Source organism: Streptomyces sp. NPDC006487, assembly GCF_042870555.1.
Taxonomy (GTDB): Bacteria; Actinomycetota; Actinomycetes; order Streptomycetales; family Streptomycetaceae; genus Streptomyces.
On record NZ_JBIAHN010000026.1, the window covers coordinates 1 to 55,574 of the forward strand.

The following is a 55,574-nucleotide window of genomic DNA, read 5'->3' on the forward strand; positions in this document are numbered from 1 at the left end:
AGACGCAGCTTGAGCGTGTCCCAGTACTTCTGGCCGTCGGCGACGTTCGACTCTTCGATCTTGATGTTCGGATGCGCCTTCGTGTACTCGGCGTACAGCTTGGCCCCCGTCGCGTCGTCGTAGCCGAAGGAACCGAAAGTGCCGATCCGCAGCGTGATCTGCTCGCCGCTGCCGCCGCCGGCCGCGCCGTCGCCCTTGGCCTTGCCGTTGTCGCCGTCGCTGCCGCAGCCGGTGAGCAGGGCCGCACCGGTCGCCATGACGGCGATCGCTGCGACCGCGTTGACCGCGGTGCGGCGTCCGCGTCCGTGTCTGCTGCTGGAAGTGCGCATTCCACTCTCCTCGTCCAAGGTGGTGCTCGTTGTGCGCCGGGAGGTCCGGAGGGCTGTTCGCGGCTCGGCGAGGGCCCTGCCAGAACCTGATGTGAAGCGCGTTCTCGCATCCGAGGATGGGAGCGCTCCCACGTCATTGCCGGAAGGTTGCTGCTTGACGGGTGCGGGTGTCAAGAGATGAACGCGGATTCGTGACGTGAAGGCGTTCGATGCGCGCCGCGCCGCGCTTTCCGGCGCGGCCTCATCGGTTCCTGAATGCGGCCATGGCATCGAGGTGGGATCATGAGTAGTGTGGGAGCGCTCCCATTCGCGCCGTCCGTGCGCCGGACCGGCGTAACGTGTTCCGCGTGAGATGGGGGCGGGATCCACTTCTTACCTGATCAGACGCGACCGGCCCGGCAATGCGCCGGCCCGGAGCGCGAGAGCGCACGAGGGGAGTTCGAGAATCGTGACCGGACGGCAGAACGGCAGACCCACCCTGGAAGAGGTTGCGGCCCTGGCCGGCGTCGGCCGGGGCACGGTCTCCCGGGTGATCAACGGCTCGCCGCGGGTGAGCGAGCAGGCCAGGGCCGCCGTCGCCCGCGCCGTCGCGGAGCTGGGGTACGTACCCAATCAGGCGGCCCGGGCGCTGGCCGGGAGCCGGACCGACGCGGTCGCCCTCGTCATCCCGGAGACCGAGGCCAGGGTGTTCTCGGAGCCGTACTTCCTCGACCTGATCCGCGGGGCCAGCGCCGAACTGGCGGAAGCCGACAAACAGTTGCTGCTCACCCTGGTGCGGACCGAGGCCGAGCGCCGCCGGTTCGAGGACTACCTGGCCGCCCAGCGGGTCGATGGCGTCCTGCTGGCATCCGTCCACGGCGACGACCCGCTGCCCGACCGGATCGTGAAGCTCGGGCTGCCGGTCGTCATGAACGGGCGGCGCTCCGAGGCCGAACCCGTCGCCTATGTGGACTCCGACAACATCGGCGCGGGACGGGCGGCCGTCGCCCACCTGGTGGGGCGGGGCCGCAGCCGGATCGCGACCATCAGCGGGCCGCTCGACATGTACGTGGCCCGCGCGCGTCTGGGCGGCTACCGCGCGGGGCTCGCGGAAGCCGGGTTCGGGCCCGACGAGTCGCTGGTGGCGACCGCGGACTTCACCGAGGAGGGCGGCCGGCTGGCGATGCGCGAGCTCCTGGAGCGTGCCCCCGGCCTGGACGCGGTCTTCGCCGCCTCCGACGTGATGGCGGCCGGCGCGCGCGGGGTGCTGCGCGAGGCCGGCCGGCGCATCCCCGAGGACGTGGCCCTCGTGGGGGTCGACGACTCCGCGGTGGCCCGCCTGATGGACCCGCCCCTGACGAGCGTGCGCCAACCGATCGAGGAGATGGGCCGCACGATGACCCGGCTGCTGCTCCAGAAGATCGCGGCGGCGTCCGGAGCCGGATCCGAACCGGCGCTGGAGAAGGGCGAGGAGCCGCGCAGGGTCCTCCCGACGGAGCTGATCGTGCGGGATTCCTCCTGAGGCCGGAGCCCTCCGATGGCGGTTCCGCGCCTGAGCCGGTTCTGCCTGAACCGGTTCCGCCTGAGCCGGTTCCCCTTGAGCGTGCCGCGGCCGGGGCCGTACGGAATCCAGAGGTTTCCGTACGGCCCCGGCCCATGAGCGGGGCGGGAACGTCAGCTCACCAGCGCTGCGTCACAGTGCCGGGTGGGCGTTCTTCATGAGCTCCTGGAACTGCGCCGAGAACCACTGGCCCGACAGCGGCGCGTCCGGGAGGGACCCCGACATGCTGTTGCCGTTGCGCGCGTTGCCCGTGTAGGTCGGGTCGCACATCCGGTCGAAGCCCTTGCCCTCGTTGTTGGGGATCTCCTTGCTCGCCCCGTCCGACTCGCCCGGCGGCTTGATCCACACATAGGCGTCGATGCCCGCCGCCGGAGCGGCCTGCGGCCGCTCGCCGAGGCCGGCGCCCGACTGGTTGCACCAGTTGCCGAGGTGGATGCGCCGGTCGTAGCGGCCCCCGTTGACGTAGGTGTCCACGCTCGTCAGCGCACCGGGTCCGGTCGGCCGCGCCGTGCCGCCCCAGCCGTTGCGGGAGGTGTCGATCAGCATGCCGAGGTTCGCGTCGAAGCCCAGGGAGACCAGCTTGGTCCGCATGGCCTGGGCGTACGAGAGCTCGTCCGTGTACCGGTTCCAGTCGACCCACTTCGACTGGCGCACGGAGGTGCCGTTGACGGAGTCCTCGATCTTGAAGTGGTCCTCCTTCAGGGCGCTGTAGTTGGCCGTGTTCACGATGAAGCCGTGCACCTTGGCGAGCGTGGAGCCCTCGGCGGTCGCCGCCTGCTTGAACATCTCCGCGGAGGAGCCGAAGTTGTCGTCCCAGCCGAGCCAGCCGTGGTGTCCCGCGTCCACGTAGTTGTAGACGTTGGCGATGGAACCCAGCTTGTTCAGCGCGTAGCCGACGCCCTTGATGTAGTTGCCGTTGGCCTTCATCACGTCGCAGTTGGCCGTGGCCGTCGGCCGCCCGGTGACGTTGGTGACCAGGTTCGGCAGCGAGTCGATCTCGACGGTGGTGACGATCCGCAGCCCCGCGTACTTGGCGTCGGCGAGGATGGCGGCGATCGGGTCGATGTACTGCGTCTTGTACTTGTCGATCTCGGTCGGACCGAGCTCGCCGTTCGAGGCGAGCGCGGCGCAGTCCCGTCCGGGCAGGTTGTAGATCACCAACTGGACGACGAGCTCGCCGCTGCCCTTCTGCGCCAGCGCCGCGTCCAGGTGGGCGCGCAGACCCATCGAGCCGCTCGTCCCCGCGATGGCGGCGGTGCGGTCCAGCCAGACGCCCGTGGGCTGGTTCGACACCTTGGTGCCGCCCGGCTCGGCGGCGGCCTTGGCGGACCATTCGGGGTTCACGTACACCTTGGCGCCGGCGTACGGGTTGTCGGCCTTGCCGCCCGACGGAGGCGGAGTGGTCGGCGGGGTCGTGGGCGGCGTGGTGGGCGGCGTCGTCGGGGGAGTGGTCGGCGGCTGGGTCGGGTCGGTCGCGCCGTTGCAGGTGACGCCGTTGAGCTTGAACGTCGCGGGCACGGCGTTGGTGCCGGTGTGCGAACCGTTGAAGCCGAAGGAGGTCGAACCCCCCGTGGCCAGGTTCCCGTTGTACGAGAGGCTCTTGGCGGTCACGGCCGCCCCGGACTGGGTGATCGTGGCGTTCCAGCCCTGCGTGACCTGCTGGCCGTTCGCATAGGACCACTCCACGGTCCAGGAGGCCACCGGGTCGCCGGTGTTGGTGACGATCACGTTGGCGCCGAACCCGGTGTTCCACTGGTTCGTGATCTGGTACTCGACCTTGCAGCCTGCGGTGGCGGCGCCGGCGGAGGTGCCGAACACGGTGGCGGTCGCGCCGGCAGCGGTGACGAGGCCGAGGGCCGCCATCAAGGCGGTGCGCCTGGTCGTACGGGACGTGGTGCGGGGAGTCGTGCCGAGTGCTGTGCGGCTCATCTTCTTGGAATGCCTTTCAGTTCAGGGTGCGCAGGTGGTCGCGCAGCCCGGTGCCGAATGCGGTGGGGGTGCCGTCGTACGAGGTGATCAGGGCCGGTCCGGAGTTGCAGTTCCAGGTGTTCCAGGTCCAGCCGAGGTACGAGAGGGAGCGGTCGTCGAACCACTTCATGACGCGGTCGACGAACGCGTGTGCGCAGGTGTTCTCGCCGATCTCGCCCGCCACCAGGGGGACCCGGGCGGCGACCGGGGCGAGAGCGGAGTCCCAGCAGGCCTCGCTGGAACAGGTGTTGAAGTTGTAGACGTGCCAGGCCGCGGCCAGATTGCCCGTCGGGTCGGTGGGGACATGGGTGAGCCACTGGCTCAGGTCGTTGGAGTAGGCGATGCCGGGGACGAGGACGAGGTTGCGGGCGCCGGTCGCGCGGACGGCGTCCACCAGGTCCTGCATGCCGGCGACCTCGTACCCGATGCCCGGACAGGTGCCGCCGTCGCGCCAGCAGGTCCATGCCTGGGCGGCGGTGGAGGTGGCCCGGTCCGGATAGGGCTCGTTGAACAGGTCGAAGACGACCCGCCGGTCGTTCTTGAAGGTGTTCGCCACCGAGGTCCAGAACGCCGGGGTGTACTGGGCGTCCGGCATCGGCTTCTGGCAGGAGGCGTGCACGTCGGCGCACCCGGAGGAGTTGCCGGTGTACTGGCCGTGGGTCCAGTGCAGTTCGACGACCGGTGTCATGCCGTGTGCGAGGACCCGGTCGACCAGTCCCCTGACGGCATCGGCGTAGTTCGTGCCCCGGTACTCGGGCTTGATGTTGTCGAGGCCGAGCCAGCACTCCTCGTTGAGCGGAATGCGGACGGTGTTCGCCTTCCAGTCGGCGATGGCGCGCACCGAGGCGTCGTCGACGGGACCGTCGAAGATGCCGTGGCCCTGGACGCACATGAACTCGGCCCCGGAACGGTTGACGCCGAGGAGGCGGCGGGTGGCACCGTTCCGGTCGGTGAGGCGGTTGCCGGTGACGCTCAGTTCGGGCGCCCCGGAAGCCGGGTCGGTGGGTGTGGGTGTGGGTGTGGGGCCCGTGGGAGTGGGCGTGGGGACGGTGGGCGTCGGCGTGGGCGTGGGCGTGGGCGTGGGCGTCGGAGTGGGTCCGGGCCCGGAGTCTGTGGTGCAGGTGGCTCCGCCCAGCGTGAACGTGCTCGGCGCCGTGTTGGCGCCCGACCACGAGGCGATGAAGCCGGTGGTCACGCTCGCGCCGGTGCCGAGCGCGGCGTTCCAGCTCTCGTTCACGGCGGTGACGGCAGGACCGGTCTGGGACCACTTGGCGCCCCAGCCCTGACCGACGGTCTGGCCGGCCGGGAAGCCGAAGCCGAGGCTCCAGCCGTTCAGCGCGGAACTGTTGTTGGTGACGGTGACCGAACCCTGGAATCCGCCGGCCCATTGGCCGACGACCGAGTACGTCACCGTGCAGGAGGGTGAGGCCGCGGCTCCTGCGGCCGTACCCATGACGGCGAGCGCGCAGCTCGCCATCGCTAGCGCTGCCGTTGTGAGCAGCGCGGACGTACGTGGGGGGTGTCGCATGAGCGAGTCCTTGCAGCGAGGGCACGCTTGTGACGGCGCGCCGACTGACGGATTCGCTCCCACTGGTTGGGGCCAGACCGTAGCGGCAACTCACGCCAAGCAACAGAGGAGTTGACGAATTTTCCGTGGGAATGGCTTCGACTCTTCACGGACCTTGACGGCCCTGGGTCACGAATGCACAGTGGGAGCGCTCCCACTGGTTCAGGGCTTGTGCCCACTCTCCCCGTACGCCTTCATTCCCGAGTCGAGAGGAGATCCATCCCCATGCCGGTCCGGCGCCCGGACCCGTCCCCCAGATCCACTCGTGGAGCCAGGAGTCAGTCCACGCGTGGAGCTTCGAGGCGGCCGACGAGTTCCTCGACGAACGCCTCCAGGTGGGGCGGGCGGACGCCGGTCCGGGTGGCGACGAACCACGTGCGGGTCAGCGGCTTCGCGCCCATGCGGACCAGGGCCAGATCGTGCGAGGCCGCGTAGGGGGCGGCCACCCAGTTGGGCAGGACCGTCAGCCCCTGGCCTCCCGCCACCATCTCGATCACCAGGTCGGTCACCACCGGCATGGTGGTGATGCGGGCGGGCCGCGCCCCGGCGGGGATCGGCAGTGGCATGGACGGGATGCGCTTCTGGTCGTAGAAGTCGTAGAGGACCAGATCCGTGCCGTCGAAATCGCGGGCGGTCACGTGCGCGCGGGAGGCCCACGGGTGGCCGGCGGGCACCACCGCCACCATCTCGTCGTCGAACAGCCTGGTCAGGGACACCCGGTCCATCTGCAGGTCGGGCTTGGTCACCAGGGCCACGTCGACCAGGTCGGCGAGCAGGGCCGGGATCGGAGCGTCGTCGGCGACGGTCTCGATCCGCACCTCGATGTCCGGTTCGCGCGCCCGGAAGGCGCGCAGGACCGGAGGAAGCCACGGGAAGGTGGTGCTGCACTGCGCGGCGAACCGCACGCGCCGGTCCCGCCCGTCGCGGAGCTCCCGCAGGTCGCGCGAGGCCGATTCGAGTTCCCCGAGGACGTGGCGGGCGGCGACCAGGAGCCGGCGGCCGGCGGCGTTGGGGATCAGACGGCGGCCCTTGCGGTCGAAGAGCGGCATCCCGAGACGGGCCTCCAGCCGGGTGAGCCGCTGGCTCAGCGCCGGCTGGCTGACGTAGAGCCGCTCCGCGGCGGCGGTCAGCGAACCGGCCTCGGCCGTGGCCTCGAGAAGTTCCAGGTCGCGCAAGTCCACATCCATAACGCTGGATTATCACATGCTCCATATTCCGACGTGGTGTTATGGGTCGAACGCTCTTAGGTTTCAGGTGTCGGCCACCGGAACTCCCCGGCCGCCGCCCACGAAAGGAACCCCTTCCATGAGCGTCACCAGCACCAGCACCAGCACCAGCACCAGCGCGGGCAGCAGGACCACCACGGCCCTCGTCACCGGCTCTTCCAGCGGCATGGGCCTCGACATCGCCCGCGCCTTCCTGGCGGCCGGCGCGAACGTCGTCCTCAACGGCCGCGACCCCGACCGTCTCGCCAAGGCCGCCGCCGGCCTCGGGCATCCGGAGCGCACCGCCTGCGTCGCGGGCAGCACCGCCGCCCGGGAGACGGGCGAAGCGCTCGTCCGTACGGCGCTGGAGCGCTTCGGGCGGATCGACGTCCTGGTCAACAACGCCGGCACCTTCGAGCCGAAGCCCTTCACGGAGGTGACGGAGGAAGAGCTCGACGGTTATCTGACGGGGAACCTCAAGGGCACCTACCTCACCACGCAGGCGGTCGTACGGGCGCTGCGCGCCCAGGGTGAGGGCGGCAGCATCGTGAACATCGGCACCGTGCTGGTCGACCACGCGCTGGCGGGCTTCCCGGCCTCCGCGCCCGTGGTCAGCAAGGGTGGTGTGCACGCGCTGACGACGAGCCTCGCGGCCGAGCTGGCCGCCGACGGGATCAGCGTCAACCTGGTCGCGCCGGGCATCATCCGCACCCCCCTGCACGAGGGCGCCGACGTGGACTCCTACGGCGGCCTCGCCCTGCAGGACCGCGTCGGCGAGGTCGCCGAGATCTCGGACGCCGTGCTGTACCTCGCGGGCGCCGGCTTCGTGACCGGCCACTCCCTGCGGGTGGACGGCGGCCACGTCACCGGCCGTCGCATCTGACGCCCCGCCCCGCCCCGCCCCGCCCCGCCTTCGCCCGAGCATCCGCCCCTTGCCCGTCACCGCCACGAGAAGAGGAACCCCCGTGCCGTACGTCAACGTCAAGATCACCCGTGAAGGAGCCACCGCGTCGCAGAAGGCCGAGCTCATCGCAGGCATCACCGACCTGCTGGTCAAGGTCCTCGACAAGGACCCGGCGACCACGTTCGTCCTCATCGACGAGGTCGCCCTGGAGGACTGGGGCGTGGGCGGCGTCCCGACGGACGAGTACCGCCGCCGCAACCGCCCCCGCGGCTGACCCGCGGGTCAGGCCGCGCGCAGGTCCGCCGCGCACAGGTCCGGGCCGATGAACGGCAGCAGTCGCACCGTGGTCCCGCAGTCCTCCAGCAGTCCGTCCAGGACGCCTTGATGGACGGCGCACACGACCTCGGGCCGGGCGCGGGCCAGCTCGCGGTACGGGCACTCGTGCAGCAGTACCCGCCGGGTGCCGGGGTCGGGACCCGGTGCGTCCCGGGGTGCGAAGCCCATGCGGGCGGCAGCGGCGAACACCCGCTCCGCCGCCGGACCGCGCCCGTCCAGCCGGCGCCCCCAGCCGAGGCCGGCCTCGCGGGAAGCGCCCGGGCCGCCCCCGACCGCCTCGGCCAGGGCGCGGGCGAGCTCCCGGAAGGGGGTGTCGGCCGCTTCCTCCCTGGGATCGGGCCGGGTGGCCGCGTACCGCAGTCGGGGCCGGCCCCGGCCCGGCCCGGCCGAGGCGGTGGCCGTGATCAGGCCCGCCTCGGCCAGGGCGGCCAGGTGGTGGCGGACGGTGGCGACGGAAAGCCCCGTGGCGGCGGCCATGTCCTCCACGTCCAGCAGGCCGTCCGCCTCCCGCAGCAGGGTCAGCAGACGCCGGCGCGACGGTGCGGCGAAGGCGTGGTGCACACGCTGGGCATCCACATCACGGGGCATTTCGGTCATGGCGCAAATATAATCGACGCCCATGGATTAAATGGATTAAAAGGGGGAGGAGTCCCGGTCCCGCGGTCAGGTGCCGGTCCGGACGGCGAGGGACCGCTCGTTCAGCACCCCGGCGTTCGAGACGACCGCGTCGGTGATCCTGAGCTTCCGGCTCCCCGGCACGGAGTCGCCGATCAGCGGGGCGAGCGGGGAGGGCGGCTGCGAATCCAGCGTCACCCGCAGGTTCTCGACCGATCCGTCCCCACCCCCGCCGGGACGGTTTCCGCGGACTGTTATCGTCCGCTCATGCCCGAGCTGATCACACCCACCCCCCGTCTGTACGCCTCCTGGCTCGCCGCGCAGGAGGAATGGGGGCCCGACGCGCACATGGACGGCGCCGGGCTCGGCTCCGATGACGACGTGGACACCCTGGAGGGCTTCACCGCCTGGACGGAACGGCTGCGGCGGTACGGGGACCGGGCGGTGCCGCTCGAGCACGGACGCGTGCACGCCACCTACTGGTGGATCGCCGAGGGGGACGAGTACCTGGGCGCCATCGACCTGAGGCACTATCTGAACGGTTTCCTGCTCGACGCGGGAGGCCACATCGGCTACAGCGTGCGCCCCTCGGCCCGCCGCCGCGGCCTGGCCACCTGGGCCCTGGGCGAGGTCAAGCATGAGGCCCGGCTGCTGGGGATCGACAGAGTGCTGCTGACCTGCGACCCCGGGAACCAGGCCTCGATCCGCACGATCGAAGGCAACGGCGGCGTGCTGGAAGACGTTCGCGAGACCCTGATCGGCCCCAAGCGCCGCTACTGGATCGACCTCTAGCCGACCGGCTGCGCGCGACCGCCACCACCGGCGCGACCGCCACCACCCGCGCGACACCGCCCGCCCGCTACCGCGCCGCCGGACGGTGCGGGAACGCCGGCGCCGCGGGAGCGGGGCCCAGTGTCGTGGTGCCGGGGGCCGCGCGGTGGCCCAGTCCCGTGCGGTAGGCGTCCAGCGCCGCCTCGGTCCGGCCGGCCCGGCGCAGCAGGTCACCCAGGAGCCGGCACAGGTCCGCGAGGTCGCCCGTCGCCCCGCTGCGCTCCAGCAGCGCCAGGGCCTGTACGTAGTGCTCCTCGGCGGCCTCGGGCTCGCCCCGTTCCTCGGCCATGAGGCCGAGGAGCCGGTGCGCGCCGCCCGCGTGGACGGCGCCGTGGCTGTCTCCGAGGGCCAGCAGCGCCGAGAGCAGCCCGGCGGCCTCCTCGTACCGGCCGAGCCGGCGCAGTACGTCGGCCAGCTCGACCTCCACCTGGGCGGTGTACAGGGCCGCGCGCCCGGCCGAGAGCATGTCCCGCGCCGTGCGCAGTTCCCGCTCGGCGGAGGCGAGGTCCCCGTCCTGGGCCTGTACGTAGCCGCGCATCCAGTGGCAGTGAGCCAGGTCCGTCCGCAGCTGTAGCTGTCCGTAGATCGCCTGGGCCTTGGCCAGTGAGGCGTCGGCGTCGGCCACCCGCCCCTCGGTCAGGAAGGTCCGTGCGACCTGCCGGTGCATGCCCGCCACCAGGGCCGGGTCGGTGACCCGGGGGGCCAGTGCCAGGGCGAGCTCGGCGGCGTGGGCGGCCCGGGCATGGGCGCCCATGTCGATGTACGGCCCGATGACCGCGGCGTAGAGCAGGAGCAGGGCCTCGGGGTCGGCCAGCCCGCTGGTCCCCAGCTCTTCGATGGTGGATTCGAGCAGGTAGCAGGCGTAGCGCAGTTCCCCGGCGAGCAGGTGCGCCACGGCGCGGCCGCGGATCGGGCGGGCGCGGCGGGGGAGCGGCTCATCGGCCAGGAGCCGTTCGGCGGACTCGAAGTATCCGATGGCGTCGGTGAGTTCGCCCGTCTCCAGGGCGCAGTCGCCGAGTCCGAGCAGCGCCCCGACCCGCTCGCCGGTGAGCCCGAGGTCCTCCGCTTCGGCCAGCAGGCGCCGGTAGTGGACGGCGGCCTCGCCCGCCGCGCCGGAGGCCAGGAGCTGCTGGGCGTCGGTGAGGGCGAGGCGCAGTTCGGTGGCCAGCCCGGCGGGGCGTCCGGTGGCCAGTTCCTCGTAGGAGGTGCCGAGCCGCCCGGCCAGGAAGCGCAGGGCGGCCTCCGAGGGGCGGACCTTGCCCGACTCCAGCGTGGAGATATAGGCCGGGGTGTACGAGGGCTCCGCCAACTTGCGCTGTGTCAGGCCGAGTTCGGTGCGCATGCGCTGAACCCTGCGGCCGATTTCGGCCGGTTCGTCCATGGGATCCCCCTGGTTGCTCGAACTGCCCAGTATTCAGGGGGAGCAGGGCATTGCGCACCCGTCGTGCGCCGCCTAATTTAAGCAACCGATTCAGTGTGTTTATGCAGCTGCTTAACTCCAGTCATCGCAGGAGGACTTCATGCACCACATCAGACGCCCGGCTGCCCGGGCGGTCCTGCGGGCAGCCGTCGCGGCGGCCTGCGCGACCGCGGCTCTGCTGGCCGCCGGGCCCGTCCGCGCGGCCGGCGCCCCGGTCGTGCCGCGGCTGGTGGTGGAGATTCCGGGGCCCGAGCAGGGTGGTGACGCCGGATCGGGCCACGTCCGCGTCCCCGCACGGGCCGGCCAGGCGGCGGGTTCCGGCGCACGGCTCTCCGAAGCGGAGCGGGCGGCGGACGGCGAGGTGGTCAAGCTCGTCGACAACGGACCCACCGGCGACCGGCTGGACGTGGTCGTCATCGGCGACGGCTACACGGCGGCCGAGCTGGGGAAGTTCCACACCGACGCCGCGGCCAAATGGGCCGAGGTGACCGCCGTGGAGCCGTACGCCACCTATCGGAACCTCTTCAACGTCTGGACGGTCGACGCCGTCTCCCAGGAATCCGGAGTCTCCGCGGACCCCGACCGGACGGTCGTCCGCGACACGGCCCTCGGCTCGTACTTCTGGTGCGAGGAGATCGAGCGGCTCCTGTGCATAGACCAGCCCAAGGTGGACGCCTACGTGGCCAAGGCGCCCGAGGCCGATCTGGTCATCGTCCTGGCCAACAGTGCCAAGTACGGCGGCGCCGGCTACAACGAGCCGAGTGCCGCTCTCGGTTACGAGGGAATCTCCACCGCCTCGGCGGACAACGCCAAGTCCGGCCAGGTGGCCATCCACGAGACGGGCCACTCCCTCGGCAAACTCGCCGACGAGTACTTCTACCCGGGCGTCCCGGACTACGCGAAGTACACCGGTCCCGAGCCCGCCGAGTCCAACACCTCCAAGCTGTCCGCCGACCGGATGGCCCGGCAGCGGGCCAAGTGGTACCGCTGGCTCGGCGAGCCCTCTCCGGACGGCGGCACCGTGGGCACGTACGAGGGCGGCGGCTACTTCGTCACCGGGATCCAGCGGCCCACCGACAATTCGCTGATGCGGGTCCTGGGCAAACCCTTCAACCTCCCCGGCGTCGAGGCGATGATCGCCGGCTTCTACAAGCACGCGAAGGCCGTCACCCCACTCACCCCGACGGACCGCACCCTGCGCACTGCGCAGACCGCGAAGGTGGCCGTGCCCCTGCTCACCGGCGGTGACGGCCGCCGGATCCTGGTCCGCTGGTACGTCGACGGCCGCGAGGTCAAGCGGCTGGCGGGCCGGACCGACGTCGCGATCGCGGAGCTCCGGCTCCCCGACCGGCGCACCCACACCCTGTCGGTGACCGCCGAGGACCGGACCCCCTCGGTCCGCGACCCGGAGATCGCCCGCACGCTGCGCTCCACCGTCGCCTGGGACGTCCGCCGGTAGCGGGCGACCGGGCGGGCGCACCACCGACGACGGCGGCGCGGGAGCCATCGCTCCCGCGCCGCCGTCGGCCGTCCCCGCTCCGGCCTAGTACTCCAGTGTGACTTCGTAGTTCCACGTCACGTCACGTCGCGTCACGCGTGTCGTGGCTATTGGGCGGTGTCCTGTCCGATCGCGCGGAGGACATCGGCGAGCCAGACCAGATGGTGGCCCACGGCTCGGTTCGGGTCGGCGAGGAGGTCCTCAAGGTGCTTCCATGACTCGGAGAGCTGCCCGATTGTGATCGTTTTCGGTTCGTTGGGGACGTCGTAGAGTTCGTCGCCCGGAACAGACCAGAAGTAATCGTGTTCGAGCGCCACTGCGCTGCCAGCTGACGCTTCGATGTGTTGCAGTGCCAGCTCGAAGGCCGCCCGAAGCTGATCGAGGGGGATCTGCAGAGGTTCGCTGTCCATGTGCTCATTGTGTCGATCAGGCGCCGCCGTCGGACCGAAGTAAGGCGTTCGGCGCTGCCCAGGACCCGGCCCGGAGCGAGAGCGGCCACCGCGTGATCATCGGGGGTTGTGTGGACTCCTGAAGATCGTGCGGTGGCCGCGAGCCAGAGCGTGGACCCGATCCGGTGGCGGGCGTTGTTCGACCAGGCCATGGATTGGATCGCGGGCCGGTTCCGACGGGTGGAACCGCGGGCGAACGCTCGCGCATACCTGCTCGGGCTGCTGTCTGGCGTCGAGCGCAAGAACTGCTGGCGGCTGGCCGAACAGGCTGGTCACGCACGTCCCGGACCAATGCAGCGTCTGCTGCGAAGCGCCCGCTGGGACGCTGATTCCGTCCGCGACGAAGTCCGCGCTTACGCCGTCGACCACCTCGGTGGCGAGGGCGGCGTGCTGATCGTCGACGAGACCGGCTTCATGAAGAAGGGCCGGGCCTCGGCGGGCGTGCAGCGGCAGTACACCGGCACCGCCGGGCGCATCGAGAACAGCCAGGTCGGTGTCTTTCTCGCCTACGCCACCGGTCGAGGGCGGGCGTTGATCGACCGCCGGCTCTACCTGCCTGAGCATTCCTATCGAAGAATGCTTCCAGGCCGCCAAAGGCCAAGTAGGCCTGGATCACTACCACGTGAGGCACTGGACCTCATGGCACCGGCACGTCACGCTCGCCATGCTTGCGCTGGCCTTCCTCGCCACGGTCACCGCTGACGCAGCCCCCGACCGGCCAGCGAAACCGCGTCACCACGTTCGGGGCAGCGGCCCGATCTCGCTGACCGTCCCGGAGATTCGCCACCTCTTCACTGCCGTCCTCAACCCACCAGGCGTGTCCCCGGCCAGACTGCTGCACTGGTCAAACTGGCGCAGACGCCACCAGGCAACAGCCCGGCGCAGCCACTACCGACGACGCTCAGCCCACGAAACCAGTGGATAGATCACGAAACCGTATTGGAGTACTAGGGCCTGTCGTCAAACTTCCGTCTGCCTCGCGACGCCTGGCACGCGCTCTCGCCGCACCGAACGGCAGCCAAGTACGCCTAGGCCGGCTCGCCCACGGGGTCGGCGGCCGGGGTCCCGGCCCGCTCGCCGCTCCGCGGCAGGCGGCGCAGCGCAAGGGCGACGGCGGCCGCCGTGTACGCGCACAGCACCGCGACCCCGGCCCACCAGGGCAGCGGGAAGTACCCCGCGGAAGGCGCGTAGTGGGCGGTGACCTGGTGGTGCTCCACCAGCGTCTGCTGGACGGCGAAACCGGCGGCCGGAGTCACCCGGAGCAGCCACTGCGCGAGCTGATCACTGAGCAGGGGGACGGTGGCCACGGCGTACGGGACCACGACGGCCGAGACGGCGAGGACGCCCGCGATCAGGCGGCGGCGGAACACCGCGCCCAGGGCAAGGCCGAGCACGGCCGTGAGGGCGAGCGCCGCGGAGACGCCGATGACCACCCGGGCTCCGGTGAGCGCGGACAGCCCCACGACGGGAACCCCGTTCGACTTCAGGACCGCCACACCGACCGGCACCACGATGCCCACGGCGAGCAGCCCGGTCACGAACGTCACGGCCCCCACGACGACGGCCCTCGCCCCGAACGCCGCACGGGTGAGCGGCGCGCCGTCCCCGGGCCGGCGCCGGCCCGACCCACCACCGGCGAACCGTACCGCCACCACGAGCACGATGAGCAGGGCGAGGCTCAGACCGGTCAGCATCCCCTCCACGGGGCGGCCGCCCGAGGTCGCCACGGGCGCGATGTCACCGGTGCCGGCGACGGTGATCGTGCCGTCCTTCTCCACGGCCCCGGACGGCCGGTGGTGCTTCTCCCAGTCGGTCGCGTTCATCTCGCCGACCAGCCCGCCCCGCCAGCTCCCGCCCGCGGCGGAGCCCTCCAGGCCGACGTGGTCGAAGGAACCGGCGGCCTGCGTGAAGCGCACCTCTTCCGTGGCCCCGCCCAGGCCCACCGGCCGCAGCGTCAGGTCACCGGGCGAGGTGGCGAACATGCCGACCTGCGCCGTCTCGGGCAGCCCGGGAACCTTCACCGCGGCCACCTTCACCCACCGCTCGCCGTCGGAGGACTCGTACCCCGTGATGGTGTCGCCCGTCCGGGTCAGCCGCAGCCATCGCGGCGATCCGGCCGAGACCGCGGCGCCGCCGGCGCTGCTCCCCGCGATGTCGTGCCCGTAGTCGTACTGCATCCGCACACCGTTCCCGCCGGTGACCATCAGGGCCGCGTACGAGGACCCCTGGCGGACGCCGTCCTTGATGATGATCCCGGCCTTGGCCCAGGGCACCAGGCCGGGGACGATCCGGTCGTGGTGGGGCGGCGGATAGGTGATGGTGCCCGTCATGGACGTCATCCGGACCGTGATGCTGCCCTCGCGCCCCATGTCCCGGTGCATGAAGGCGAACTGGTCGCTGACCGCGGTGCCGTCCGGGCCGGTGGGCTCGGCCGGGCAGGTGCCGGCGCAGGACGCGTGGTTGCCGAAGGCGTGGAGCAGAGCGAGGGCGAGGACCATCAGGGCCGCCGTGATCAGTGCGACGAGCCGGCCCGGACGCCGGAAGCGGATCCACTCCTGCCGGAGGAGTTCGTTGTGTGTGAGCATGCTCCGGTTCTACGCAGCGGCGCGTAACGGGGTCCGAACCGCCGCTGTCATGACGCTGTTAGGTGCCGCCGGGCATGCTGGACCGGATCGGACGGGGCGGGACGGGAAGGGGAGCGGAACATGGCCGGACTGCGGAGCAGGACCGTCGGGCGGCGGTTCACGATTCTCTACGCCACGGTCTTCCTGCTGTCGGGGATCGGGCTGATCGGCCTGATCTACCTGTTCTCCCGCTCCGACCTGACCGTGTCCGCTCCCGGACAGCCACCGCCGGGCGGACCGGCCACGGGCGTCGCGCAGCACGTCCTCGACCTCGAACGACAACTCGCGGACGTACACGCCCAGCAGTCCAGGCAGCTCCTGTTCGGGTCGCTGATCGCGATCGTGGTGATGGCGGCCGTCTCGCTCCTGCTCGGGCGGATCCTCGCCGGGCACGTCCTGCGCCCGCTGCGCCTGATCACCGCGGCCACGCGGCGGATCTCCGCGGAGAACCTGGACCAGCGGCTCGCCGTGGCCGGGCCCGACGACGAGGTCAAGGAGCTCGCTGACACGGTGGACGGCCTCCTGGCGCGCCTCGAGGCCTCGTTCGCCGCGCAACGCCGCTTCGTGGCCAACGCCTCGCACGAACTGCGCACCCCGCTGGCGACGATCCGGGCTTCGCTCGACGTGGCCGTGGCCAAACCGCAGCCCGCGGCGCAGACCGTCGCGCTCGCCGACCGGCTGCGGACCGAACTGGACCGGGTGGACCGCCTGTTGGAAGGTTTCCTCGTACTCGCACGGGCACAGCACGGCGCCCTCCCCGACCGGGTCCCCGTATCGCTCGCCGAACTGGCGGCGGAGGCCCTGGCCGCCCGGACCGCCGCCATCGCCGGGAAGGAGCTGACCGTCGAGGACGGGCTGAGCTCGAAGGCGTGGACGCGGGGCAGCCCGGCGCTGCTGTCCCGGCTGGTGCAGAACCTGATCGACAACGCGATCGTGCACAACCAGGAGGGCGGCTGGATCCGGATCGCCACGGAGGGCGGCGCGGCCTGGGACGGCGCGACCGGCGGCGGCGCGACCCGGGACGGCGCGACCCGGGACGGCGCGACCCGGGACGGCCTGACGGGGGACGGCGCGGCCGGAGACGAGGCCGCCGGGGGCGGTTCCCCAGGGAATGAGGCCCGGGGGAGAGACACGCAGGGGGCCGCCCGCCTCGTGGTCGAAACCGGCGGCAGCGTCCTCGACCAGGACCAGGTGGACCGGCTCACACGGCCGTTCGAGCGGCTCGGCGCCGACCGGACCGGCTCGCAGGAGAGTTCCGGACTGGGGCTGTCGATCGTCGCCGCGATCGTCTCCGCGCACGGCGGCAGCCTCGACCTCCGCGTCCGGCCGGAGGGCGGGCTGAAGGTGACGGCCGCGATGCCGGCGGCGGACGCCGCGAACGGCCCGTACGGGGTGACACCGTGAGGATCCTGGTCGTCGAGGACGCGCGCTCGCTCGCGGAGGTCGTCGCCGAAGGACTGCGCGACCAGGGGATGGCCGTGGACCTCGCGTACGACGGGCTGGCCGCCGCCGCGAAGCTCGACGTCAACACGTACGACGTGGTGGTCCTCGACCGGGACCTGCCCGGCATCCACGGCGACACGCTCTGCCGGATGATCACGGAGCGGGACGACCGGGCGATGGTGCTGATGCTGACCGCGGCCGGATCGCCCGGCGACCGGGTCAGCGGCCTCACCCTGGGCGCCGACGACTACCTCGCCAAACCCTTCCACTTCCCCGAACTGATCCTGCGCATCCGCTCCCTGGCGCGCCGCAGGCCCGCGGCCCGGCCCCGAACGCTGCGCGCCGCCGGAATCGAACTCGACCCGGTTCACCGCACCGCCCTGCGGGACGGCGTCCGCCTGGAGCTCTCCGTCAAGGAGTTCGCCGTCCTCGAGGCCCTGCTCCGGGCCGGCCCGGGCTTCCTGAGTGCCGAGGCGCTCCTGGAACAGGTGTGGGACGAGAACGCGGATCCCTTCACCAACACGGTCGCGGTCACCATGGGCCGCCTGCGCCGCAAACTGGGCGCCCCGCAGATCATCACCACGACCCCCGGCGTGGGCTACCGCATCGCCGTGCCCGAGCCCGGCTAGAGGGGGATCGGCTCCCCGGTCCGGCCGTTCCGGATGCCGCCCGCAGGGCGGCGCGGACCGGAACGGATAATGGCGGGGCACGTACCGAGCGGAGAGTTGAAGAAACGATGACGCTGAACGAAGGCCGGCGGGTGAGGCTGGCGGCGGACACCAGGCTGACCGACTGGGTCGCGATGACGGAGGGCCCTTCGGCGGGGACCGGGGCCGTCGCCGGTTCGCTGTCTCTGGCGGCGGGCACCGAGGGCACCGTGGTGCGGGTGGTCGAGCACGACCTGCAGACTCCGGAGTCCCTCGAGTACGAGAGGCTCAAGTCGCTCCTCGACGCCTTCGGCGCGGGCATGCCGACGGAGAGCAGGAAGCAGCTGGAGGAGAAGGTCGCCGGCCTGGAGCCCGCGTGGATCGCCTACCGGGCGGAGCCCCTCCGGGTGACCGTCGGGGTGCGCTTCGACAACGGATTCATCCTCGACGACGCACACGAAGACCTCTTCGTCCCCGCCTGACGGGTCCTGGGAGGGTCAGGGCTCATGGGGCGGGGCCCATGGGCCCAGGGCCGCGTCCACCGCGGCCTCGGCGTGCAGGCGGGCGGTGGGGAAGAGCGGTACGGGGCTGTCCCCGGGGCCGATGAGGAGTTCGATCTCCGTGCACCCCAGGACGACTCCCTCGGCGCCCCCGGCCACGAGGTCCTCGACGACCCGGCGGTAGGCCGCACGCGATTCCTCGCGGACGATGCCGAGGCAGAGCTCCTCGTAGATCACCCGGTGTACGAGCGCACGCCCCTCGGGATCCGGGACGAGGACGTCGAGCCCGCCGGCGGCGAGGCGGCCCCGGTAGAAGTCCTGCTCCATCGTGAACGCGGTGCCCAGGAGCCCCACCCGGCGCAGTCCGGCGCCGCGGACCGCGGCCGCCGTGGTGTCCGCGAGGTGCAGCAGCGGGACGGAGACCGCCGCCTCGACCGAGTCGGCGACCTTGTGCATGGTGTTGGTGCAGATCAGCAGGAGCTCCGCGCCCGCCGCTTCCAGCGCGCGGGCGGCATCGGCCAGTGCCTCGCCGGCTTCCGCCCAGCGGCCCTGGACCTGGAGCCGCTCGATCTCCGCGAAGTCCACGGAGTAGAGCACGCAGCGTGCGGAGTGCAGTCCGCCGAGGCGTTCGCGGGTCCGCTCGTTGAGGATCCGGTAGTACTCCGCCGTCGACTCCCAGCTCATACCGCCGATCAGCCCGATCGTCTTCATGCGCCCACCATAAGGGAGAATCCGTAATGACCGCTCATCCATAAGTCGGCCTTTGGTTTTCTGTGGGTGGGGCCTACGGTGGGGCCTCCGATGGGACCTCCAGCTCGTCCAGGACCCGGTGCAAGGGCCGGCGCAGGGCAACGGCCACGGGCCGGGAGTCCGCGCGGGCATAGGCGGCAAGCTCCTCGCGGGCGGCGGTCACGGCGGCCCGGGGATCGTCCCCCGACAAGGCCGTCTCGACGGCCCGCGCGGTGAGCGAGGCCACATCCGGCACCCGTAGCCGGGCTCGGGCGAGATCGGGAGCGAGGTCGTCCCGGCAGGTGAACGCGTCCACTTCACCGGCCAGGGTCGCCACGTGCACGGCGAGCCCGTCGGCGGTGGCGATGCGCTCGGCCCGCAGGCGTACGGTGCCGCGCTGACGGCGGCGCAGGGGGTTGAAGCGCAGGGCGCGTTCGGCTTCACGGGCGCGTGCGGCGCCCGCGTGCACCGCTTCGACGTGGGTGTGCACCCGGGCGAGGTTGTCACGGGCGGCGGCCGGCCCGCCGCCCAGCACCGCCGCGGTGCCCGTGAGGGAACGGCTCAGGCGCGCGGCGCAGTCACCGGCGACGGCGGTCAGGACGCGCTGGGGGTCGGGCGGCCACAGCAGCGGGGCCAGGAGGATGGTGACGGCCGCGCCCGCCACGGTCTCCCACACCCGGTCCAGCGCGTAGGAATCGGGGGAGGCGTTGGCGAAGACCAGCAGCGAGGACAGCGCCACCTGGATGTTGTTCGTGCCGCCGGCCCGCAGGACCAAGCCGAGGCCCAGGCCCAGGGTCACCACCAGGGCCAGGGTGAGGGTGGAGGGCTGCCACAGGTTCAGGACGCCGATCGCGATCAGCACGCCCGCCACGACCCCCAGGATCCGCTGCAGCGAGGTGCCCAGGGCCGTCATCGGATCACCGCGCAGGGCCACCAGGGGGACCATCGCCGCGAACACCGGTGGCTGCTCGGCACCCAGCCACAGCGCGGCCTGCCAGGCGGCGGCCACGGTGACCACGATGCGGGCGGCCGGCGGCCCCTCGGTGCGCAGGAGCGCCAGGGCCCGCCCGCTCGGACGTGCCGGGGAGTCGGCGAGATCGGTCATCCGGTCCCTTCGGTGTGACCCCCCGGCACGGACGGTTCAGCGGCGGTGGATCCGGTCGATGCCGTACCACTCCGACACGCAGGCGGCGACCCAGTCACGCTTGTAGGTCTTCGTGAAGAACGGCTCGGCGAGGCTGCCGATGTACAGGGGCTTGTAGGCCACGTCCGTCGCACCGCGTTCGGCCTCGGCCTCGATGCGCGCGTTCTGCGCGTCCCAGGCGGTCGAGCGTGCGACCGTCATGGTCGTGAGCCGCTGGACCTCCGGGATCAGGACGGCCACCGCGGCCAGCGCGAGGCAGCCCGCCGCCACGGCCCCGGCCAGGAGGGCCGGGACGGCGTTGCGGTGTTCCCGGAGCCGGCGCCCGCCCCAGGCCCCCAGCAGGGCGCCGTAGCCGCAGAGCGCCAGCTCCATCGGCACCAGGTAGCTCGTCCAGGTACGAGCGTACGTCCAACCGGTCGGCCCGTAGCCGCTGCGCAGGCCCACCACCACGGCGAACGAGCCCAGGATCACCACGGGCACCGGGAGCAGCAGGAGGGCGATCATCGTGCCGCGCGGCACGGTCCGGCGCGGCTCCCGCTTCTCGGGTACGACACCGCCCCGGCGGGCCCTGCCCAGGACCATCGCCAGCCCCAGCAGCACGCCGACGGCGGCGGCTCCCAGGTAGGCCGGCCGGCCGGTGACGGAGTCCCACATGCGCAGCCAGTCGTCGAAGGTGGCCCGGAGTTCGCCCGCGGAGAGCAGGGACTCCTTGGCCGGCTGCTGCGCCCGGCGCCAACGGGCGCCGGGGGAGGTGTAGAGCACGATCAGGCCGGTGACCAGGCCCGAGCACCAGACGAGGCACCAGGTGAAGGGCTGCCAGTTCCGCGCCAGTCCGAGCCGGGGCACGCAGAGCAGCCCGACCAGCGTCGCGAGGAGACCGCTGACGAGCGCGAACGGCTCGCTCAGCGTGCCGATGGCGAAGGCGATGAGGAACCCGCCGACCAGGCCGGTCACCCGGACGGCGGTACGGGGGTGGGAGGCGGTCCGCAGGGCCAGCAGGAGCGCCCACACGCCTATGACGCTCGGTATGGTGTGCGAGATCGTGGCGGGGGCCCACAGCAGGGCCTGGTAGCTGCGGGGGCCCGCGAAGTAGACCAGCGCCTGGATGACCAGGGCGCACGCGAGCAGGACCGACAGCCGGGGCCTGCCCCCGGCGAACCGGACGAATTCGCGGCCCAGCAGCACCAGTCCCACGGTGAACGTCACGGCTATGACCGCGGGCAGGACCTTGGTCCCGACCAGCCCGTCGCCGTAGATGATCCCGCTCAGGAAGGCGTTGGTGATCCTTCCGTTCTGCGTCATGTAGAAGTCGGAGGTGATGCCGAAGACCCCCATGTCGCGCGACTTCCACGCGGCGCACCAGTCGTCGGACGTGGGCCGCACATAGAGACCGAGGAAGCATCCGACGGCGACCAGTGCCCCGGCCGCCGCGACGAGTACCGACCCGGTGGCCGCGAAGACTCCGCGCAGGAGCGGGCGGCGCCGGCCGCCGGTGTCCCCCACCCTCTCCCTCTCGGTCTCGCCCTGGCCCTCAACTGTGCTCATGTACCTGTCCTTCGCAGCGGAAGCCGGCCGTGAGAAGCGGCCGACGCGCCCGCCGCCCCGCGGTGACCTAGGGCCCGCGGAAATCCATGATGTGCACGGCCCGCGGCCCCCGGCATCCTGGGTGCGCCAGGACGGGTACGGGGCCACGAGGCCCCTCCGCGCTCCCGGGTCACCCGCGCGGCGGGCCTTCCGTGGCAGCCTACGCGGGGCGCTCCCACTATGGGGAATCAGGGTCCGCACGCACGCGGGCCGGCGGAGGGAGCTGCGATGCCCGGTGTCCGGCCCGGCCGTTGGGTGGTCGTCACGGCGGCCCTGGCGAGCGTCGCCGTACCCGTGTGCACCTCGGGCCATCCCACCACCCGGTACGACGCCGGGCACACCGCCCGCTACGACGCCGGGCACGCCGCCCCGATCGAGGCAGCAGCCCCCGGAGACCGGCACGCCGAGCAGCAGGACGGCGGCCCGGCGCCGTTCGCCCTGCCCGTGGGCCACCGGGCCCCTTCCGGCGCCGGGCCCGGACACGCACACCCGACGGCGCTCGAGGCCCCCACCGCAGGGCTCCTGTCCAACACGACGGCAGCCGTGGGCGTTCCGCCGTCCCTCGCCGCGGACGCGCGCTACGTCCGGGGCAGTCACGTCCTGCGGCTGGCCTCCGGCCGGTGGATGTACCTCCCGGACGGCAGGACTGCCTCGGCCGTGGTCGCCGCAGGCCATCCGGCCGCCCTGCGGCAGATCGAACGCAGCCGGGCCTGGCTGGCCTCCGGCCGGGTCCCCGGCACTTCGTCCGAACAGCGCGCGGCGGCCGAGCGGGCCCTGCTGGCCATGCGCGCCCTGCTCCTGCCCAACGGCGCCGTGGCGGCGGGCTGGAGCCACGGCTGGAAGTACTCCTGGCCGCGCGACTCCAGCTTCGCCGCGGCGGCCTTCGCGCACACCGGACACGACGCCGAGGCCCACCGGATCCTGCGCTACAGCGCCGCGACCCAGCGGGCCGACGGCACCTGGGAAGCGCGTACGAAGCTCGACGGATCCGGGCCGCCCGACGCCAGGAGCCCGCAGCTCGACGCCAACGGCTGGGTCCCCTGGGCCACCTGGCAGTGGTACCAGAAGGCCCCCCGGGCCACCCGCGGGGCCCGGCTGGCCACCCTCTACCCGATGATCCGCAAGGCGGCCGACCACGCGGCGGGCTCCCTTCGGGCGGACGGGCTGCCCCCGGCCTCCCCCGACTACTGGGAACTGACGACGCCCACCGCGAACATCGGCACGGCCGCCCCGCTGCTCGCCGGGCTCAACGCCGCCGCCGACCTCGCCCGGGAGGCGAAGCGGCCCGGGGACGCGGCCCGCTGGGCCGGCGCCGCGCGGCGGCTGTCGGCCGGGATCTCCACGCGCTTCCTCCCCCTGGGGTACCAGCGCACCGTGGACGGACGCCACGGGCACGACAGCGCGGTGGCCTTCATGGCGCCCCCCTTCAACGAAGCCCCCGCCGGCCTGGCGGAGGCGCTGGACACCACGTACCGGGAACTGCTGCTGCCCAACGGCGGGCTGACGCCCGGGAACGATCCCGGGGCGCGCTGGGGCGCCTACGCCTGGACCCCCAGTACGGGCTTCTTCGCGCTCGCCTGGGCCGGCACGGGCCGCCCCGAGAAGGCCGGGCGGGTCCTGGACTGGGTCCTCTCCAAGCGGAACGCGCTCGGTGAACTGCCGGAGAAGGTGGACGGGTCGGGCCGGCCCTGCTCGGTCGCCCCTCTCGCGTGGACGGGCTCCATCGCCGTCCTGGCGCTCGTGGCGCTCGAGGGCGCAGGGCTCCCGACCCCGCCCCTGCGCCCGTAGCGGGCCGCCGCGGCGGCCCCCAAGGAAGGCTCAGGGGCTGCCCGGTGCGCCTGCCGGCGGCGGGACGGCCGGGTACCAGGGGGCGGTGGGAGGCCGGCTGCCGCGCTGCCCGGCGGCGCCCGAGGGGGGCGTCGTGACGTGCAGACCGGCGTCCAGGCCGAGAACCGCGCCGACGGCCGTGCCGTCCTCGGGATTCAGGGCCGCCGGGGCACCCGTGTAGTACATCTGGGATTCGTACCAGGACGGTCCGCGGTCCGTTTCCGAGACGCCGACCGTGCCGGAGCCCGCACGGCCCGCGAACAGGTCACCCGCGATGCCGACGGAGCCGTAGCCGCCCTGGCCGCCCAGCTCTTCGACCGGGGAGAACTTCGGCACGGGCCCGTCGGCGGTGACCGTGCTCGTGGCGAACGTGCCCGTGCCGGGGCGGCGGAAGTACAGGGCGACGCCCTCGCCCTTCGCGGACGCCGCGAGCGCCCCGGCGGTCGCCGGCAGCTTGGTCGGTACGGGGGGACCGAGAGGGGCGTCGGGTGCGTGCTGGATCCAGGCCAGCACGCTCTGGGCCGTGGCCGCGTACACGTGGCGCCGGCCGGACGTGTCCGTGACGGTGACCGGGTCGCCCTGCAGACCGGCGCCGCCCAGGGAGGCCCACGTGCCGAAGGCGCCGTCGGGGGCCGTCTGCGTGCTGGCGCGCAGGGTGCGCCGGGAATCGCGTACGTAGACGGTGATCCGGCCGGCACGGTCCTGGGCCACGGCCGGTCCGCTGATCGCCGAGGTGCCCGTCACGTCGTCCTTTTCCGGGGTGCCCAGCGACCGCCACGGGCCGAAGTCGCCGTCGGGCGCCGCCTGTACGGAGTACACGAGCTCGCGCCGGTATTCCTTCGGCGTGGCGCCCAGCGTGGTCCGGGTGCCGAAGACCCCGACCCTGCCGTCGGGGAGCCGGACCGCCGTCGCACCGGTGTCCATCCCGGTTCCGGTGAGGAACTGGGGCCCCGTCCAAGGGGTGTTGTGTCCGCTGCGGGACCAGTAGGCCATCCGGCCGTCCAGCACGGCGAAGGCCCACAGCCGGCCGGACGTGCCCTCGGTCATCCAGCTGCTGACATCGCCACGGCTGTAGCGGATGGTCCGGTTCCAGCCGGCGCCGGTGGGCCGGGTGGCCGTCTTGCGGTCGCCGCAGCCGGCGGGGCTGCCGCACCAGTTCTGGTGGTCGGTCCAGGCGTAGGTCTTGAGGTAGCCGAGCTTCTCCGCGGCGGTCTTCGGGTCGAGGGCCGGGGGCAGGGCGGTGGTGGGATAGCTCATGTAGTTCTGGATGGAGAAGTGCGGCCGGTCCGTGGACTTCGCGTAGCGCTCGGCCGCGGCCTGCACGAACCGGGCACCGTATATGTGGTCCTGGTGGTCGATGAAGTTGCCGCCGATGCGGGTCCGGCCGGGCGCCGGGTCCTGCGTCCGTATGGTGGTCGGCCGGTACATCGCGAATATCCCCGCGATGGCCTCCACGACCTGATCCTTCTTGTACGAGAACCCGGGCTTGACCGGAGTCCCCGAGCTCACCTGGACACCCAGGGAGGGGACGCGGCCGTCCCACAGTCCGCGCAGGCTGTCCGGATTGTCCCCCGAGATGCTGCGGGCCTCCCGCAGCTGCATCCACACCAGGTTGACTTCGGGCCGCGCCACGAGGACGTCCACTTCGGCGCTCCCGCCGCCGACGGTGGGTATGGAGCGGCGCTGCCAGGCGCTGGCGCGGTCGCCGGTGCTCATCTGCGCGTAGGCGGCCCGTATGCCGTTCTGCCGGGCCTCAGCGTAGGCGGCGTGGTTCGCGGGGGCGACGGGGTCCTGCAGGCGCGGGCTGTGGGCCTCGTTGTGGCCGTCGGACTCGCCGGCGGTGAGGAAGACGGTGGTGACCTTGATGCCCGTCGCTATGGAGCGGCTCAGGTCGGGGTTCATGAAGAAGAGGTCGTCGTCGGGATGCGCGACGACCTGGAGGACCGTGCCCTCGGTCACACTCGGGCGGGGGGCCGCGCCGGGGGCCGTCGGCTCCGAGACGGTCCCGTCGCCGTAGGCCCAGGTGGTCACCCCGACGGCGCCGACGGTGAGCACGGTGAGTACGGCCGCGAGGCGGGTGCGGCTGGCCAGGGACATCTGCAACGCCTCGGGGATCGGTCGGTCGGGTGCGAAGTTGGGCTGCGGGGCGGGTCGGTGCCCCGTCGGCCCCACCGTTCTCCGGAGACGACCGGGTCTGATTATGCCTCGCGCGCGTGCGCCTGACACACCGTCAGGTCCATTTTCGGTCGACATCGAGTGACTTTCCCCCTATCACCCAAGTTGGGCCTTTTTGTCCGTATGTGTCAGGACTGAATTCCTGTCCCGTGCCCCCGTGAACCGCGCCGCCCCCGCCGAGGCCGCAAAACCGGCGCCCCCTGCTGTCCGCGGAGCCCGCCCCCTGGTGGGCGCGGCGGCTGCCGCAACTCCGGCCGCGACGAGAAGCCGGCGGCCGGGTCGCGAAGGGTCCCCGGTGGTCGCGCGGGGAGGGGCTTTGCGTGTGAGCGGATCCACACGGCGGACGGCGCTGCCCGGGGTGCGTCGGCGGGCTGCACGCCAGGCCGGCGATCGTCTCGGATCCGTCGCGCACCGTACACCCCCCACCATGATCAACATACAGGGGCGAGCGGGGCTCTCAACAAGCCCGGGGGCGTGTCGAAACATCGTCGGCCGGAGCCGCGGTCCACGGACCTTCGACTCTGCCCGCATACCGGAAGGGGAGTTGCCCCATGCGTGCGGTGATGTCGACGTACGGGTCGCGCGGGGCCGTGGGGCCGATGGCGGGGCCGTCGGTGCGGTTGCGGGAGTTCGGCGCGGACGCGCGGATGTGCGCACCGCCCGACGGGGGTCCGCGGCACGTCCGGCCGGGCTCGGCGTGGATTCGCTGCCGGTCACTTCGGGTGCGCGGTCGGTGGCCGGGAAGCCGGGTCTGCGCCACGTGCAGGCGAGCCACCAGCCGGTCGGCCTGCCGTCGCCCCACCGGCTGCCGCCCGGGCGGCGGGGGCAACCGCTGCCGCCGGACGCCACCGACAACCTGGCGTTGTGGGACGGGGGCGCCCGGATGGCGGACACCATGTTCGGCGAGACGCTCAGCACCCCGCGGACGGCTGCCGGCATGGCGCCGGTGGACTCCGTCCGTGACCACGCCTTCACCGCCCATCCGTAGCCGGCCGCGGCCCCCTTCCTCTCCCCCCGGGAGCCGGCGGACCTGGTCGTGGTGCGGACCGGAGCGCGGTGCGCACCGGACGAACGCCCGCTCCCCGCCGAGCTGGTGGAGTTCCCGGACGACGGCCCCGCCCGTCTCCGTGGGCTTCGGCAGCATGCCGCAGGGCGCCCCTCGAAGGGGTCGCGCGGGCGGCCGTCGCAGCGATCCCTGCGCGGTGCCGCCGTCTCCCGGGGCTGGGCCGAACCGGCCCTCTGCGAAGGCCGTGGGAGCGGCCGGCGGAACCGAACGGACTCACCCCGGCCCGGGTCCGGCGAGGGTTCGGGAACCTGCGCGCGAAGACCGGCACGCCAGCCGCGGTACCCCGGCGAACTGGACGGACATCGAGCTGACCGTGGCCGGGACCAACAGGCCGCGGCGATCTCGCCGCGCCGTCAGGTCACCATCCGAGCTGTGGCTCGCCCAGGACCTTGCCGCCGATGCGCGCGGCGAGCTCCTGGGCTCTGGTCAGGGCCCCGCGGTTACTGCCGCCGTGGACGAAGACAGTGTGATGCTCCGTCCACCGGTTCAACTGGGCTTCCTCGCCGTGGAACACGATCTGGACTCCGTCGTGGTTCGCGCTCGCGTATTGGACTGTCTCCGGGTGCTCCGGCCACAAGCCGCGCCAGCAGATGTCGGCGATGCCCTGGCCGAGAGCCGCCACGAAGCGCTCCTCCACAGTCCCCGTCGGAACGTCTGCCGTGACATCCAGCGGCAGGTGTGCCTCCAGTGCGGCGGCGCCCGCGGTCGTCACGTCGAGGTCGAACCAGAGGCCCTCACCCGCAGGACCGGCACGCATGTCCAGGTGGTCGAAGTTCGCCTCCGGCAGGACCGTGACCATCCGCCGCACGTCTTCGACCGTTCGCAGCTCGGCGTAGAGCCCGGCTTTGCCCTCGCACTCCGCCATCAACGTACGCAGGTGCTCGGCCTGCCTGTACGCCATGGGTGCGTCGGTGGTCTGGAAGACGGGATACGCCCTGGAGTTGCCCATGGGGCGAACCGTCACACGTCCTCGCGGGCGTCCGCCACCGCAATTCGTGTGATCACCGCGGTCAGTGGACTCGGCGCGCGCACGCTCGGCATCCGCAACCGGGGGCCGGTCCCTGCCCAAAGTCAAACGGCAGGCCAGGTGCCGCCGCCGCTCCGCCCCGGCCGGCGCCCTGCCGGTCACCGGCCGGGGCGGGGGCCCCGGGCCGGCCCGCCCTCATCCGGTCGGCCCAGCGTGACCCGGGGCCGAATCCGCAGGCCGGGGCCGTACGTTCCGCATCCGGTCGGGCCCGCCGTCTATCCCGGCCCGCCCCGCGGATGGGAACCTGAGGCTGCCGCTCAGCCGAGCGAGGGGCGCCCCACCCTCCCCCCGAACCGGGTCGTCCCCCTGCCTCCGACCTGCCATCAAGGGAGTTCACCGCATGCAGACCCGTTTAGCCGATGATGCGCGCAAGCGAGTGGTGTGGGGGATAGCCCTCGTCCTGATCGCGGTCACGGCGCTCCTCGGAGCAGGTCCGGGGGCCGCCACGGCGACCGCCCTGCCCGCCCCGCCCGTCCCCGTGCTCACCTGGGGCCCCTGCGCCGACGACCAGGGCGACGGCTTCGAGTGCGCGACCGCCCGGGTACCTCTGGACTACCGCCGGCCCACGGGAAGCACGATCCCGCTGGCCGTCACCCGCCGGCTCGCGGCCGACCCGGCCCACCGCACCGGCGTCCTGGTGCTGCACCCCGGCGGACCCGGCAACTCCGGCGTGAACTTCGCCCGCAACAGCTACGCCGCCCTCCCCGCCGCGCTCCGTGACGGCTTCGACGTCGTCGGGTACGACATGCGGGGCGTGGCACGCAGCGGCCAGGTGGAGTGCTGGAACGACGCGGAGTACTCGGCCGCCGTCGACGCCGCGCGCGGGGTCCCCGGACCGGGAGCCCTGCGGACCGCCATCCGGCAGGGCCAGGAGTTCGCCGCGGCCTGCCGGGAACGCGCGGGCGACCTCGTCCCGTTCATCGGCACGGGGTCGAACGCCAAGGACCTCGACCTGCTGCGCCAGGCCCTCGGCGAGGAGACGCTCACCTTCTACGGCCGGTCCTTCGGCAGCTACGTCGGCACCGTGTACGCCGCCCAGTTCCCCCGCCGCGTGCGGGCCATGGTCCTGGACGGGGCCTACGATCCGCGCCGCTACGCCGACGTGCCGTACGCCTACGACGCCGCGCAGTTCACCGCGCTGGACACGGCCGTCGGCCGGTTCCTCGACTGGTGCGCACAGAACGCCACCGCCTGCGGATTCGGCGCGGGCAAGCCCAGGGAAGCCTTCGAACAGCTCAAGCGGGACCTCGACGCCGATCCGGTCATCACCCCGAGCGGACGCCCGGCCACCGGCTACACCCTCGCCTACCGCCTGATGTTCAACATCAACTCGGGCAAGGAGATCTGGCCCTACCTGGGCGAGGCGCTGGCCGCGGCCCAGGCGCACAAGACCTCTTTCCTGCTGTCACCCCCCTCACCCGGGTCCTTCGACTTCCTCAACGTCAACCTGGCCGTCGAGTGCGCCGACCGCGTCTACCCGACCAGCCGGCTCCTCCTCGGCGCCATGGTCGGCGCGCAGTCGGCCTCGGCGCCCCTGCTCGGCCCGCCCATCGGCCTCGGACCGCCCACCTACGACCACAACCACGCGCCCGCCTGCGCGCAGTGGCAGGCGGAACGCCCGAGCCGCTACGAGGGCTCCTACCGGGCGGCCGGGTCCGCCCCGATCCTGGTCCTCGGCACGACCGGAGACCCGGACACCCCGTACCGCGACGCCGTGGCCCTGGCCGGGACGCTGGAGGCAGGCCGGCTGGTGACCTTCGACGCCGAGGGGCACACCGCCTACAACCGGAGCGCGTGCGTCAGCGCGCTCGTCAACGACTACCTGGCCACCCTGGCCCTGCCCGCACGGGGCACCGTCTGTGCGGACGAGACGCCCCCGGAAGCGCTCGGTCGGCGCACCACCGGTCCCGTGGAAGCCGACGAGACGAACGACGTGATCCCCACCCTGCGCTGACGGGGGATCCGCCCCGGCCGCTCGCCTCAGCCGGCCGGCGCGGGTGAGCCGGGGCGGGCCAGGCGGGCGAGGTAGCGGACCAGTCCGGTCGCGTCCTCGCCCGCCCAGCCCACGTACCCGTCGGGTCGGACCAGGAAGAGCCCCTTGCCGTACGGCTCGTACGGTCCGATCCGGTGGACGTGCAGGAACTCCGAGCTCACAGGCGGTAGTTCGGCATCCGTTCCGACGGCCAGCAGCGTGAACTGCGGCCCCCGGAACAAGTCGAAGAGCCTGCGCCCGTCCGGCAGGGGGCCGTCGGGGGCCCGGTCCCCCGCCTCCAGGGCGCCCGCACCCCCTTCGGAGAGGGGGCCGCCCCGGTAGCCCAGGCCGAGCTGGCGGGTGGCGTCGCCGCGCTCCGCCTGGCCGCGGTGGATCCGCGTGGACAGGCCCAGTACGTGCGCGGCGACGGGCTGACGTTCCTGCTCGTAGGTGTCCAGGAGCGCGGGGTCCGCGCCGTGGCGCAGCACCTGTCCGAGCTTCCAGCCGAGGTTGTAGGCGTCCTGGACGCTGGTGTTGAGGCCCTGGCCGCCGGCCGGGGAGTGCACGTGGGCCGCGTCGCCCGCGAGCAGCACCCGGCCGGCGCGGAACCGGTCGGCCATGGCGGCGCGCGGCCTGAAGTCGGAGGCCCACCGGACCTCGATGACGTCCTCGGCGCTCAGGTGGGTCAGGGCGGCGACCGCGGCCGGGATCTCGAGGGCGTCGGAGGCCTCGGTCCGTGCGACGAACTGGTGCTCGTCGGTGCCGGGCAGCGGGCACAGCGCGGCGAAGCCGCCGTCCGCTCCCGGGAACAGGTGCCAGTGGTCGCGGTCCAGGGCGCCGGGCCGCAGCCGGACGTCGGCCACGGCCATCGGCGCGGGATCCACGGTCTCGCCCGTCATGCCGATGTCCAGGGCCTTGCGGACGGTGGAGCGGCCGCCGTCGGCGGCGACCAGATAGGCAGCGCGCAGCGTGCTGCCGTCCGAGAGGTTCGCGCTCACCCCGTCCGGGTCCTGGTCGAAGCCGGTCAAGGCGGTGCCGAAGCGGATCCGGCCGCCGAGTCCGGTGAGGCGCTCGAACAGGATCTCCTGAGTGCGCCACTGGGGCAGGAGCCGGGCCCGCGGATGCGGCTCGGTGTCCGTGGGACCGCCGACGCCGGCGTCTCCGAGCATGTCGTGCTCGCCCACGGGCCGGCCGTCCTGCCAGATCCGCCCGATCGGTGCGTGGTCGCTCGCCTCCCGTACCGCGTCCCCGACCCCGAGATCGTCGAAGACCTCCAGGGTCCTGGGCTGGAGCCCCTTGCCCCGGGATCCGGGGAAGAGGGTGCCGGCCCGCTCGACGACCAGTGCGTGGACGCCGCGGCGGGTGAGGTCCAGGGCCAGGGCGAGCCCCGTGGGGCCGGCGCCGACGACGAGCACGTCGGGAGCCCCGATTTCCTTAACGCTGTTAAGTTCGGTCATGGGTACGAGAATGTGCTTAACGCTGTTAAGTTGTCAAGGTGGTCAAAGAAGAACGAGAAGCGAAACCCGAACGGGCCCGGCTCGACCGGGCGACGGTGGCCGCCACCGCGCTGCGGCTGCTCGGCGAGGTGGGTCTGGAGGGGCTGACCCTGCGGGCCATCGCCAAGGAGCTGGACGTCAAGGCACCCGCCCTGTACTGGCACTTCAAGGACAAGCAGGCCCTGCTCGACGAGATGGCCACCGAAATGTTCCGCCGGATGACGGCGGACCTGGACGCGGCCCGTCCGCCCCGGGACTGGGTGCGGGCACTGGAAGCAGCGATGCGGGGCCTGAGGGGGCACCTGCTGCGCTACCGGGACGGAGCCAAGGTCTACAGCGGTACGCACTTCACCGACATGAGCTACGCCGCTCCCATGGAAGCCCATCTGCGGACGCTCGTCGCGGGCGGCTTCACGGCCGCCGGGGCGGCCCGCGCCTGGTTCACCGCCTACAGCTACACCATCGGGTACGTGATCGAGGAGCAGTCGATGGGCCCGCTGCCCGGCTCGGACGGTGAGGGCTACGACCTGGAGGCCCGCGCCGAACGGCTCGCGGGCTTCCCGCTGACGGCCGAGGCGGGCCCCGAGATGTTCCGGGACCAGGACGCCGGCTTCGAAGCGGGACTCGCGGCGGTGCTCGCGGGCATTGCCACGACCCTGCTCCCGCCGGCCGCGCGGCCGGCCCCGCCGGGCCCGTGAGCCCCGTCTGTCGCACCGGCCCCGTCAGGGCGTCGGAGCGGCGACCGCCGCGCCCCGCACCTCGCGCCGGAGCGCTGGTGCGGGGGCCGTGACCATGACGGCGGCCACGGCGGCGCCCAGGAGCATGATGCCGGCCGCCCACCAGAGTGCGACCCCGAAGCCGTGCACCACGCCCTGGGCCTCGATCAACCGCTGCGCCGGGGACCCGGGGACGCGGTGGGCCGACTCCGCCGGACCGGCGAGGTGCGCGGCGACGTAGGCCGTCGCGGCCGTGCTGGCGATGGTGTTGAGGAGCGCCGTTCCGATCGCCCCGCCCACCTGCTGGGCCGTGTTGACCGTGGCCGAGGTGACCCCGGAGTCCCTCCGCGCCACGCCCTGGGTGGCCGTCGACATCACGGGCATGAACACCAGGCCCATGCCGAACCCGAGGACCAGCATCGCGGGGAGCACATGGGTCGCGTACGCGGAGTCCACGGTCAGCCGCGTGAGCAGGACCAGGGCCACGGTGGCCAGGAGCAGCCCGGGGACGATCAGCGAGCGGGGGGCGAGCCGGTCGAGGAAGCGCGCGGACACCTGGGTCGCCCCGGTGATGATCGCCAGGGTCATGGGGAGGAAGGCCAGCCCCGTCCTGACCGGGGAGTAGCCGAGGACGAGCTGGAAGTAGTAGGTCATGAACAGGAACAGGGCGAACAGGCCGATGGTCGCCAGCGCCATGGTGACGAGGCAGCCGGCCCGCGTCCGGTCCCTGATGATGTGCGGCGGCAGCATGGGGTCGCTCGCCCGTGTCTGCCACCAGGCGAACGCGGCGAGCAGGGCGGTACCGCCGGCGAGGAGGCCGATGACCAGGCCGTCGGACCAGCCGCGCGGTTCGGCCTCGCTCAGCCCGTAGACGATGGCCACGAGTCCGCCGCATCCGAGGACCGCTCCCCGGACGTCGAGTTTCGCCCCCGTACGTCCCGTGCCGCGCAGGACGGCGAAGGCGCCGACGACCGCGATCGCGGCGATGGCCACGTTGACGTAGAGGCACCAGCGCCAGTCCAGGTATTCGGTGAGCAGGCCTCCGGCGATCAGGCCGACGGCGCCGCCGCCGCTCGCGATCGCCGCGAACACGCCGAAGGCCTTGGCGCGTTCCCTCGGGGTGTCGAAGGTGGTGGCCAGCAGCGACAGGGCGCACGGCGCGAGGAGCGCGGCGAAGACCCCTTGCAGGGCCCGGGCCGCGAAGAGCATCCCCGGTCCGCTCGCCGCGCCGCCCAGGGCGGAGGCGACGGCGAAGCCGCTCAGGCCGATGACGAACGCCCGCCTGCGGCCGATGAGGTCCGCGAGGCGCCCGCCCAGCAGGAGCAGCCCGCCGAACGCCAGCGAGTAGGCGGTGATCACCCACTGCCGGTTGCCGTCGGACATCCCCAGATCGCGCTGGGCGGAGGGGAGCGCGATGTTCACGATCGTGGCGTCGAGCACGACCATCAGCTGGGCCAGCCCGATGACCGCGAGAGCCCACCAGCGCCGGGGATCGGGAGGGCCCGCCGGTGCGCCGTCGGCGGGCCGGGGCGCGGCGTCGGGCATCGGGCCGGATGAGGTTCCGCTGGCGGACGTCATGCGGTCAGCCAAACACGGATCGTGACGATCAGCCCGCCTGGAGGTCCGGCGGTGGGACCCTGCGTCCCCACCCGGAACGGCCGGACGGGTGAGCGGGGCGGCGGGGGCGGTCCGCGTGGCCGGAGCCGTCCGCGTGACCGGGGTGGTCCGTGTGACCGGTGCCGTCCGTGTGGCCGGAGCGGTCCGTGCGACCGGGCCGACCGGAAGGCCCCGAGTGAGCGGACTGACCGGGGAGGCCGGGCCGGCCCGTACGCACCCCCGGCCCGGCGCACCGTGCGCTGCCCGCGGCTACCGGCAGGGCCGCCGTCACCCGCCGGCGGCGGACATGGAGGCGGCGCAGGGCCGTGTACAGGGCCGCGGTGACCACACTGGCGGCGCACCAGGCGCCGAGGATCACGAGGATCGTGCTGAGGACGGCCACGGGGACTCCTCGGGGTGTGAAGGGCACCGCCTGGGCGAGCCGGCAAGGTGGTTGCCCGCCGTGACCGACCAGTACCCGGAGGAGGCGGACTTCACGCCCGCCGGCCCCACGCCCCCGTCGCGGACGCCGTTACGGCGCGATCGGCAGCTGCCTCTTGTGCTCGGTCAGGCGGTAGCGGCGGACGATCGTCTCGAAGGCGCGCTCCCCGACCGGCTTGCCTTCCAGGAAGTCGTCGATCTCGTCGTAGGTGACACCCAGCGCGTCCTCGTCGGCCTTGCCCGGGTCGAGGGTCTCCAGGTCCGCCGTGGGCGTCTTCCAGACCAGCTCGGCCGGAGCGCCCAGGGCGTCGGCGCAGGCCCGTACCCGGCGCTTGGTCAGGCCGGTCAGCGGCACCACGTCGGCCGCGCCGTCGCCGAACTTGGTGAAGAAGCCGGAGACCGCCTCGGCGGCGTGGTCGGTGCCGACGACCAGGCCGTCGTGCGCGCCGGCCACCGCGTACTGGGCGATCATCCGCTGACGGGCCTTGATGTTGCCCTGCACGAAGTCCTGGTGGTGGGCGTCGCGGAAGACGGTCCCGCCGGCCAGGGAGGCGGACAGTGCCGCGTCGCTCGCGGGCTTCACGTCCACGGTCAGCACCCGGTCGGCGTTGATGAAACCGAGGGCGAGCTGGGCATCCCTCTCATCGGCCTGGACCCCGTACGGCAGTCGCATGGCGTAGAAGACCGCCTCGTGCCCGGCGGCGCGCACCCGCTCCACGGCGAGCTGGCAGAGCCTGCCGGCCGTCGTGGAGTCCACGCCGCCGCTGATTCCGAGGACCAGGGAGCGCAGGCCGGTGGACGTGAGCCGCTCGGCCAGGAACGCCACCCGGCGCTCGATCTCCCGCTGGGCGTCGAAGCTTTCGGCGACCAGGAGCTCCCGGGCGATCTCCTGCTGCAGGGCGGTGGACGCCGGCTGGCTCACGGCTGCTCCTCATGATGGTTCGTCGGTCCGGAAACGATGCGCTGTCCCGCCGACCCTAACCGAGCGCGCGGGTGAGCCGCGTCTCACCCTCGCGGTGGCGCTTGTCTATGCAACGAGTTGCATAGAAGGATCGGGGCATGGCACTTGAGCACGCGATCCTCGTCTCCCTGCTGGAGCAGCCGGGTTCCGGATACGAGCTGGCCCGCCGGTTCGACCGCTCCATCGGCTACTTCTGGACCGCGACCCACCAGCAGATCTACCGCGTGCTGAACCGGATGGAGGCCGACGGCCGGCTCGACGTCCGCGAAGTGCCGCAGCGGACCCGGCCGGACAAGAAGGAGTACTCCGTCACCGCGGCCGGCCGCGCCGCCCTCTCGACCTGGCTCCACGAGCCGATCCAGGCCGACACCGTCCGCCACGAGCTCGCCGTGAAGATCCGCGGCGCGGCCTTCGACGATCCGGCCGCCCTGATCCGCGAGGTCGAGCGGCACCACCGGACGCACGCCGACCGGCTCACGCACTACCTGGCGGGGGAGCTCCGCGATTTCACCGGACCGCAGGCTCCGGCCCCGGGCCCCGCCGACGCCGGGCGGGAACTCCAGCACGTCGTGCTCCGCGGCGGCATCGCCTACGAGCGCATGCAGCTCGCCTGGCTGGAGGACGTACTGGCCACGCTCCACCGGCTGACGGCCTCCTGACCGGACGCCGCCGCGCCCTCGTTTCCTCCTCCTGATCCTCCCCGTCCCGTCCTCTTCACCCCTCATTCGACTCATCCGACGAATCCTCCGACCGGAAGGCGAACGCCCATGAGCGACCCGCTGCTCTTCAACCCGCGCACCTACGACCCCGCGCACTTCGACCCCGAGACCCGCCGGCTGCTGCGTGCGACGGTCGACTGGTTCGAGGAGCGCGGCAAGCGCCGGCTGATCGAGGACTACCGCACCCGTGCCTGGCTGGGGGACTTCCTCGCGTTCTCCGCGAAGGAGGGGCTCTTCGCGACGTTCCTGACCCCGGAACCGGCCGCCGGCCAGGACGGGCCCGACAAGCGCTGGGACACCGCGCGCATCGCCGCCCTCAACGAGATCCTCGGCTTCTACGGCCTCGACTACTGGTACGCGTGGCAGGTCACCATCCTCGGTCTCGGGCCCGTCTGGCAGAGCGACAACGCCGCCGCCCGTGACCGCGCCGCCCAACTCCTGGACGCGGGCGAGGTGTTCGCGTTCGGCCTGTCCGAGAAGACCCACGGCGCGGACATCTACAACACCGACATGCTGCTGGAGCCGGCTTCCGACGGTTCGGGCGGCTTCCGGGCCACCGGCTCGAAGTACTACATCGGCAACGGCAACGCCGCCGGACTCGTGTCCGTCTTCGGTCGTCGCACCGACGTCGAGGGCCCGGACGGCTACGTCTTCTTCGCCGCGGACAGCCGTCACCCCGCGTACGACGTGGTGAAGAACGTCGTCGACTCCTCCAAGTACGTCAGCGAGTTCCGCCTCACGGACTACCCGGTCGGCGCCGAAGACGTCCTGCACACCGGCCGCGCCGCCTTCGACGCCGCCCTCAACACCGTCAACGTCGGCAAGTTCAACCTCTGCACCGCCTCGATCGGCATCTGCGAGCACGCGATGTACGAGGCCGTCACCCACGCGCAGGGCCGCATCCTCTACGGCCGCCCCGTCACCGCTTTCCCGCACGTGCGCCGCGAGCTGACCGACGCGTACGTCCGCCTCGTCGGGATGAAGCTCTTCAGCGACCGTGCCGTCGACTACTTCCGCTCCGCCGGCCCCGACGACCGCCGCTACCTCCTGTTCAACCCCATGACCAAGATGAAGGTCACCACGGAGGGGGAGAAGGTCATGGACCTGATGTGGGACGTCATCGCGGCCAAGGGCTTCGAGAAGGACACCTACTTCGCCCAGGCGGCCGTCGAGATCCGAGGCTTGCCCAAGCTGGAGGGCACGGTCCACGTCAACCTGGCGCTCATCCTCAAGTTCATGCGCAACCACCTGCTGGAACCGGCCGACTACGCCCCCGTCCCGACCCGCCTCGACGCGGCCGACGACGGGTTCCTCTTCCGTCAGGGCCCGGCCCGCGGCCTGGGGTCCGTACGGTTCCACGACTGGCGTCCGGCCTACGACGCTTACGCCGCCGTGCCCAACGTCGCCCGGTTCCGCGCACAGGCCGACGCCCTCTGTGCGTTCGTCGAGACCGCCGCCCCCGACGAGCGGCAGAGCCGCGACCTCGACCTCCTCCTGGCGGTCGGCCAGCTCTTCGCCCTGGTGGTGCACGGCCAGCTCGTCCTGGAGCAGGCCCGGCTGACCGGCCTGGACGAGGACGTGCTGGACGAGCTGTTCGGCGTCCTCGTACGGGACTTCTCCGCGCACGCCGTCGAACTGCACGGCAAGGACTCCGCCACCGCGGACCAGCAGGCCTGGGCCCTGGGAGCGGTCCGCCGCCCGGCGGTGGACGCGGACCGCTCGGCGCGCGTGTGGGCCCGGGTGGAGGCCCTGGCCGGGGCGTACGAGATGAAGCCCTGACGCCCGGCCGGGCCTGGTCCCGGGTCAGGCCCCGGGGCAGGCCCGGCCCGGGTCAGGCCGGGGCCTGACCGGCGATGCGGGCGAGCAGCTCGCCGAGCAGGAGCTGCTCGCCCGGCGTCAGCCCGGTGGTCCGGGGGAGCAGCGCCTGCAGGGCGATCGCCGCTCCGGCGGGACCGGGGGCAGCCGGGGAGGGGGCGTCGGTCGTGATCGCGGCGATGACCGCTTCCCGCGCCAGCCGGGAGACGCTCAGGTCCCGGCGCTCCTCGGGGGTGGCGATGAGCGCGAGCGTGGCGCCGCCGCCCACGGCGTGCACCAGCCGGGTGGCCGCACCCACGGGCCGGATCGGCCGCGAAGTCCTCGGCGCGCTCGCTCAGGGCGACCACCCCCTCCGGGTGATCGCCCGTGATCCCTCCCGGCTGGATCCCGCCGTGCGCGAGCGCGCCCGGGTCGTCCGGGGTTCGCACAGCGACCCCGAGGTGCTCGCCGAGGCGTTCGAGGGCGCCGACAGCGTCCTGTGGCTGGTTCCGCCGGATCCCCGCGCCGAGGACGTCCTCGCCCACTACCTCGACTTCACCCGCCCGGCCTGCGAGGCCGTCAAAACGCGGGGCGTCAAGCGGGTGGTCGGCATCACCAGTCTCGGCCGCGCCTACGGCAAGCCCGCCGGACTGCTGTCGCCCGCGTTCGCCATGGACCGGCTGATCGAGAGCACCGGCGTCGACTACCGGGCCCCTGGCCATGCCCTTCTTCATGGAGAACCTCCTCGGCCAGGCCGCATCGATCGCGGAGGGCACCTTCTTCACGGCGAACGCCGTGCACCGTCCCCTCGCGACCGTCGCCACCCGCGACATCGCCGCAGCCGCCGCCCGCCTGCTGCTCGACGACTCCTGGACCGGCCAGGGCGAGGTCCCGGTGATGAGCAGCGACGTCCTGTCCCCCGAGGGCATGGCGCGGACCATGTCCGAGGTTCTGGAGCGGCCGGTCCGGGCGCTCCGGGCCGACCTCGGAACGTACCGCACGACGATGGCCGGCCACGGGATGAGCGACGCCTGGGCACAGGGCCTGGCCGACATGGCCGCGGCCCAGAACGACGGCATCTACGACGCCGACCAGGCGGCCCCGGGCCGTCTGCCCGCGCCCACGACCCTCCGCCAGTGGTGCCGGGAAGTACTCAAGCCCGCAGTCACCGCCTGAAGCCCGGGAGCGGGCCCGGGACTTTGGCCCCGGGTCTCTCATCGTGGGCCGCTCCCTCCTTTCGGCCGGTGCGCACACGCCCCTGCGGGGTGTTGGCTGGAAGGAGCCGGAACAGCCGGAGCCCACACCCCGAGAGGCTGGAACGCCATCATGTCGACGTCCACGGAGCAGAGGGCGGAGGTGATCGCAGAGAACCGCACCCGCAAGGGTCTGCTGCCGCTGTGCCTGAGCGAAGCAGCGGAGCGGTTCTCCTTAGAGGTCCTTCTACGGAATGCGCGCGGTACTGGCGCTCTTCCTGATCGACACCGCCCACGGCCTCGGCATGTCGAAGACCACGGCGGTCGCCCTCGTCGGCGCCTACCTGTCCGCCTGCTACTTCACCGCCCTGCCGGGCGGCTGGATCGCCGACCGGCTGCTCGGCGCCCGTAAGACCGCCCTGGCGGGCGGGCTCGCCATCCTGGCCGGCCACCTCGCACTCGCCTTCGAGGCCGGAGCGGGCGGCGTCTACGCCGGCCTCGTCCTCATCGCCGTCGGCACCGGCCTGCAGAAGCCCAACATGACCGCCCTGGTCGGAAAGCTGTACGCACGGGGCACCGACCAGGAACGGGACGCGGCCTACAGCAAGTTCTACGCCAGCGTGAACGTGGGCGGCCTGGCCTCGACCCTCCTGGTGGGCTGGCTCGGACTCCACTTCGGCTGGAACGTCGCCTTCGGTACGGCGGCCGTGGCCATGGCCCTCAGCCTGTGCGTCTTCCAGGCCTCGGGCAGCCTCCGTGAGGCCGCCGACGCACCCGGCCGCCCCCTCACCCGCGCCGAGGCCCGCACGGTGGCCGTCCGGGCGCTGTGGTGCGCGGCCGGGCTCGTCGCCGCCGGCGCCGCGGCCCGGGCGACCGGGACGCTGACCCTGCCCCACGCACTCACCGCGTTCGCGGTCCTGGCCGTGGTCGTACCGGTCGGCTACCTCGTCACCCTGCTGCGCCGCACCGACCTCGACGAGCGGGGACGAGCGGGCATCCGCGCCTACGCACGGCTGTTCGCGGCGGCCGTCGCCTTCTTCTGCATCTTCGACCTGGCCGCGTCCAACGTGCAGCTGTTCGCCGCGGACCACGTGGACATGATGGGGATCCCGGTCACCTGGCAGGCGGCCCTGAACCCCGTCATGACCATCGCCTTCGCCGGGGTCCTCGCCTTCGTGTGGCGCAAGGTGCGCATCTCCTCCCCGGCGAAGTTCTCCACCGGACTCGTCCTCGGAGGGCTGTCCTTCCTCCTGCTCGCGCTCGCCGCGAGCCACGCCACCGGCGGCGCCCACATCTCGCTGCTCTGGCTCGTCGGCCTCTACGTCCTGCTGAGCACGGGGGAGCTGTTCCTCGCCCCCACCGGACTGTCCATCAGCCACAAACTGGCCCCTGCGGGCACCGGATCCCAGCTCGTGGGCCTCTTCTTCCTCGCCGCGGCGGCGGGCGACGCCATCGGCAGCCAGGTCGCCACCCACCTGACCGGCGCCGCCCTCTACATCGCCCTGGGCGGGCTGGCGCTGGTGGCCGGCCTCGCGATGGCCGCAGCCACACCGAGGCTGCGCCTGCTGACCGGCGAATGAACCGGCCTCCCGGCCCGACCTAGCCGATGGCCTCGAAGGAGGCGACGAGGTCGGTGGGGGAGGGGAGTGCGGCCATCTCGGCCTGCGTGGCGGCGGCCCCCTTGCGGAGGGCCTCGTCGGTGAGGAGCCGGCCGAGCAGGTCGGCGTCCACCTCGTCGCCGGTCGTCCGGAGGGCGAAGCCCAGGCCGGTCGCGGCATCGGTGTTCATGAAGTGGTCGGCGCCCTGCGGGAGGATCAGCTGAGGGACGCCCAGGGAAGCGGCGGTGAGCATGGTGCCGGCGCCGCCGTGGTGCACGATCGCGTCCGCGGTGTCCAGGAGCTGCGCCAGGGGCACCCAGGGCAGCGCCCGGACGTTGTCGGGAAGCGTGCCGAGCGGGCGCAGATCGGTGTCGCCGACCGCGAGCAGGAACTCGGCGTCGACGGAAGCGGCCTCGGAGATCACCCGGGTCACCGGTCCGACGCCCGCGAACGCGGTCACCACGGTCCCCAGGGTGACGGCGATCCGGGGCCGGGAGCCGCGGGCCACGAGATCGCGCGGAACCGAACCGCCGCCGTTGTGCGGCACGTAGCGGACGCGCCAGCCGGTGCCGTCCCCGCCGAGGGAGGGCGGTACGACGTCGAGGACGGTGTGGGTGGCCGGGCCTTCGACCCCACGGGTCCGGTACTCGTCCGCCAGCAGGTCGGCGAGCCGGCCGACCATGCCGAGGCCGGACATCACGCCGAAGTTGTGGACCACGGCCGGTATGCCCAGGGCCGCGGAGACCAGGGGAGCGGCGGCCTGGAAGGCGGCGTGGACGATGACGTCCGGTCGCCAGGCCGCGGCGACGGCCAACAGGTCGTCGATGGAGACCCGCCCGTGTTCGGCGAAGCCCGCCGCGGCGCTCCGCTCGGTCTCCTGCGGGCTCTTGCCGTCCGTGACGAATTGCAGGTCCGAGCCGTTCGAGGCACGCCGGAAGGCCTTCAGCAGCGTCGAGCCGTCGCCGATCTCGACGGTGGGCAGGCCGGATTGCCGGATCTGGTCGTACGGGGCCGAAACGGCGAACAGCACCTGGTGACCGGCGGCCTGGAGTGCCTGGGCGGTCGGCACCATCGGGAACAGATGTCCCACCGAAGCGGGGCCGGTGAAGAGGATGCGCACGGTATGACTCCTTGGGTGGGGCCCCGAATCGGTCCTCGGTCAGGGCCCCTTGAGGGTTCTGGCACAAGGTCGAACGAATCCGCGTTCGCCTCGGTTTCCTTCGACATGATCGAATTTCGGCCGATTCGGGAGGCCATCCTGCCCTCCGGGAACGGGCGTTGAGCATTCGTTCAGCCGTCGGTCATCGCTCCTCGCCATGCTGGGACGGCGGGGTGCGGCGAGGGGGATCCGGCCGGCCGGCCGGGTCGCGGCGTACGCCGGGAGCGAGTGGGGGGCCCATGACCACGGCGGCATTCAGGAACAAGGCGCGACTGCGGTACTCGATCGCCTTCGTCGGGTACGCGGACCTCGAAGGGGAGATCGATGGGGTCTCGCACCAGGACCTGCGCGGGGACAACTACTACCAGGACCTGCCCGAACCCTCGGACTGGACCGGCGCCCTGCGCGGCATCCAGCACCGCAAGGACGCCGAGCGGCAGGTCGTGAACCTCCTCGCCGACGCGATCTACCACCACCTCGGCTGCCGGAGCACGGCGGAGTACGGGACGCGGATCGCCGCCGTCCGCAGGGGCACGGTCGATCTGTACTCCGACATGGGTCCGTGCCACTCCTGCCGGTCGGTGATCAAGGACTTCCGCCGGGACTTCCCGGCACTCTCCCTCAAGGTCCGCTACCGCAACGCCCTGTTCGGCGGCGGCACGGCGAAACTCCTCCAGGCAGGCGACGGCCTGTACGGGAGCTACGGAATCGGCGACGCCGAGCCGGGCGACGGCGGGTGGTGGGTCAGGAGCTACGCCGGCAGCCCCCTGGCCGCGGTCACCGCGACCTTCGACGCCAAGGTCGCCGGCCCGGACGGCCACCGCTTCCAGGGCACGGTCACGGCCGTCGACCAGCAGCCCCACGCCTCGTTCCTGTACCCGGCGCCCAGCAGCACCGCGGCGCCCCTCGACGAGGTCGCCGCCGTCCTGGACCAGGTCGCGGACCAGATCCGCACCACGATGGCACCGGGTCAGCAGATGCGCCCGCAGTCCTTCCGCCAGTGGATCCGCGGCATCGACCAGGGCACGGTCCGGCTCCTCGGCGAACGCGGGCCCAGCCAGGCAGGCCGGGCCGCGGTGGCCGCCTTCGCCGCCGACTTCCCCAAGGTGCGGATCGAGGTGTCCTACGGGGCCGCGGCCGCGCAGGCCGACGGGTGCGGCTACGCCGACGCCACCGCGCTTCCGGGCGGCACCTGGCTGAAGGTGTTCCCCGCCGCCCGCTGAACCGGCTGCCCCGCGGCCCGGCGTCAGGCCTGGGGCGGGCCCTGTACGAGTGGGCCCCGTACGAGGAGGCGGGCCGCGGCGAGGTCGGCGCGGTCCGCCTCCTCCGAGGCGTCGATGTAGCCGAAGGCGTCGTCGCCGACGGGGATCCGCAGGGGCGTGGGACCTTCGGTGGCGACGATGTCGAGGACCCGTTCGGCGAAGTACTCCGGGCGTCCGGTCTCGGGGCTGTCGGCGAGACCCCGGGCTCCTTCGAGCATCTCGCGGTTGGTGGCGTCGTAGGCGGGGACCCGGTGGGCGGCCTCGGCCATGGAGGTGCCGTAGCGCGTCGCGAACATGCCCGGTTCGATGACGGTGACGCGGATGTTGTGGGGGGCCGCCTCCATGGCGAGGGTCCGGCTCATGCCTTCGAGGGCGTGCTTCCCGGCGGTGTAGGCCGCCAGACCGGGGAAGGCCAACCGTCCGACCACGGACGAGACGTTGAGGATGTGGCCGTGTCCCTGGGCCCTCATCAGCGGGAGGACCAGGCGCGCGAGCCGCCAGGGACCGACGACCAGGGTCTCCAACTGGTCGCGGAGTTCGGCGTCCGAGACCTCCTCGACCGCGCCGAACAGCCCGACGGCGGCGTTGTTGACGAGGATGTCGATGCCGCCCAGGCGCTCGGCCGCGGTGCGGACCGCCTCCTCGCAGGAGGCGTCGTCCCGCAGCTCGAGCGGGATCGGGACGATCCGGCCGGGCCAGGCGGCGGCCAGATCCTCCAGGTCGGCGGTCTTGCGGGCGGTGACGGCCAGTTCGTCCCCCGCCCGGGCCGCCGCGGTGGCCAGTGCGTGCCCGAGCCCCGAGGAGCATCCCGTGACCAGCCAGCGTCGTCCCATGGTTCCCCCGTGTTGACCGAGTTGCTCCGGATGATGGCGGCAGTTCATGTTCGTGGGGGCTCCGGTCCGCGGTCATCCCTGCTGCGGGGGCGCGCGGAGGCGCGCAGGCGCACGTCTGGGCGCGCGCACGCGCCGGGCCAGGACCCGCGGCCCGGCGGGGAGGCCGGACCGGTCGCCTATGCGAGCGGCCCCGCGCCCGGCTAACCCGTGCCCGTCGAACCCGCGCCCGCCGGGCCTGCCGCGGCTCCGCCGGCCCGGGCGGCGCGGCGCAGCCGGGACCTGGCCGGATCCTGGGGGGAGTACGAGGCCGTGCCGGTGTGTTCCCGCGGGTTCGGGCGGACGAAGAGGGTGACGGTCACCTTCTCGGTGAACCCGTTGCGCCGCATCATCGCGGCGGAGGCCGCGTTGCCGCTCTCCACGTCGGTGATGATCCGGGACGCCCCCGCGGCGAAGAGCGCGCCGCAGCAGTGCTCGACCAGGGAACTCGCGACTCCCCGGCCCCGGGCGCGTTCCTCCAGGGCGATCCACTCCAGGTAGCCCCAGTCCTCGCGCTCGTCGTAAGACAGCGATCCGAGGACGAAACCGAGCAGTCCCTGCTCGTCGCGGGCGATCCAGCAGGCGTCCGGCTGGGCGTCCCAGTGCGCCGCCACCGACGACAGCGACCAGGAGGTGTAGGGCATCGCCTTCACGTCGAAGGCCCGGTAGCCGAGATCGAGAACGGCATCGAGGTGGGTCAGTCGCAGCGGGAGGGTCTCGACTTCACTCATGAACTCGATGATGACATAGCGGCATTTGTCTCCGTGTCACCTCGCGGAGAGGACCTCGGGGTCCGCGGCCGGCTCCGGGACGGACACCGGGGTCCCCGGCTCCGGCTCCGGGTTCTTCGGGCCGCGGGCGAGGACGTACAGGAACAGGACGCCCATGACGGCTACACCCGCCCACATGGCCTGCTGCCAGCCCTCGACGAAGGACTGCCGGGCGGCGTGGACGAGGGCCTGCGCCCGGGGGCCCGCGTCGTGTGCCGCGGCCACGGCGTTGGCGACGCCCTCCCGTGCGGCGTCGGCGGCGCCCTGCGGGATGTCCTGGAGCCGTCCCTCGACGGCATCGCGGTAGCCGGCCGACAGGAGTGCTCCGAGCAGGGCCACACCCAGCGCGGTGCCGAACTCGCGGGTGACGTCGTTGAGCGCGGAGGCGACGCCCTGGCGTGCTCGCGGCAGGGCGTCGGTGATGGCCTCGGTGGAGGGTGTCATCGCCAGGCCCATGCCGATACCCATGGCGAGCATGCCCGGAAGAACGGACGGGTAGCCGCCGTCGACGGAGACGATGCCGGCCATCAGAGCGAGGCCGGCGCCGGCGAGCAGGATGCCGGCTGCCATGGCCGAGCGGGCACCGACGCGAGCGGCCAGCCGGGGCGCCAGGCCGGAGGCCAGCATCATGGCCACGGCCATGGGCATCAGCGCGAGCGTGGACATGAGGGCCGACCAGCCGAGAACGGCCTGGAAGAAGGGGAAGAGCACCACGAAGATCCCCGCCTGCACTCCGAAGACCGTCAGCAGGGTGAGGGAGCCGCCGGCCAGTCCGCGCTCGCGGAACAGCCGTACGTCGAGCAGGGCGGCGTCCTTCAGGCGCAGCTCCCGGACCACGAAGGCGACGGCGGCGAGCAGCCCGGCGACGAGGCCGGTGAGGGTGGTGGGATCGGACCACCCGCGCTCGGGCCCTTCCTGGAGGGCGAAGATGAGACCGGCCACGGCGACGACGGAGGTCAGCGCGCCGACGGTGTCGTAGGAATGGCCGTGGCTTTCACGGGAGTTGGGTATCACGCGCAGCGACAGGGCCAGGGCCGCGACGACCAGGGCGACGGGCAGCACGAAGAGGTAGCGCCAGTTCGCCACGTCCACGAGCGTCGCGGAGAGGAACATGCCGAGGATGCCGCCGCCTCCGGCGACTGCGGTCCACACGCCGATGGCCCGGCCGCGCTGCTCCTTCGGGAAGGTGGAGGTGATCACGGCGAGGGTGATGGCATGATCATCGCGGCGCCCACGCCACTGAGCAGGCGGGCGGCGAGCATGACCTCCGAGGACGGGGCGAGACCCGCGAGGGCGCTCGCGCTGCCGAAGACGGTCAGGCCGGCGATCAGCGTGGGCTTGCGCCCCAGCCGGTCCCCGAGCGCTCCGAGCGGGAGCAGGAGGGCGGCCAGCGTGAGGGTGTAGAGGTTGATGATCCACAGGACGGTGCTCTGCGAGGCGCCGAACTCGACGGCGAGGTCGGGCTGAGCGACGTTCAGCCCGGAAACCGAGGCGATGACGGCCATCAACGCGATGCACACGGTGATCAGGACGGTCCGCAGCCGACGTGCGTCCGGACCGTCGTGACGATCGGCGCCGCCGGGCACTTCGGGGGCCGCGGCCCGTGCGGGCTGGTGCGTACTCAGGGGTTCCTCCCGGAAAACGACATGGGAAAGGCAGCGCCGGACCAGGTCCGGCGCTGCCGGGGGTGGGGCGGGAGCGGGCGTTCGCGTGCCCGCGGGCGCCGGGCGTCAGGTGCGCGGCGCCAGGCGTCAGGCGTCAGGCGGTGGCGGTGGTCTCCGCCGGGGCGAGGATCGCGACCGCCGCGTCGGCGTCGGCGACGGCGAGGAGCGCGTTGATGTGCGCGCCGGCCAGTGCCCCGGCGGCGGCGGAGGCCCCTACCTGGGCGATCGGGTCGGTGACGTTGCCCGCCACCCACACCCCCGGCACGTCGGTGGCGCCGGCCGTGCCGGAGGCGAAGCGGCGGCCGCCGCCGGGCAGCTCCTCCACCGGCAGGCCCAGGCCCGCCAGGCCCTCGGTGCGGGCCACGAGCGTGGTCGCCACCGCGAGGACGCGGCGGTCGACGACCGGCCCGTCGGCCAGACGCACGCCGCGGATCCCGCCGGAGCCGTCCCCCACGACCTCCTCGACCGGGGTGTCGATGACGCGGATGGCGCGTGCGGCGAAGCGCGCACGGGTCTCGTCGTCCAGCTCGGTGCCGTGCGCGAAGTAGACGAGGTCGTCGGTGAGCTGGCGGAACAACAGGGCGTGGTGGACCGATGCGGGGCCGGTGGCGAGGACGCCGATCGGCTCGTCGCGCACCTCCCAGCCGTGGCAGTACGGGCAGTGGACCACGCTGTGCCCCCAGTGCTCCGCCAGACCGGGGAGCTCGGGGAGGGCATCGCGCAGACCGGTGGCCACCAGCAGGCGGCGCGCCGCCAGGGCGCGGCCGTCGGTCAGGGTGACCGTGAAGCGCAGGTCGCCGTCGGTGGACGGGGCGGCGTGCTCGGCGGCGGAGACCTCGCCGGAGACGACGAGGCCGCCGTAGCGGCGTACTTCCTCACGGCCCCGCCCGTACAGCTCCGCCGGCGGGGTGCCGTCCAGGCCGAGGAGGCCGTGCACGCCCTCGGCGGGCGCGTTGCGGGGGGTGCCGCTGTCGATCACGACGACTGAACGGCGGGAGCGGGCGAGCATCAGCGCACCGTTCAGACCGGCGGCGCCGCCGCCGATCACCACGGCGTCGACGGTCCCGTCCGGCAGTGCGTCGGTCGCGTAGGCGGTAGTCGTCGCGGACATGTCGTCGATGTCGTCCATGTCGTCGGGTTCCCTTCCGGGTGTTCCTTCGTGCCGGCCCGGTGGTCCGGGGCCGTCTGCACACGACGCTAACCGCGACTTGCAGTGCGGGCATACAATGTTGCCTATGACGCAAGAAGATGGCGACCTGGACAGCCTGGTACGCAAGCGCATCCGCGCGCTGCGGGTGGCGCAGGGCTGGTCCCTGGAGGAACTGGCCACCCGAGCCCGGCTCAGCCAGTCCACGCTCAGCCGCATCGAGAACGGCCAGCGCCGCCTGGCGCTGGACAGTCTGGTCACGCTCGCCCGAGCGCTGGACACCACCTTGGACCAGCTCGTGGAGACCGCGACCGACGATGTCGTCACCAGCCCGATGATCGACGCCGCTCGCGGGCAGATGCGCTGGCCGATCAAGGGTGAACCGGGCATGACGGTCATTCGCCAGCGCATGACCGAGCCGCCACCCGACAACCCCTCCCGCATGCGCGCGCACCCCGGGCGCGAATGGCTCGTGGTCCTGTCCGGCACGGCGATCCTGATGCTGGGGCACCGCCGCTTCCGGATCGAGACCAACCAGGCCGCGGAATTCCCGACGATGATGCCGCACGCGATCGGCGCCGAGGGCGGACCGTGCGAGATCCTGGGGATCTTCGACCGGGACGCCCGCCGCGGTCACCAGCGGGACAACGGCACCGGTGACGGGGGAGGCGACGGAAGCGGCGAAAGCGCTGATCGGGACCCGGGTCACTGACGATGCGCGGTGGGCCCTCCCGTCCCGTACGGGGTGTCGAGCACGGGCATCTTGCGCGCCCGGGGGGTCAGGGGGCCATCTTCTTGCCTAACCGGCAAGAATCAATGCGGCAAGCGCATGGGCGTCCTACCGTGGAGCCATGACCCACGCACAGCACGCACCCCGGCACGGCCGCGACGACGCCCACGGATCCCACGGTCCCGGCCACCATGACCACGGCCACTACGACCACGGCCAGGCGGCCCGGCACGGCCACACCCGCGACGACCTCGAGGGTCAGGCGGAGATCCTCGACCTGGACGCGGAAGTCCTCGCCGAGCACATCGCCGACATCACCACGTGGCTGCCCCTGCACGAGCCCCCGCGCCACATCGTGGACCTGGGCTGCGGCACGGGAGCCGGTACCTTCGCCCTGCTCGACCGGTTCCCCGACGCGCACGTCACCGCCGTGGACTCCTCGGCGGGGCACCTGCAGCGTCTGAGGGAGAAGGCGTGCGCCCGGGGCGTCGAGGACCGCGTCCGCACCGTGCAGGCCGACCTCGACGAGACCGCGTGGCCCGACCTCGGCACGCCGGACCTGGTGTGGGCCTCGGCCTCGATGCACCACATGGCCGACCCGGACCAGGCCCTGCGCACGGTCCGGGACCTGCTCGCCCCCGGCGGACTGTTCGCCGTCGTCGAGCTGGCGGGCTTCCCCCGCTTCCTGCCCGCGGACGCCCCCGAAGGCCGGCCCGGACTGGAGGACCGCTGCCACACCGCGAGCGAGAGCTACCACGCCGACCACGTGCCCCACCGCGGCGCCGACTGGGGGCCGAAGCTCACCGCGGCCGGATTCGCCCTCGACGGCGACCGGGTGATCGACGTGAACATCGAGGGCTCCCGCAGCGAGGCGGTCGGCGCGTACGCCCTCGGCAGCCTGCAGCGCCTGCGCCGCAGCACCGTCGACAGCCTCGGGCCCGAGGACCTCGCCGCACTCGACCGGCTGCTCGACACCGACGGCCCCGAGAGCATCCTGGGCCGCGACGACCTCGCCGTACGCACCGAGCGCGCCGTCTGGGCCGCCCGCCGCAAGAGCTGATCCGTGCGGCTGCGGCGTCGACACCCCGCTGCGCCGCGACCTGCGCCGCGGGGCGCTACGGCCCGGAGGGAGTCACTCCTGCGGCCGGCGCAGCAGCGGGGGAGCCGGGTGGGGCAGGGGGGTGGCCGCCGCAGGGCTCAGGCCGTCCATGACCAGGGTCACGTAGCGGCGCCAGCCCTCCTCGGCGGGGTCCATGGTCCACAGCACGCTGACGAGCATGCTCATGATCCGCTTCAGATCGTCGGGCACGAGGTCCCCCCGGATCACCCCGGCCTGCTGACCCCGGGTCACCAGCGGGTCGAGCGCGTCGAAGAACCGGGCGCTGGTCTCCGCGGAGAGGACGCCGGCCTTCCGTGCGGCCGTCAGCGCGTGGTGCTCGTCGGCCGCCGAGGTCAGGGCGGCTTCCAGTACGGCGGTCAGGCCGCGGCGGGGGTCCTCGTCGGCCAGCCCGCGGTCGATGGCGGGCAGGACGTCCTGCGTGAACTGCTGGTCGAGTACGGCCCGGAGCAGGGCGGCCTTGTCCGGGAAGCGGCGGAAGAGCGTGGCGATCCCCACCCCGGCCCGCCGCGCGATCTCGTCGAGCGGCGCATCGGGTCCCAGCTCGGCGTACACGCCGCGTGCCGCTCCGACGATCTTCTCGATGTTGCGCACGGCATCGGCGCGCAGGGGTTTGGGGCTTTCGGTGGGCACGCTGCCGAGAATACAACTGATAGTCGGCGATCAGATCCGGTTGACACGTCGCACACCGCGAACTGATAGTTGACTACTGATTGTGGTGTGGGCCGACCTCGTGCCCACGCATCGCCGGGCCCGCGGCTCGACCGACAAGACACCCCTAGGACCCTTCATGCGACAGCCGCCCACGGCCGCCCCCCGCACCGGCAAGGTGATCGCGACGCTCGCCCTCGCGGGCATCGCCGCAGCCGTCATGCAGACACTGGTCACGCCGCTGCTGGCCGACCTGCCGAACATCCTCCACACCTCGCACTCCAACGCCGCCTGGGTCGTCACCGCCACCCTCCTGGTCGCCGGCGTGTGCGTACCGATCAGCGGGCGCCTGGGCGACATGCTCGGCAAGCGCCGCATGCTCCTGGCCTGCTGCATACCGCTGATCGTCGGATCGGTGGTGTGCGCGCTGGCGGGCGGCGTCGTCCAAATGGTCGTCGGGCGCGGCCTGCAGGGCATCGGCATGGGCATGATCCCGCTGGGCATCGCCCTGCTCCGCGACATCCTCCCCGCGGAGAAGCTGAGTTCCTCCATCGCCCTCGTGAGCGCCTCCATGGGCATCGGCGGCGGCATCGGCCTCCCGGTCTCCGCAGCCGTCGCCCAGTACGCGAGCTGGCGCTTCCTGTTCTGGGGGTCCGCGGCGCTCGCCGGCTGCGTCGCCGTCATGATCGTGGCCTTCGTACCCGAGGGTTCGGGCGCGGCCAAGGGGCAACGCTTCGACGCGGTCGGCGCGCTGGGCCTCGCGGCGGGCCTGGTGTCCCTGCTGCTGTTCGTGTCCAAGGGCGCCGACTGGGGCTGGGGATCGGCCACCACCCTCGGGCTGATCGCCACCGCCGTGGTGGTCCTGGCCGCCTGGGGGTGGTTCGAATGGCGCACCACCGATCCGCTGGTCGACCTGCGCACCACGGTCCGCCCGCGCGTCCTGCTGACCAACCTCGCCTCGGTCTCCATCGGCTTCGGCATGTACGCAGGCATGCTGGTGGTCCCGCAGCTGCTGCAGTTCCCCGCCGCCACCGGCTACGGCCTGGGCCAGTCCATGCTGGCGGCCGGCCTGTGGATGCTCCCCGGCGGGCTGATGATGATGGCGGTGTCCCCCCTCGGGGGCAAGCTGACCAACACGCACGGCCCGAAGGTCACCCTCGTCAGCGGAGCGCTCGTCCTGGCCGCGGGCTACGGGGTCGCGCTCCTCTTCTCCGGCACGGCCGCCGGGCTGATGGTCGCCGTCATGGTCATCAACAGCGGTGTCGCCCTCGCCTACGGGGCCATGCCCGCTCTGATCATGAGCGCTGTACCCCTGACGGAAACCGGCGCCGCCAACGGCTTCAACGCCCTCATGCGCTCCCTGGGCACCTCCGTCGGCGCCGCCGTCGTCGGTGTGGTCCTGGCCCAGATGACCACCACGGCCGGCGGGTCCACCTTCACCTCCGAGGCGGGCTTCCGCACCGGCCTGCTGATGGGCGGCGGTTTCGCCCTGCTGTCCGGAGCCGTTGCCGCGCTGATCCCCGCCCTCCGGCCGCAGCGGCTCGAGCTTCAGGACCAGTCGGGGCCCTCGGCTGAAACGGCCCCCACCTCGGTGGTGAAGTAGCGCCGACGCTCAACTCGTCCGGGTCATCGGCCCGCTTCGAGGTACGACGCCAGGTGGGCCAGTGAGGAGGCGATGCCCGCCTCGTGGTCCGCGCGGTCGATGCCCGGTGGTACGTCCGTGGCGGTCACGGTCACCTCGGTGCCGCCCTCACCGGAGCCGGAGCCGGAGCCGGAGCCGGAGGCGGCGAGGTGCCAGGTCATCGTCATGGTGCCGGCGTACGACGGGTCTTCGGACACGAACACGGCCTGCTGCACCACGCGCTCGGGCGGCACCAGGCCGGTGAACCGTACGTCGACCACATCGGTCGCGGCGGATGTTTTGCCGGGACCACCGGCGGGACCACCGGCGGGGCTCTCGGCGGGATCGAGGTGGGTGAGGATCATCCGGAAGCCGCCGCCGGGCCGTGGGTCCCATCGCTCGATCCGCCCGCTCATCCCGTCCGGCGGGAGCCAGGCTTCGAGGGCCTCGCGGTCGAGGAGGGCGGCGTAGACGGCCGCCCGCGGTGCCGCGATCGTCCGGGCGGCGCGGTCGGTCCTGCCGGTGGACCCGTTCCCGGACCGGTCCCGGTGCGCGGGCGTGCCGTCGGCCGGGATCTCCAGGGTGCGGAGGTGGGCGGTCACGGCCGCCGTGGTGCGCCGCTCGTCGCGGCTCGCCAGCAGGTCCAGCAGGGCCCCGCGCAGGACCGAGAGGAGCAGGGTGCGTTCGGCGAGCCCCGCGGGCGTGTCGCGGCGGGCCGGCGGCTGGGCGGCGGCGAAGACCTCCAGCCAGTCGGCGATCGTCCGCTCCGCGAAGCCCGCCCAGGGTCCCGTGTCACCGCTCAGCGAGCGCGAGTAGCCCTCGACCCAGAGGGTGAGGACCTTGCGGTGTCCCGGGTCGGCCAGCCAGCTCCAGACCAGTTCGCCCGTGCGGGCGAGCCCGTGTTCCGGCCGGGCCGCGTGTACGGCTTCGAGCATCCCCGTCTCGTCCTGGCGGGCCCGCGCGAGCAGCGCCTGCACCAGGGCGTCCTTGCTGCCGAAGAGGAAGAGGAGGACGCGCGGACTGCTGCCGATCGCCTCGGCCAGGGGGCGCAGGGACATGTCCGCCAGCCCGTGGTCGAGCACGTGCGCGTAGGCCAGCTCCAGGAGCTGCTGCTTGCGGGCGGAATCGGTGCGGGCGGAGGGGGTCATTCGGACATTATGCTTTACTGAAACAGTCGTTTCAGTCATTCGGTGGTTCGGCGGTCCGGTGGATTCGGCCGCTCAGAGAGGGAGTTCCCATGCATGAGGCCCGTGCGGTGATCCGGCCGCTGGGAGAGCCGGGCGATCTCGGCTGGGTGGTGATGGCCCACGGTGAGCAGTACGCGAAGGAATTCGGCTGGGACACCAGCTTCGAGGCCCTGGTCGCGCGGATCGTCGCGGACTACGCGGCCGGCCACGATCCTTCCCGTGAGTCGGCCTGGATCGCCGAACTGGACGGCCGCCGGGTCGGCAGCGTGTTCTGCGTGGCCGACCAGCAGGACGGGGAGGACGGGGAGGGTGAGGAGGAGAACGAGGGAAGCACCGCCAAACTGCGGATCCTCCTCGTGGACCCCGCCGCCCGCGGTCACCGTCTGGGCTCGCGCCTGGTGGCGCAGTGCGTGGACTTCGCTCGCGAGGCGGGGTACGAGCGGGTCCGGCTGTGGACGAACGACACCCTGGTGGCCGCGCGCGGGATCTACCTGGCCGCCGGTTTCCGGCTCGTGGAAGAGGAGCCGCACCACAGCTTCGGCGCCGATCTGATCGGACAGGTCTACGAACTCGACCTGTCGGCCTGACCGGCGCCCCCACCTGGCCGGCGCTACCGCCCCTCCGGCCAGAGGTCCACGGCGACCACCGTGCAGAGGTCGTCGAGCAGCTCGCCCGGGATCCCCACGCGCAGCTCGCCGTCGGGATCGGCGGCCGCCGCGTGGATGTCCTTCAGCCGGGCCTGCACCGACCACTCCAGGGCCGTACCGGTCCCCAGCAGGGTGACCTCCCGGACCCGCGCGACGGGCAGCCCGCGCACGGTCATCTGCTCGTACGGGCGCATCGTGAGGTGCAGGCAGAGGCGGCTGCCGCCGTCCGGGAGCCTGCGTACGGTGGAGGGGCCGTGGAACTGCCACAGCTTCAGTCCGGGCTCCGTCCCGTGGACGCTCTCGCCGTGCCGCTCCATCCAGCCCGCCAGCCCTTCGAGGCGCTCCACGGCCTGCGGCGGGAACTCGCCCTCACCCGTCGGCCCCACGTTGAGCAGCAGGTTGCCGCCCATGGACGCCGCCTCGACCAGGGGGGTGGTGAAGTCGCCGTGGCCCTTGCAGCGGTCGTTGACCAGGGCGCGGGGCTGCCGCTCGCGAATCAGCTCGCGCAGTTCCCCGTAGCGCCATTCCTCCTCGGTGTGCTCGAACTCCCCGTCCAGCCAGACGATGTCGAGGTCGCCGTAGGACGTGAGCAGTTCGTCGAGCTGGCCGACCATGAAGGCCCGGAAACGCTCCCACTGGGCGGGCGTGCCGCGCCGGTACACGCCGACCCGGTACGGCTTGGCGATCGCGTCGTCCGTCAGCCGCGGGTACTCCTCGTGGTGCCAGTCGACCACGGAGAAGTAGAGGCCGATGCGGAAGCCGCGGCCCCGGAAGGCCTCCACGACCTCAGCGGTGACGTCGCGGCCCCACGTCTTGGCGACGGAGTAGTCGGAGAGCTTCGTGTCGTACATGGCGAAGCCGTCGTGGTGCTTGGCGGTGAAGACCACGTAGCGGGCGCCGGCCCGCCAGGCGCGGTCCGCCCAGTCGTCAGGGTCGAAGCGGGAGGGCCGGAAGGCGTCGGCGTTGTCGAAGTACTCCTGGCAGCCGACCGCTTCGAGCGGCGGATCCTGGAGGTGTACCCCGCCGGTCATCTGCCAGCTCAGCTCCCAGCCGCGGGTGCTGGCGTGGCCCCAGTGCAGGAACAGCCCCAGGCCGAGCTCCCTGAACCAGGAGGAGGACGCCGCGCCCCCGGGGGCGGCAGCGGCGGTGGATGGTGTGCTCGCTCTTTGACTCCTCCTGCGGTGCTGCCCTGGGTGATGAACTTCAGGCCCGCCACGACCAGTACGACGGCCGGTACGGCGAGCAGGACGAGGGCGGCGACGTACTGCGAGGTCTGGCCCGGGGTGGGGCCGAAGGCGCTCTCGATGGTCTGGACGGCCTGGGCGGCGGTGATCTGCCCGGCGTCCTTGAGGATCATCGAGGGGAAGAGGAAGTCCTGGAGGGACCACATGACGGCGAGCGCGCGAGGTTGACCAGGGCGGGGCGCGCGGACGGCAGGAAGACGTGCCAGAAGATCCGCGGGTGGCCGGCCCGGTCGAGGCGGGCCGCTTCGATCATCTCGTGGGGGATGCCGTCCGCGTAGTTGCGCAGCAGCAGGACGGCGAAGGGCAGGGTGAGGGCGGCTTCCGGAAGGGCCACCCCGAGCGCGGAGTTGAAGAGTCCGAGCTGTCCGGTGATCCAGTAGACCGGGACGATGAGGGCCATCGCGGGCACCGCCAGGAAGATCAGCGCCAGGTGATCGAGGGTGTCGCGGCCGGGGAAGACGAGCTTGGTGAAGGCGTACGCGGCCATGGCGCCGACCGAGCAGACCAGAAACGCGTGCAGGGCGGCGATGAGGAGGCTGTTCGCCAAGGCGCGGCCCAGGCTCAGCTGGTTGAACTCGCCCGTCAGGACGGTCAGGTAGTTCCCGAAGCCGCCGTGGGCGACCGATGCGCGGACCGCGGTGACCAGGGGGAAGGACCACAGCAGGGCGTCGAGGACGAGGACCGTGTACACGGTGACGTTGTCGCGGCGGCGGTCCCGCAGCCGGGCCAGGGGGGTGTCGCTCGTACGGCTCATCGGGCCCTCCGCTGGACGAGGATCTGCACGGCGGACACGGTGAGGGCCAGCAGGAGGACCAGCACGGCGGCGGCCGAGGCATAGCCGACGCGGCCGTCTCCGAGCATCGTGTTGTAGAGGTAGGTGCCGGTGATCTGGGTGCGGCCGCCCGGTTCGCCATGGGTGGAGAAATAGATGACGTCGAAGGCACGGAAACTGCCCAGGAGCACGGACAGGACGACCGTCTTGTGGGTGCCGCGGAGCATGGGGAAGAGGATCAGGCGGTAGATCTGCCAGGTGCGGGCCGGCGACTACTGCGACGATGTCACCTGGACCTCGGCCAACGGTGCCACGGCCACCATCGCCTTCACCGGCACCGGCCTGGTGCTGCGCGGGCCGATGTCCGGCTCGGACGGCTACGCCTCCGTCAAGATCGACGGATCCCGGCGGGCACGGTCAAGGCGGCCCACAGCGGCACCTACAAGCCCCGGCAGGCGTACTGGACCGTCGACCACCTCACCCCCGGCAGCCACACCGTGACCGTCACCAAGACCGGTGGTACCTATCTGCAGATCGACTCGGTCACGGCATCCCGTAGCTCCGGTCCCGACGAAGGCGCCACATGAACCACTCCTACTGGACCGAGCCCGGCCGCACCGTCGGAGTCCCCCTGGACGGACCGCCCCGAGTGGCCGGGCTCGGCGTCGGCGTGCACGGCGTCACGCGCGCCCTGGACGTCTTCCGGCTGCCCGACCTGTGGCAGCTCCACCTCTACCGGTACACCGCCGAACTCACCGTGGACGGAGTCACGCACCAGATCCGCCCCGGACACGTCAGCCTCGTACCGCCCGGCGCTGTC

The 55,574-nt window shown here is 72.6% G+C and carries 49 protein-coding genes and 3 pseudogenes (1 of these 52 running past the window's edge); 23 read left to right on the forward strand and 29 right to left on the reverse strand.

The genetic code is table 11. The features are described from left to right. Positions 1–329: pseudogene (locus ACFYM0_RS34890) on the reverse strand (carbohydrate ABC transporter substrate-binding protein); the annotation flags it as partial. A 448-nt stretch (positions 330–777) separates the two neighbouring features. On the opposite strand from ACFYM0_RS34890, the gene ACFYM0_RS34895 reads away from it, so the two are divergent. After that, complete coding sequence (locus ACFYM0_RS34895) at positions 778–1,830, forward strand: LacI family DNA-binding transcriptional regulator (RefSeq protein ID WP_388508818.1); 1,053 nt, start codon at positions 778–780, stop codon at positions 1,828–1,830. 171 nt (positions 1,831–2,001) lie between these two features. On the opposite strand, the gene ACFYM0_RS34900 is transcribed toward ACFYM0_RS34895, so the two are convergent. The 3 genes from ACFYM0_RS34900 to ACFYM0_RS34910 all read right to left on the reverse strand — a co-directional run bounded on the left by ACFYM0_RS34900 (position 2,002) and on the right by ACFYM0_RS34910 (position 6,591). After that, positions 2,002–3,732, reverse strand: coding sequence for a glycoside hydrolase family 6 protein (locus ACFYM0_RS34900; protein ID WP_388509020.1), 1,731 nt, complete (start codon positions 3,730–3,732; stop codon positions 2,002–2,004). An 82-nt stretch (positions 3,733–3,814) separates the two neighbouring features. Beyond that, on the reverse strand, positions 3,815–5,365 hold the full coding sequence (locus ACFYM0_RS34905; protein ID WP_388508821.1) for a cellulase family glycosylhydrolase: 1,551 nt from the start codon (positions 5,363–5,365) through the stop codon (positions 3,815–3,817). 317 nt (positions 5,366–5,682) lie between these two features. After that, entirely contained in the window at positions 5,683–6,591 is a 909-nt protein-coding gene (locus ACFYM0_RS34910) for a LysR family transcriptional regulator (protein ID WP_388508824.1), read from the reverse strand. Between the two features lie 118 nt (positions 6,592–6,709). On the opposite strand from ACFYM0_RS34910, the gene ACFYM0_RS34915 reads away from it, so the two are divergent. Continuing rightward, positions 6,710–7,492 carry an SDR family NAD(P)-dependent oxidoreductase gene (locus ACFYM0_RS34915; protein WP_388508827.1) on the forward strand — a complete coding sequence of 261 codons (783 nt, stop codon included), beginning with the start codon at positions 6,710–6,712 and terminating at the stop codon, positions 7,490–7,492. Positions 7,493–7,541: 49 nt separating this feature from the next. Then, positions 7,542–7,787 (forward strand): 4-oxalocrotonate tautomerase family protein, encoded by a 246-nt coding sequence (locus ACFYM0_RS34920; RefSeq protein ID WP_388508829.1) that lies wholly within the window; start codon positions 7,542–7,544, stop codon positions 7,785–7,787. 8 nt (positions 7,788–7,795) lie between these two features. Here the strand turns inward: ACFYM0_RS34920 and ACFYM0_RS34925 are convergent, their stop codons facing one another. Beyond that, positions 7,796–8,446, reverse strand: a complete 651-nt coding sequence (locus ACFYM0_RS34925; RefSeq protein WP_388508832.1) for a helix-turn-helix transcriptional regulator — start codon at positions 8,444–8,446, stop codon at positions 7,796–7,798. A gap of 66 nt (positions 8,447–8,512) precedes the next feature. Next, the gene (locus ACFYM0_RS34930) at positions 8,513–8,662 is read right to left on the reverse strand and encodes a hypothetical protein (protein WP_388508835.1); all 150 of its coding nucleotides are present in this window, start codon (positions 8,660–8,662) and stop codon (positions 8,513–8,515) included. Positions 8,663–8,731: 69 nt separating this feature from the next. Here ACFYM0_RS34930 and ACFYM0_RS34935 point away from each other — a divergent pair, with 69 nt between their 5' ends. Further along, positions 8,732–9,256 (forward strand): GNAT family N-acetyltransferase, encoded by a 525-nt coding sequence (locus ACFYM0_RS34935; protein WP_388508838.1) that lies wholly within the window; start codon positions 8,732–8,734, stop codon positions 9,254–9,256. Between the two features lie 67 nt (positions 9,257–9,323). On the opposite strand, the gene ACFYM0_RS34940 is transcribed toward ACFYM0_RS34935, so the two are convergent. Then, positions 9,324–10,676, reverse strand: coding sequence for a tetratricopeptide repeat protein (locus ACFYM0_RS34940; RefSeq protein ID WP_388508841.1), 1,353 nt, complete (start codon positions 10,674–10,676; stop codon positions 9,324–9,326). A 139-nt stretch (positions 10,677–10,815) separates the two neighbouring features. Between ACFYM0_RS34940 and ACFYM0_RS34945 the strand changes: the two genes are divergently transcribed. Further along, positions 10,816–12,174: a M64 family metallopeptidase gene (locus ACFYM0_RS34945; protein ID WP_388508844.1), complete on the forward strand. Its 1,359-nt coding sequence runs from the start codon at positions 10,816–10,818 to the stop codon at positions 12,172–12,174. A gap of 146 nt (positions 12,175–12,320) precedes the next feature. Here ACFYM0_RS34945 and ACFYM0_RS34950 read toward each other — a convergent pair whose 3' ends face one another. Further along, entirely contained in the window at positions 12,321–12,623 is a 303-nt protein-coding gene (locus ACFYM0_RS34950; protein WP_388508846.1) for a hypothetical protein, read from the reverse strand. Between the two features lie 189 nt (positions 12,624–12,812). On the opposite strand from ACFYM0_RS34950, the gene ACFYM0_RS34955 reads away from it, so the two are divergent. Then, positions 12,813–13,364 carry a transposase gene (locus ACFYM0_RS34955; protein WP_388509023.1) on the forward strand — a complete coding sequence of 184 codons (552 nt, stop codon included), beginning with the start codon at positions 12,813–12,815 and terminating at the stop codon, positions 13,362–13,364. Positions 13,365–13,690: 326 nt separating this feature from the next. Here ACFYM0_RS34955 and ACFYM0_RS34960 read toward each other — a convergent pair whose 3' ends face one another. Next, positions 13,691–15,247, reverse strand: a complete 1,557-nt coding sequence (locus ACFYM0_RS34960) for a hypothetical protein (RefSeq protein ID WP_388508848.1) — start codon at positions 15,245–15,247, stop codon at positions 13,691–13,693. 120 nt (positions 15,248–15,367) lie between these two features. On the opposite strand from ACFYM0_RS34960, the gene ACFYM0_RS34965 reads away from it, so the two are divergent. The 3 genes from ACFYM0_RS34965 to ACFYM0_RS34975 all read left to right on the forward strand — a co-directional run bounded on the left by ACFYM0_RS34965 (position 15,368) and on the right by ACFYM0_RS34975 (position 17,858). Continuing rightward, on the forward strand, positions 15,368–16,690 hold the full coding sequence (locus ACFYM0_RS34965) for a sensor histidine kinase (protein WP_388508850.1): 1,323 nt from the start codon (positions 15,368–15,370) through the stop codon (positions 16,688–16,690). Next, positions 16,687–17,358 carry a response regulator transcription factor gene (locus tag ACFYM0_RS34970; protein WP_388508852.1) on the forward strand — a complete coding sequence of 224 codons (672 nt, stop codon included), beginning with the start codon at positions 16,687–16,689 and terminating at the stop codon, positions 17,356–17,358. The genes ACFYM0_RS34965 and ACFYM0_RS34970 overlap by 4 nt, the downstream gene beginning before the upstream one ends. A gap of 107 nt (positions 17,359–17,465) precedes the next feature. Next, positions 17,466–17,858 (forward strand): hypothetical protein, encoded by a 393-nt coding sequence (locus ACFYM0_RS34975; protein WP_388508855.1) that lies wholly within the window; start codon positions 17,466–17,468, stop codon positions 17,856–17,858. 15 nt (positions 17,859–17,873) lie between these two features. Here ACFYM0_RS34975 and ACFYM0_RS34980 read toward each other — a convergent pair whose 3' ends face one another. The 3 genes from ACFYM0_RS34980 to ACFYM0_RS34990 all read right to left on the reverse strand — a co-directional run bounded on the left by ACFYM0_RS34980 (position 17,874) and on the right by ACFYM0_RS34990 (position 21,294). Then, entirely contained in the window at positions 17,874–18,587 is a 714-nt protein-coding gene (locus tag ACFYM0_RS34980; protein ID WP_388508858.1) for an aspartate/glutamate racemase family protein, read from the reverse strand. 73 nt (positions 18,588–18,660) lie between these two features. Then, positions 18,661–19,710 (reverse strand): FUSC family protein, encoded by a 1,050-nt coding sequence (locus ACFYM0_RS34985; protein WP_388508861.1) that lies wholly within the window; start codon positions 19,708–19,710, stop codon positions 18,661–18,663. A 36-nt stretch (positions 19,711–19,746) separates the two neighbouring features. Beyond that, positions 19,747–21,294: a DUF6056 family protein gene (locus ACFYM0_RS34990; RefSeq protein WP_388508864.1), complete on the reverse strand. Its 1,548-nt coding sequence runs from the start codon at positions 21,292–21,294 to the stop codon at positions 19,747–19,749. A gap of 267 nt (positions 21,295–21,561) precedes the next feature. Between ACFYM0_RS34990 and ACFYM0_RS34995 the strand changes: the two genes are divergently transcribed. Beyond that, positions 21,562–23,121 (forward strand): hypothetical protein, encoded by a 1,560-nt coding sequence (locus ACFYM0_RS34995; RefSeq protein WP_388508867.1) that lies wholly within the window; start codon positions 21,562–21,564, stop codon positions 23,119–23,121. Between the two features lie 30 nt (positions 23,122–23,151). Here the strand turns inward: ACFYM0_RS34995 and ACFYM0_RS35000 are convergent, their stop codons facing one another. Next, entirely contained in the window at positions 23,152–25,257 is a 2,106-nt protein-coding gene (locus ACFYM0_RS35000) for a PIG-L family deacetylase (protein WP_388508869.1), read from the reverse strand. 811 nt (positions 25,258–26,068) lie between these two features. On the opposite strand from ACFYM0_RS35000, the gene ACFYM0_RS35005 reads away from it, so the two are divergent. Further along, positions 26,069–26,323 (forward strand): hypothetical protein, encoded by a 255-nt coding sequence (locus ACFYM0_RS35005; RefSeq protein WP_388508872.1) that lies wholly within the window; start codon positions 26,069–26,071, stop codon positions 26,321–26,323. A gap of 436 nt (positions 26,324–26,759) precedes the next feature. Here ACFYM0_RS35005 and ACFYM0_RS35010 read toward each other — a convergent pair whose 3' ends face one another. Then, a complete protein-coding gene (locus ACFYM0_RS35010; protein WP_388508875.1) occupies positions 26,760–27,350 on the reverse strand; it encodes a hypothetical protein in 591 nt (196 codons plus the stop codon). A gap of 418 nt (positions 27,351–27,768) precedes the next feature. Between ACFYM0_RS35010 and ACFYM0_RS35015 the strand changes: the two genes are divergently transcribed. Further along, positions 27,769–29,382, forward strand: coding sequence for an alpha/beta hydrolase (locus tag ACFYM0_RS35015; RefSeq protein WP_388508878.1), 1,614 nt, complete (start codon positions 27,769–27,771; stop codon positions 29,380–29,382). 26 nt (positions 29,383–29,408) lie between these two features. On the opposite strand, the gene ACFYM0_RS35020 is transcribed toward ACFYM0_RS35015, so the two are convergent. Then, complete coding sequence (locus tag ACFYM0_RS35020) at positions 29,409–30,857, reverse strand: FAD-dependent monooxygenase (RefSeq protein WP_388508881.1); 1,449 nt, start codon at positions 30,855–30,857, stop codon at positions 29,409–29,411. A gap of 38 nt (positions 30,858–30,895) precedes the next feature. On the opposite strand from ACFYM0_RS35020, the gene ACFYM0_RS35025 reads away from it, so the two are divergent. Further along, positions 30,896–31,594 (forward strand): TetR/AcrR family transcriptional regulator C-terminal domain-containing protein, encoded by a 699-nt coding sequence (locus ACFYM0_RS35025; protein ID WP_388508884.1) that lies wholly within the window; start codon positions 30,896–30,898, stop codon positions 31,592–31,594. A gap of 24 nt (positions 31,595–31,618) precedes the next feature. Here the strand turns inward: ACFYM0_RS35025 and ACFYM0_RS35030 are convergent, their stop codons facing one another. Together ACFYM0_RS35030 and nadE are read right to left on the reverse strand one after the other, a co-directional pair. Next, positions 31,619–33,190: an MFS transporter gene (locus ACFYM0_RS35030; protein ID WP_388508887.1), complete on the reverse strand. Its 1,572-nt coding sequence runs from the start codon at positions 33,188–33,190 to the stop codon at positions 31,619–31,621. A 550-nt stretch (positions 33,191–33,740) separates the two neighbouring features. After that, positions 33,741–34,571, reverse strand: coding sequence for an ammonia-dependent NAD(+) synthetase (nadE, locus tag ACFYM0_RS35035; RefSeq protein ID WP_388508889.1), 831 nt, complete (start codon positions 34,569–34,571; stop codon positions 33,741–33,743). 137 nt (positions 34,572–34,708) lie between these two features. Here nadE and ACFYM0_RS35040 point away from each other — a divergent pair, with 137 nt between their 5' ends. Both ACFYM0_RS35040 and ACFYM0_RS35045 read left to right on the forward strand, forming a co-directional pair. After that, positions 34,709–35,269: a PadR family transcriptional regulator gene (locus ACFYM0_RS35040; RefSeq protein WP_388508892.1), complete on the forward strand. Its 561-nt coding sequence runs from the start codon at positions 34,709–34,711 to the stop codon at positions 35,267–35,269. Positions 35,270–35,377: 108 nt separating this feature from the next. Further along, positions 35,378–37,108 carry an acyl-CoA dehydrogenase family protein gene (locus ACFYM0_RS35045; protein WP_388508895.1) on the forward strand — a complete coding sequence of 577 codons (1,731 nt, stop codon included), beginning with the start codon at positions 35,378–35,380 and terminating at the stop codon, positions 37,106–37,108. Between the two features lie 52 nt (positions 37,109–37,160). Here the strand turns inward: ACFYM0_RS35045 and ACFYM0_RS35050 are convergent, their stop codons facing one another. Beyond that, positions 37,161–37,442, reverse strand: a complete 282-nt coding sequence (locus ACFYM0_RS35050) for a hypothetical protein (RefSeq protein WP_388509031.1) — start codon at positions 37,440–37,442, stop codon at positions 37,161–37,163. On the opposite strand from ACFYM0_RS35050, the pseudogene ACFYM0_RS35055 reads away from it, so the two are divergent. Together ACFYM0_RS35055 and ACFYM0_RS35060 are read left to right on the forward strand one after the other, a co-directional pair. Beyond that, a pseudogene (locus ACFYM0_RS35055) lies at positions 37,384–38,299 on the forward strand (NAD(P)H-binding protein). The gene ACFYM0_RS35050 and the pseudogene ACFYM0_RS35055 sit on opposite strands and share 59 nt — an antisense overlap. A gap of 271 nt (positions 38,300–38,570) precedes the next feature. After that, positions 38,571–39,896: a peptide MFS transporter gene (locus tag ACFYM0_RS35060; RefSeq protein WP_388508898.1), complete on the forward strand. Its 1,326-nt coding sequence runs from the start codon at positions 38,571–38,573 to the stop codon at positions 39,894–39,896. A 19-nt stretch (positions 39,897–39,915) separates the two neighbouring features. Here the strand turns inward: ACFYM0_RS35060 and ACFYM0_RS35065 are convergent, their stop codons facing one another. Beyond that, positions 39,916–41,034: a glycosyltransferase gene (locus tag ACFYM0_RS35065; RefSeq protein ID WP_388508901.1), complete on the reverse strand. Its 1,119-nt coding sequence runs from the start codon at positions 41,032–41,034 to the stop codon at positions 39,916–39,918. Positions 41,035–41,312: 278 nt separating this feature from the next. Between ACFYM0_RS35065 and ACFYM0_RS35070 the strand changes: the two genes are divergently transcribed. After that, positions 41,313–42,296, forward strand: coding sequence for a deaminase domain-containing protein (locus ACFYM0_RS35070; RefSeq protein WP_388508904.1), 984 nt, complete (start codon positions 41,313–41,315; stop codon positions 42,294–42,296). 23 nt (positions 42,297–42,319) lie between these two features. Here the strand turns inward: ACFYM0_RS35070 and ACFYM0_RS35075 are convergent, their stop codons facing one another. From ACFYM0_RS35075 to ACFYM0_RS35090, 4 genes and pseudogenes are all read right to left on the reverse strand, one after another. Then, entirely contained in the window at positions 42,320–43,168 is an 849-nt protein-coding gene (locus tag ACFYM0_RS35075) for an SDR family oxidoreductase (protein ID WP_388508907.1), read from the reverse strand. 200 nt (positions 43,169–43,368) lie between these two features. Next, positions 43,369–43,935 carry a GNAT family N-acetyltransferase gene (locus ACFYM0_RS35080; RefSeq protein ID WP_388508910.1) on the reverse strand — a complete coding sequence of 189 codons (567 nt, stop codon included), beginning with the start codon at positions 43,933–43,935 and terminating at the stop codon, positions 43,369–43,371. Between the two features lie 36 nt (positions 43,936–43,971). Continuing rightward, positions 43,972–45,599: pseudogene (locus ACFYM0_RS35085) on the reverse strand (MFS transporter). Positions 45,600–45,732: 133 nt separating this feature from the next. Next, complete coding sequence (locus tag ACFYM0_RS35090) at positions 45,733–46,749, reverse strand: NAD(P)/FAD-dependent oxidoreductase (RefSeq protein ID WP_388509026.1); 1,017 nt, start codon at positions 46,747–46,749, stop codon at positions 45,733–45,735. 124 nt (positions 46,750–46,873) lie between these two features. Here ACFYM0_RS35090 and ACFYM0_RS35095 point away from each other — a divergent pair, with 124 nt between their 5' ends. Together ACFYM0_RS35095 and ACFYM0_RS35100 are read left to right on the forward strand one after the other, a co-directional pair. Then, the gene (locus ACFYM0_RS35095) at positions 46,874–47,497 is read left to right on the forward strand and encodes a helix-turn-helix domain-containing protein (RefSeq protein ID WP_388508913.1); all 624 of its coding nucleotides are present in this window, start codon (positions 46,874–46,876) and stop codon (positions 47,495–47,497) included. Between the two features lie 139 nt (positions 47,498–47,636). Next, positions 47,637–48,575, forward strand: coding sequence for a methyltransferase (locus ACFYM0_RS35100; RefSeq protein ID WP_388508916.1), 939 nt, complete (start codon positions 47,637–47,639; stop codon positions 48,573–48,575). Between the two features lie 72 nt (positions 48,576–48,647). Here ACFYM0_RS35100 and ACFYM0_RS35105 read toward each other — a convergent pair whose 3' ends face one another. Next, positions 48,648–49,265, reverse strand: coding sequence for a TetR/AcrR family transcriptional regulator (locus tag ACFYM0_RS35105; protein WP_388508919.1), 618 nt, complete (start codon positions 49,263–49,265; stop codon positions 48,648–48,650). 157 nt (positions 49,266–49,422) lie between these two features. Between ACFYM0_RS35105 and ACFYM0_RS35110 the strand changes: the two genes are divergently transcribed. Continuing rightward, positions 49,423–50,886, forward strand: coding sequence for an MFS transporter (locus tag ACFYM0_RS35110; RefSeq protein WP_388508922.1), 1,464 nt, complete (start codon positions 49,423–49,425; stop codon positions 50,884–50,886). A 23-nt stretch (positions 50,887–50,909) separates the two neighbouring features. On the opposite strand, the gene ACFYM0_RS35115 is transcribed toward ACFYM0_RS35110, so the two are convergent. Then, positions 50,910–52,052 (reverse strand): SRPBCC domain-containing protein, encoded by a 1,143-nt coding sequence (locus ACFYM0_RS35115; protein WP_388508925.1) that lies wholly within the window; start codon positions 52,050–52,052, stop codon positions 50,910–50,912. Positions 52,053–52,141: 89 nt separating this feature from the next. On the opposite strand from ACFYM0_RS35115, the gene ACFYM0_RS35120 reads away from it, so the two are divergent. Further along, the gene (locus tag ACFYM0_RS35120; protein ID WP_388508927.1) at positions 52,142–52,678 is read left to right on the forward strand and encodes a GNAT family N-acetyltransferase; all 537 of its coding nucleotides are present in this window, start codon (positions 52,142–52,144) and stop codon (positions 52,676–52,678) included. Between the two features lie 23 nt (positions 52,679–52,701). Here ACFYM0_RS35120 and ACFYM0_RS35125 read toward each other — a convergent pair whose 3' ends face one another. From ACFYM0_RS35125 to ACFYM0_RS35140, 4 genes are read right to left on the reverse strand one after another with little or no spacing between them, the layout of a single operon-like run. Then, complete coding sequence (locus ACFYM0_RS35125) at positions 52,702–53,829, reverse strand: alpha-L-fucosidase (RefSeq protein ID WP_388509029.1); 1,128 nt, start codon at positions 53,827–53,829, stop codon at positions 52,702–52,704. After that, complete coding sequence (locus tag ACFYM0_RS35130; protein WP_388509034.1) at positions 53,778–54,128, reverse strand: hypothetical protein; 351 nt, start codon at positions 54,126–54,128, stop codon at positions 53,778–53,780. The genes ACFYM0_RS35125 and ACFYM0_RS35130 overlap by 52 nt, the downstream gene beginning before the upstream one ends. Then, the gene (locus ACFYM0_RS35135; RefSeq protein WP_388508930.1) at positions 54,092–54,736 is read right to left on the reverse strand and encodes a carbohydrate ABC transporter permease; all 645 of its coding nucleotides are present in this window, start codon (positions 54,734–54,736) and stop codon (positions 54,092–54,094) included. Before ACFYM0_RS35135 ends, ACFYM0_RS35130 begins: the two co-directional genes overlap by 37 nt. Beyond that, positions 54,733–54,981, reverse strand: a complete 249-nt coding sequence (locus ACFYM0_RS35140; RefSeq protein WP_388508933.1) for a hypothetical protein — start codon at positions 54,979–54,981, stop codon at positions 54,733–54,735. The genes ACFYM0_RS35135 and ACFYM0_RS35140 overlap by 4 nt, the downstream gene beginning before the upstream one ends. 356 nt (positions 54,982–55,337) lie before the next feature. Between ACFYM0_RS35140 and ACFYM0_RS35145 the strand changes: the two genes are divergently transcribed. Continuing rightward, positions 55,338–55,574 carry the 5' end (the start) of a helix-turn-helix domain-containing protein gene (locus ACFYM0_RS35145; RefSeq protein WP_388508937.1) on the forward strand. 564 nt of this gene lie beyond the right edge of the window, so the window shows 237 of its 801 coding nt (coding positions 1–237); the start codon lies at positions 55,338–55,340; the stop codon falls past the right edge of the window.

What these genes read in the sequence shown, in the direction of transcription:
- ACFYM0_RS34900 (WP_388509020.1), bottom strand. Translation starts at nt 3,732, where the DNA reads ATGGCGGCCCTCGGCCTCGTCACCGCTGCCGGCGCGACCGCCACCGTG.
- ACFYM0_RS34905 (WP_388508821.1), bottom strand. Translation starts at nt 5,365, where the DNA reads ATGCGACACCCCCCACGTACGTCCGCGCTGCTCACAACGGCAGCGCTA.
- ACFYM0_RS34910 (WP_388508824.1), bottom strand. Translation starts at nt 6,591, where the DNA reads ATGGATGTGGACTTGCGCGACCTGGAACTTCTCGAGGCCACGGCCGAG.
- ACFYM0_RS34915 (WP_388508827.1), top strand. Translation starts at nt 6,710, where the DNA reads ATGAGCGTCACCAGCACCAGCACCAGCACCAGCACCAGCGCGGGCAGC.
- ACFYM0_RS34925 (WP_388508832.1), bottom strand. Translation starts at nt 8,446, where the DNA reads ATGACCGAAATGCCCCGTGATGTGGATGCCCAGCGTGTGCACCACGCC.
- ACFYM0_RS34935 (WP_388508838.1), top strand. Translation starts at nt 8,732, where the DNA reads ATGCCCGAGCTGATCACACCCACCCCCCGTCTGTACGCCTCCTGGCTC.
- ACFYM0_RS34940 (WP_388508841.1), bottom strand. Translation starts at nt 10,676, where the DNA reads ATGGACGAACCGGCCGAAATCGGCCGCAGGGTTCAGCGCATGCGCACC.
- ACFYM0_RS34945 (WP_388508844.1), top strand. Translation starts at nt 10,816, where the DNA reads ATGCACCACATCAGACGCCCGGCTGCCCGGGCGGTCCTGCGGGCAGCC.
- ACFYM0_RS34950 (WP_388508846.1), bottom strand. Translation starts at nt 12,623, where the DNA reads ATGGACAGCGAACCTCTGCAGATCCCCCTCGATCAGCTTCGGGCGGCC.
- ACFYM0_RS34955 (WP_388509023.1), top strand. Translation starts at nt 12,813, where the DNA reads ATGGATTGGATCGCGGGCCGGTTCCGACGGGTGGAACCGCGGGCGAAC.
- ACFYM0_RS34960 (WP_388508848.1), bottom strand. Translation starts at nt 15,247, where the DNA reads ATGCTCACACACAACGAACTCCTCCGGCAGGAGTGGATCCGCTTCCGG.
- ACFYM0_RS34965 (WP_388508850.1), top strand. Translation starts at nt 15,368, where the DNA reads ATGGCCGGACTGCGGAGCAGGACCGTCGGGCGGCGGTTCACGATTCTC.
- ACFYM0_RS34975 (WP_388508855.1), top strand. Translation starts at nt 17,466, where the DNA reads ATGACGCTGAACGAAGGCCGGCGGGTGAGGCTGGCGGCGGACACCAGG.
- ACFYM0_RS34980 (WP_388508858.1), bottom strand. Translation starts at nt 18,587, where the DNA reads ATGAAGACGATCGGGCTGATCGGCGGTATGAGCTGGGAGTCGACGGCG.
- ACFYM0_RS34985 (WP_388508861.1), bottom strand. Translation starts at nt 19,710, where the DNA reads ATGACCGATCTCGCCGACTCCCCGGCACGTCCGAGCGGGCGGGCCCTG.
- ACFYM0_RS34990 (WP_388508864.1), bottom strand. Translation starts at nt 21,294, where the DNA reads ATGAGCACAGTTGAGGGCCAGGGCGAGACCGAGAGGGAGAGGGTGGGG.
- ACFYM0_RS34995 (WP_388508867.1), top strand. Translation starts at nt 21,562, where the DNA reads ATGCCCGGTGTCCGGCCCGGCCGTTGGGTGGTCGTCACGGCGGCCCTG.
- ACFYM0_RS35000 (WP_388508869.1), bottom strand. Translation starts at nt 25,257, where the DNA reads ATGTCCCTGGCCAGCCGCACCCGCCTCGCGGCCGTACTCACCGTGCTC.
- ACFYM0_RS35010 (WP_388508875.1), bottom strand. Translation starts at nt 27,350, where the DNA reads ATGGGCAACTCCAGGGCGTATCCCGTCTTCCAGACCACCGACGCACCC.
- ACFYM0_RS35015 (WP_388508878.1), top strand. Translation starts at nt 27,769, where the DNA reads ATGCAGACCCGTTTAGCCGATGATGCGCGCAAGCGAGTGGTGTGGGGG.
- ACFYM0_RS35020 (WP_388508881.1), bottom strand. Translation starts at nt 30,857, where the DNA reads ATGACCGAACTTAACAGCGTTAAGGAAATCGGGGCTCCCGACGTGCTC.
- ACFYM0_RS35030 (WP_388508887.1), bottom strand. Translation starts at nt 33,190, where the DNA reads ATGACGTCCGCCAGCGGAACCTCATCCGGCCCGATGCCCGACGCCGCG.
- ACFYM0_RS35040 (WP_388508892.1), top strand. Translation starts at nt 34,709, where the DNA reads ATGGCACTTGAGCACGCGATCCTCGTCTCCCTGCTGGAGCAGCCGGGT.
- ACFYM0_RS35045 (WP_388508895.1), top strand. Translation starts at nt 35,378, where the DNA reads ATGAGCGACCCGCTGCTCTTCAACCCGCGCACCTACGACCCCGCGCAC.
- ACFYM0_RS35060 (WP_388508898.1), top strand. Translation starts at nt 38,571, where the DNA reads ATGCGCGCGGTACTGGCGCTCTTCCTGATCGACACCGCCCACGGCCTC.
- ACFYM0_RS35070 (WP_388508904.1), top strand. Translation starts at nt 41,313, where the DNA reads ATGACCACGGCGGCATTCAGGAACAAGGCGCGACTGCGGTACTCGATC.
- ACFYM0_RS35075 (WP_388508907.1), bottom strand. Translation starts at nt 43,168, where the DNA reads ATGGGACGACGCTGGCTGGTCACGGGATGCTCCTCGGGGCTCGGGCAC.
- ACFYM0_RS35080 (WP_388508910.1), bottom strand. Translation starts at nt 43,935, where the DNA reads ATGAGTGAAGTCGAGACCCTCCCGCTGCGACTGACCCACCTCGATGCC.
- ACFYM0_RS35090 (WP_388509026.1), bottom strand. Translation starts at nt 46,749, where the DNA reads ATGTCCGCGACGACTACCGCCTACGCGACCGACGCACTGCCGGACGGG.
- ACFYM0_RS35095 (WP_388508913.1), top strand. Translation starts at nt 46,874, where the DNA reads ATGACGCAAGAAGATGGCGACCTGGACAGCCTGGTACGCAAGCGCATC.
- ACFYM0_RS35100 (WP_388508916.1), top strand. Translation starts at nt 47,637, where the DNA reads ATGACCCACGCACAGCACGCACCCCGGCACGGCCGCGACGACGCCCAC.
- ACFYM0_RS35110 (WP_388508922.1), top strand. Translation starts at nt 49,423, where the DNA reads ATGCGACAGCCGCCCACGGCCGCCCCCCGCACCGGCAAGGTGATCGCG.
- ACFYM0_RS35115 (WP_388508925.1), bottom strand. Translation starts at nt 52,052, where the DNA reads ATGACCCCCTCCGCCCGCACCGATTCCGCCCGCAAGCAGCAGCTCCTG.
- ACFYM0_RS35120 (WP_388508927.1), top strand. Translation starts at nt 52,142, where the DNA reads ATGCATGAGGCCCGTGCGGTGATCCGGCCGCTGGGAGAGCCGGGCGAT.
- ACFYM0_RS35130 (WP_388509034.1), bottom strand. Translation starts at nt 54,128, where the DNA reads ATGTGGTCCCTCCAGGACTTCCTCTTCCCCTCGATGATCCTCAAGGAC.
- ACFYM0_RS35135 (WP_388508930.1), bottom strand. Translation starts at nt 54,736, where the DNA reads ATGAGCCGTACGAGCGACACCCCCCTGGCCCGGCTGCGGGACCGCCGC.
- ACFYM0_RS35140 (WP_388508933.1), bottom strand. Translation starts at nt 54,981, where the DNA reads ATGCTCCGCGGCACCCACAAGACGGTCGTCCTGTCCGTGCTCCTGGGC.